This window comes from Sulfitobacter dubius, from assembly GCF_027214245.1.
GTDB lineage: Bacteria > Pseudomonadota > Alphaproteobacteria > Rhodobacterales > Rhodobacteraceae > Sulfitobacter > Sulfitobacter dubius_A.
This window is the reverse complement of record NZ_JAPWHM010000002.1, coordinates 341,972-396,235: the sequence shown is the minus strand read 5'-3', so window position 1 is coordinate 396,235 and position 54,264 is coordinate 341,972. Positions and strand designations below refer to the sequence as shown.

At 62.7% G+C, this 54,264-nt stretch carries 62 protein-coding genes (2 of these 62 only partly in view); 24 read left to right on the top strand and 38 right to left on the bottom strand.

Translation table 11 applies throughout. The annotated features are described in order from the left end of the window. The 3 genes in view from O4H31_RS05805 to O4H31_RS05795 are tightly spaced (each overlapping or abutting the next) and all read right to left on the bottom strand, a layout consistent with a single transcriptional unit that may run on beyond the window. Positions 1-169, bottom strand: partial view of a lysophospholipid acyltransferase family protein gene (locus O4H31_RS05805; RefSeq protein WP_269343702.1) — the 5' end (the start) only. Its footprint begins 569 nt before the window's first position; 169 of the gene's 738 nt are visible here — the first part of the coding sequence; the start codon lies at positions 167-169; the stop codon falls past the left edge of the window. After that, positions 166-1,074, bottom strand: coding sequence for a cell division protein FtsX (locus O4H31_RS05800; protein WP_269343700.1), 909 nt, complete (start codon positions 1,072-1,074; stop codon positions 166-168). The genes O4H31_RS05805 and O4H31_RS05800 overlap by 4 nt, the downstream gene beginning before the upstream one ends. Continuing rightward, positions 1,071-1,748: a cell division ATP-binding protein FtsE gene (locus O4H31_RS05795; RefSeq protein ID WP_067942215.1), complete on the bottom strand. Its 678-nt coding sequence runs from the start codon at positions 1,746-1,748 to the stop codon at positions 1,071-1,073. The genes O4H31_RS05800 and O4H31_RS05795 overlap by 4 nt, the downstream gene beginning before the upstream one ends. A gap of 162 nt (positions 1,749-1,910) precedes the next feature. Between O4H31_RS05795 and O4H31_RS05790 the strand changes: the two genes are divergently transcribed. Next, positions 1,911-2,975 (top strand): zinc-ribbon domain-containing protein, encoded by a 1,065-nt coding sequence (locus tag O4H31_RS05790; RefSeq protein ID WP_269343697.1) that lies wholly within the window; start codon positions 1,911-1,913, stop codon positions 2,973-2,975. Between the two features lie 7 nt (positions 2,976-2,982). Here O4H31_RS05790 and O4H31_RS05785 read toward each other — a convergent pair whose 3' ends face one another. The 6 genes from O4H31_RS05785 to argH are packed head-to-tail and all read right to left on the bottom strand — an operon-like array spanning position 2,983 to position 8,903. Continuing rightward, positions 2,983-5,532 carry a DUF4175 domain-containing protein gene (locus tag O4H31_RS05785; RefSeq protein WP_269343694.1) on the bottom strand — a complete coding sequence of 850 codons (2,550 nt, stop codon included), beginning with the start codon at positions 5,530-5,532 and terminating at the stop codon, positions 2,983-2,985. A 35-nt stretch (positions 5,533-5,567) separates the two neighbouring features. Next, positions 5,568-6,833, bottom strand: a complete 1,266-nt coding sequence (gene lysA / locus O4H31_RS05780; RefSeq protein WP_269343692.1) for a diaminopimelate decarboxylase — start codon at positions 6,831-6,833, stop codon at positions 5,568-5,570. 27 nt (positions 6,834-6,860) lie between these two features. Further along, on the bottom strand, positions 6,861-7,178 hold the full coding sequence (locus tag O4H31_RS05775; protein WP_269343690.1) for a DUF2834 domain-containing protein: 318 nt from the start codon (positions 7,176-7,178) through the stop codon (positions 6,861-6,863). Continuing rightward, the gene (locus O4H31_RS05770) at positions 7,178-7,339 is read right to left on the bottom strand and encodes a hypothetical protein (RefSeq protein ID WP_269343689.1); all 162 of its coding nucleotides are present in this window, start codon (positions 7,337-7,339) and stop codon (positions 7,178-7,180) included. The genes O4H31_RS05775 and O4H31_RS05770 overlap by 1 nt, the downstream gene beginning before the upstream one ends. Continuing rightward, positions 7,336-7,515, bottom strand: coding sequence for a hypothetical protein (locus O4H31_RS05765; protein ID WP_269343687.1), 180 nt, complete (start codon positions 7,513-7,515; stop codon positions 7,336-7,338). Before O4H31_RS05765 ends, O4H31_RS05770 begins: the two co-directional genes overlap by 4 nt. Further along, the gene (argH, locus tag O4H31_RS05760) at positions 7,512-8,903 is read right to left on the bottom strand and encodes an argininosuccinate lyase (RefSeq protein ID WP_269343685.1); all 1,392 of its coding nucleotides are present in this window, start codon (positions 8,901-8,903) and stop codon (positions 7,512-7,514) included. Before argH ends, O4H31_RS05765 begins: the two co-directional genes overlap by 4 nt. A 23-nt stretch (positions 8,904-8,926) precedes the next feature. Here argH and O4H31_RS05755 point away from each other — a divergent pair, with 23 nt between their 5' ends. Next, positions 8,927-9,496 (top strand): TlpA family protein disulfide reductase, encoded by a 570-nt coding sequence (locus O4H31_RS05755; RefSeq protein ID WP_259948008.1) that lies wholly within the window; start codon positions 8,927-8,929, stop codon positions 9,494-9,496. A 35-nt stretch (positions 9,497-9,531) separates the two neighbouring features. On the opposite strand, the gene O4H31_RS05750 is transcribed toward O4H31_RS05755, so the two are convergent. Further along, positions 9,532-10,605, bottom strand: coding sequence for a Hint domain-containing protein (locus tag O4H31_RS05750; protein ID WP_269343682.1), 1,074 nt, complete (start codon positions 10,603-10,605; stop codon positions 9,532-9,534). 197 nt (positions 10,606-10,802) lie between these two features. Here O4H31_RS05750 and O4H31_RS05745 point away from each other — a divergent pair, with 197 nt between their 5' ends. Further along, complete coding sequence (locus O4H31_RS05745) at positions 10,803-11,330, top strand: winged helix DNA-binding protein (RefSeq protein WP_067262160.1); 528 nt, start codon at positions 10,803-10,805, stop codon at positions 11,328-11,330. A gap of 40 nt (positions 11,331-11,370) precedes the next feature. On the opposite strand, the gene gap is transcribed toward O4H31_RS05745, so the two are convergent. The 6 genes from gap to O4H31_RS05715 all read right to left on the bottom strand — a co-directional run bounded on the left by gap (position 11,371) and on the right by O4H31_RS05715 (position 18,392). Continuing rightward, positions 11,371-12,372 carry a type I glyceraldehyde-3-phosphate dehydrogenase gene (gene gap, locus O4H31_RS05740; protein ID WP_269343680.1) on the bottom strand — a complete coding sequence of 334 codons (1,002 nt, stop codon included), beginning with the start codon at positions 12,370-12,372 and terminating at the stop codon, positions 11,371-11,373. Positions 12,373-12,517: 145 nt separating this feature from the next. Then, the gene (locus O4H31_RS05735) at positions 12,518-13,798 is read right to left on the bottom strand and encodes an amidohydrolase family protein (RefSeq protein WP_269343679.1); all 1,281 of its coding nucleotides are present in this window, start codon (positions 13,796-13,798) and stop codon (positions 12,518-12,520) included. Between the two features lie 56 nt (positions 13,799-13,854). Next, positions 13,855-14,799, bottom strand: coding sequence for an ABC transporter permease (locus O4H31_RS05730; protein WP_269343678.1), 945 nt, complete (start codon positions 14,797-14,799; stop codon positions 13,855-13,857). Then, the gene (locus O4H31_RS05725) at positions 14,799-15,848 is read right to left on the bottom strand and encodes an ABC transporter permease (protein WP_269343677.1); all 1,050 of its coding nucleotides are present in this window, start codon (positions 15,846-15,848) and stop codon (positions 14,799-14,801) included. Before O4H31_RS05725 ends, O4H31_RS05730 begins: the two co-directional genes overlap by 1 nt. Continuing rightward, positions 15,838-17,385 carry an ABC transporter ATP-binding protein gene (locus O4H31_RS05720; RefSeq protein WP_269343675.1) on the bottom strand — a complete coding sequence of 516 codons (1,548 nt, stop codon included), beginning with the start codon at positions 17,383-17,385 and terminating at the stop codon, positions 15,838-15,840. The genes O4H31_RS05725 and O4H31_RS05720 overlap by 11 nt, the downstream gene beginning before the upstream one ends. Then, positions 17,385-18,392: a BMP family protein gene (locus O4H31_RS05715; protein WP_269343673.1), complete on the bottom strand. Its 1,008-nt coding sequence runs from the start codon at positions 18,390-18,392 to the stop codon at positions 17,385-17,387. The genes O4H31_RS05720 and O4H31_RS05715 overlap by 1 nt, the downstream gene beginning before the upstream one ends. A gap of 174 nt (positions 18,393-18,566) precedes the next feature. Here O4H31_RS05715 and O4H31_RS05710 point away from each other — a divergent pair, with 174 nt between their 5' ends. Then, positions 18,567-19,901, top strand: coding sequence for an aspartate aminotransferase family protein (locus O4H31_RS05710; protein ID WP_269343671.1), 1,335 nt, complete (start codon positions 18,567-18,569; stop codon positions 19,899-19,901). Between the two features lie 13 nt (positions 19,902-19,914). On the opposite strand, the gene O4H31_RS05705 is transcribed toward O4H31_RS05710, so the two are convergent. From O4H31_RS05705 to O4H31_RS05685, 5 genes are read right to left on the bottom strand one after another with little or no spacing between them, the layout of a single operon-like run. Continuing rightward, positions 19,915-20,883 carry a cell envelope integrity protein TolA gene (locus O4H31_RS05705; protein WP_269343669.1) on the bottom strand — a complete coding sequence of 323 codons (969 nt, stop codon included), beginning with the start codon at positions 20,881-20,883 and terminating at the stop codon, positions 19,915-19,917. Beyond that, positions 20,880-21,269 (bottom strand): ExbD/TolR family protein, encoded by a 390-nt coding sequence (locus tag O4H31_RS05700; protein ID WP_269343667.1) that lies wholly within the window; start codon positions 21,267-21,269, stop codon positions 20,880-20,882. The genes O4H31_RS05705 and O4H31_RS05700 overlap by 4 nt, the downstream gene beginning before the upstream one ends. 2 nt (positions 21,270-21,271) lie before the next feature. Continuing rightward, positions 21,272-21,649 (bottom strand): biopolymer transporter ExbD, encoded by a 378-nt coding sequence (locus tag O4H31_RS05695; protein ID WP_082849554.1) that lies wholly within the window; start codon positions 21,647-21,649, stop codon positions 21,272-21,274. Then, positions 21,642-22,328, bottom strand: coding sequence for a MotA/TolQ/ExbB proton channel family protein (locus O4H31_RS05690; RefSeq protein WP_269343663.1), 687 nt, complete (start codon positions 22,326-22,328; stop codon positions 21,642-21,644). Before O4H31_RS05690 ends, O4H31_RS05695 begins: the two co-directional genes overlap by 8 nt. Further along, positions 22,328-22,759 carry a hypothetical protein gene (locus O4H31_RS05685; protein ID WP_269343661.1) on the bottom strand — a complete coding sequence of 144 codons (432 nt, stop codon included), beginning with the start codon at positions 22,757-22,759 and terminating at the stop codon, positions 22,328-22,330. The genes O4H31_RS05690 and O4H31_RS05685 overlap by 1 nt, the downstream gene beginning before the upstream one ends. 275 nt (positions 22,760-23,034) lie before the next feature. Here O4H31_RS05685 and O4H31_RS05680 point away from each other — a divergent pair, with 275 nt between their 5' ends. Then, positions 23,035-23,493, top strand: coding sequence for a beta-lactamase hydrolase domain-containing protein (locus tag O4H31_RS05680; protein WP_269343658.1), 459 nt, complete (start codon positions 23,035-23,037; stop codon positions 23,491-23,493). Positions 23,494-23,520: 27 nt separating this feature from the next. Here the strand turns inward: O4H31_RS05680 and O4H31_RS05675 are convergent, their stop codons facing one another. Beyond that, positions 23,521-23,826 carry an ArsR/SmtB family transcription factor gene (locus tag O4H31_RS05675; protein WP_269343656.1) on the bottom strand — a complete coding sequence of 102 codons (306 nt, stop codon included), beginning with the start codon at positions 23,824-23,826 and terminating at the stop codon, positions 23,521-23,523. Positions 23,827-23,920: 94 nt separating this feature from the next. Here O4H31_RS05675 and O4H31_RS05670 point away from each other — a divergent pair, with 94 nt between their 5' ends. The 6 genes from O4H31_RS05670 to O4H31_RS05645 all read left to right on the top strand — a co-directional run bounded on the left by O4H31_RS05670 (position 23,921) and on the right by O4H31_RS05645 (position 29,279). Further along, complete coding sequence (locus O4H31_RS05670; protein ID WP_067628499.1) at positions 23,921-24,355, top strand: YeeE/YedE family protein; 435 nt, start codon at positions 23,921-23,923, stop codon at positions 24,353-24,355. A gap of 1 nt (position 24,356) precedes the next feature. Beyond that, positions 24,357-24,797, top strand: a complete 441-nt coding sequence (locus tag O4H31_RS05665) for a YeeE/YedE family protein (protein ID WP_269343652.1) — start codon at positions 24,357-24,359, stop codon at positions 24,795-24,797. Beyond that, the gene (locus O4H31_RS05660; RefSeq protein ID WP_269343651.1) at positions 24,797-25,714 is read left to right on the top strand and encodes an MBL fold metallo-hydrolase; all 918 of its coding nucleotides are present in this window, start codon (positions 24,797-24,799) and stop codon (positions 25,712-25,714) included. Before O4H31_RS05665 ends, O4H31_RS05660 begins: the two co-directional genes overlap by 1 nt. A 50-nt stretch (positions 25,715-25,764) precedes the next feature. Then, positions 25,765-27,486, top strand: a complete 1,722-nt coding sequence (locus O4H31_RS05655) for a SulP family inorganic anion transporter (protein ID WP_269343649.1) — start codon at positions 25,765-25,767, stop codon at positions 27,484-27,486. A 61-nt stretch (positions 27,487-27,547) separates the two neighbouring features. After that, positions 27,548-28,012, top strand: coding sequence for a CreA family protein (locus O4H31_RS05650; RefSeq protein ID WP_269343647.1), 465 nt, complete (start codon positions 27,548-27,550; stop codon positions 28,010-28,012). Between the two features lie 118 nt (positions 28,013-28,130). Next, the gene (locus O4H31_RS05645; RefSeq protein ID WP_269343645.1) at positions 28,131-29,279 is read left to right on the top strand and encodes a lytic murein transglycosylase; all 1,149 of its coding nucleotides are present in this window, start codon (positions 28,131-28,133) and stop codon (positions 29,277-29,279) included. Between the two features lie 6 nt (positions 29,280-29,285). Here O4H31_RS05645 and O4H31_RS05640 read toward each other — a convergent pair whose 3' ends face one another. Further along, entirely contained in the window at positions 29,286-30,626 is a 1,341-nt protein-coding gene (locus tag O4H31_RS05640) for a FliI/YscN family ATPase (protein ID WP_269343643.1), read from the bottom strand. A 70-nt stretch (positions 30,627-30,696) separates the two neighbouring features. Between O4H31_RS05640 and flgB the strand changes: the two genes are divergently transcribed. The 8 genes from flgB to flhB are packed head-to-tail and all read left to right on the top strand — an operon-like array spanning position 30,697 to position 36,926. Further along, on the top strand, positions 30,697-31,101 hold the full coding sequence (gene flgB / locus O4H31_RS05635) for a flagellar basal body rod protein FlgB (RefSeq protein WP_093928376.1): 405 nt from the start codon (positions 30,697-30,699) through the stop codon (positions 31,099-31,101). Between the two features lie 9 nt (positions 31,102-31,110). Then, positions 31,111-31,521: a flagellar basal body rod protein FlgC gene (gene flgC, locus O4H31_RS05630; RefSeq protein WP_067630405.1), complete on the top strand. Its 411-nt coding sequence runs from the start codon at positions 31,111-31,113 to the stop codon at positions 31,519-31,521. Between the two features lie 11 nt (positions 31,522-31,532). Continuing rightward, positions 31,533-31,865, top strand: coding sequence for a flagellar hook-basal body complex protein FliE (locus O4H31_RS05625; RefSeq protein WP_093928375.1), 333 nt, complete (start codon positions 31,533-31,535; stop codon positions 31,863-31,865). Between the two features lie 3 nt (positions 31,866-31,868). Further along, positions 31,869-32,138, top strand: coding sequence for a flagellar biosynthesis protein FliQ (gene fliQ / locus O4H31_RS05620; protein WP_269343639.1), 270 nt, complete (start codon positions 31,869-31,871; stop codon positions 32,136-32,138). Continuing rightward, positions 32,135-32,965: a lytic transglycosylase domain-containing protein gene (locus tag O4H31_RS05615; RefSeq protein ID WP_269343637.1), complete on the top strand. Its 831-nt coding sequence runs from the start codon at positions 32,135-32,137 to the stop codon at positions 32,963-32,965. Before fliQ ends, O4H31_RS05615 begins: the two co-directional genes overlap by 4 nt. Continuing rightward, entirely contained in the window at positions 32,962-35,046 is a 2,085-nt protein-coding gene (gene flhA / locus O4H31_RS05610) for a flagellar biosynthesis protein FlhA (protein WP_269343635.1), read from the top strand. The genes O4H31_RS05615 and flhA overlap by 4 nt, the downstream gene beginning before the upstream one ends. 2 nt (positions 35,047-35,048) lie before the next feature. Then, complete coding sequence (locus tag O4H31_RS05605; protein WP_243261226.1) at positions 35,049-35,804, top strand: flagellar biosynthetic protein FliR; 756 nt, start codon at positions 35,049-35,051, stop codon at positions 35,802-35,804. Positions 35,805-35,807: 3 nt separating this feature from the next. Then, a complete protein-coding gene (flhB, locus tag O4H31_RS05600; RefSeq protein WP_269343633.1) occupies positions 35,808-36,926 on the top strand; it encodes a flagellar biosynthesis protein FlhB in 1,119 nt (372 codons plus the stop codon). An 11-nt stretch (positions 36,927-36,937) separates the two neighbouring features. On the opposite strand, the gene O4H31_RS05595 is transcribed toward flhB, so the two are convergent. Genes O4H31_RS05595 through O4H31_RS05580 form a run of 4 tightly spaced genes read right to left on the bottom strand, consistent with a single transcriptional unit; the run spans position 36,938 to position 39,426 of the window. Next, a complete protein-coding gene (locus O4H31_RS05595; RefSeq protein ID WP_269343631.1) occupies positions 36,938-37,567 on the bottom strand; it encodes a MotE family protein in 630 nt (209 codons plus the stop codon). Further along, positions 37,564-37,968, bottom strand: a complete 405-nt coding sequence (locus tag O4H31_RS05590; protein WP_269343629.1) for a flagellar motor switch protein — start codon at positions 37,966-37,968, stop codon at positions 37,564-37,566. The genes O4H31_RS05595 and O4H31_RS05590 overlap by 4 nt, the downstream gene beginning before the upstream one ends. Then, positions 37,949-38,896 (bottom strand): flagellar motor switch protein FliM, encoded by a 948-nt coding sequence (locus tag O4H31_RS05585; RefSeq protein WP_269343627.1) that lies wholly within the window; start codon positions 38,894-38,896, stop codon positions 37,949-37,951. The genes O4H31_RS05590 and O4H31_RS05585 overlap by 20 nt, the downstream gene beginning before the upstream one ends. Further along, positions 38,893-39,426, bottom strand: a complete 534-nt coding sequence (locus tag O4H31_RS05580; protein WP_269343625.1) for a flagellar basal body-associated FliL family protein — start codon at positions 39,424-39,426, stop codon at positions 38,893-38,895. The genes O4H31_RS05585 and O4H31_RS05580 overlap by 4 nt, the downstream gene beginning before the upstream one ends. Positions 39,427-39,608: 182 nt before the next feature. Between O4H31_RS05580 and fliF the strand changes: the two genes are divergently transcribed. Genes fliF through O4H31_RS05555 form a run of 5 tightly spaced genes read left to right on the top strand, consistent with a single transcriptional unit; the run spans position 39,609 to position 44,299 of the window. After that, on the top strand, positions 39,609-41,312 hold the full coding sequence (gene fliF, locus O4H31_RS05575; protein ID WP_269343623.1) for a flagellar basal-body MS-ring/collar protein FliF: 1,704 nt from the start codon (positions 39,609-39,611) through the stop codon (positions 41,310-41,312). Then, on the top strand, positions 41,309-41,971 hold the full coding sequence (locus tag O4H31_RS05570; RefSeq protein ID WP_067938953.1) for a FliH/SctL family protein: 663 nt from the start codon (positions 41,309-41,311) through the stop codon (positions 41,969-41,971). Before fliF ends, O4H31_RS05570 begins: the two co-directional genes overlap by 4 nt. After that, on the top strand, positions 41,958-42,404 hold the full coding sequence (locus O4H31_RS05565; protein WP_269343620.1) for a FliM/FliN family flagellar motor switch protein: 447 nt from the start codon (positions 41,958-41,960) through the stop codon (positions 42,402-42,404). Before O4H31_RS05570 ends, O4H31_RS05565 begins: the two co-directional genes overlap by 14 nt. Further along, entirely contained in the window at positions 42,391-43,227 is an 837-nt protein-coding gene (gene fliP / locus O4H31_RS05560) for a flagellar type III secretion system pore protein FliP (RefSeq protein ID WP_269343619.1), read from the top strand. Before O4H31_RS05565 ends, fliP begins: the two co-directional genes overlap by 14 nt. 22 nt (positions 43,228-43,249) lie before the next feature. After that, positions 43,250-44,299, top strand: coding sequence for a flagellar motor switch protein FliG (locus O4H31_RS05555; protein WP_067629210.1), 1,050 nt, complete (start codon positions 43,250-43,252; stop codon positions 44,297-44,299). Between the two features lie 6 nt (positions 44,300-44,305). Here the strand turns inward: O4H31_RS05555 and O4H31_RS05550 are convergent, their stop codons facing one another. The 11 genes from O4H31_RS05550 to O4H31_RS05500 all read right to left on the bottom strand — a co-directional run. Next, complete coding sequence (locus tag O4H31_RS05550) at positions 44,306-45,139, bottom strand: DUF1217 domain-containing protein (RefSeq protein ID WP_269343617.1); 834 nt, start codon at positions 45,137-45,139, stop codon at positions 44,306-44,308. Next, positions 45,136-45,561 carry a flagellar biosynthesis repressor FlbT gene (locus tag O4H31_RS05545; RefSeq protein ID WP_269343615.1) on the bottom strand — a complete coding sequence of 142 codons (426 nt, stop codon included), beginning with the start codon at positions 45,559-45,561 and terminating at the stop codon, positions 45,136-45,138. Before O4H31_RS05545 ends, O4H31_RS05550 begins: the two co-directional genes overlap by 4 nt. A gap of 1 nt (position 45,562) precedes the next feature. Further along, complete coding sequence (gene flaF / locus O4H31_RS05540; protein WP_093928359.1) at positions 45,563-45,967, bottom strand: flagellar biosynthesis regulator FlaF; 405 nt, start codon at positions 45,965-45,967, stop codon at positions 45,563-45,565. A gap of 105 nt (positions 45,968-46,072) precedes the next feature. Continuing rightward, the gene (locus O4H31_RS05535; protein ID WP_269343613.1) at positions 46,073-47,044 is read right to left on the bottom strand and encodes a flagellin; all 972 of its coding nucleotides are present in this window, start codon (positions 47,042-47,044) and stop codon (positions 46,073-46,075) included. A gap of 107 nt (positions 47,045-47,151) precedes the next feature. Next, positions 47,152-47,529 (bottom strand): hypothetical protein, encoded by a 378-nt coding sequence (locus O4H31_RS05530; protein ID WP_209217508.1) that lies wholly within the window; start codon positions 47,527-47,529, stop codon positions 47,152-47,154. After that, positions 47,526-47,828, bottom strand: coding sequence for a rod-binding protein (locus tag O4H31_RS05525; RefSeq protein ID WP_120350420.1), 303 nt, complete (start codon positions 47,826-47,828; stop codon positions 47,526-47,528). The genes O4H31_RS05530 and O4H31_RS05525 overlap by 4 nt, the downstream gene beginning before the upstream one ends. Positions 47,829-47,837: 9 nt before the next feature. After that, positions 47,838-48,938, bottom strand: a complete 1,101-nt coding sequence (locus tag O4H31_RS05520) for a flagellar basal body P-ring protein FlgI (RefSeq protein WP_260011716.1) — start codon at positions 48,936-48,938, stop codon at positions 47,838-47,840. Positions 48,939-48,953: 15 nt separating this feature from the next. Beyond that, the gene (locus O4H31_RS05515) at positions 48,954-50,015 is read right to left on the bottom strand and encodes a flagellin (RefSeq protein WP_269343607.1); all 1,062 of its coding nucleotides are present in this window, start codon (positions 50,013-50,015) and stop codon (positions 48,954-48,956) included. 7 nt (positions 50,016-50,022) lie between these two features. Further along, positions 50,023-51,438 carry a flagellar hook-associated protein FlgK gene (flgK, locus tag O4H31_RS05510; protein WP_269343605.1) on the bottom strand — a complete coding sequence of 472 codons (1,416 nt, stop codon included), beginning with the start codon at positions 51,436-51,438 and terminating at the stop codon, positions 50,023-50,025. Positions 51,439-51,450: 12 nt separating this feature from the next. After that, positions 51,451-52,719, bottom strand: a complete 1,269-nt coding sequence (locus O4H31_RS05505) for a flagellar hook protein FlgE (protein ID WP_269343603.1) — start codon at positions 52,717-52,719, stop codon at positions 51,451-51,453. Positions 52,720-52,817: 98 nt separating this feature from the next. Beyond that, positions 52,818-54,264: the 3' portion of a hypothetical protein gene (locus O4H31_RS05500; RefSeq protein ID WP_269343601.1), read on the bottom strand. Its footprint extends 320 nt past the window's final position; only the last 1,447 of its 1,767 coding nucleotides appear in the window; its start codon lies beyond the right edge, outside the window; its stop codon occupies positions 52,818-52,820.

The window sequence follows — 54,264 nt, the reverse complement described above, 5'->3', positions numbered from 1 at the left end:
TCAGCCAGCGGGCCGACCACATGGCCCATCCAGCATAGGCCTTACAGGCGGCATAGGCCCCACGTTTTGAGAACATCGCCCATGGGGCGAAGGCCAGCCCGATCACCGGCATGGCCACGGTCACCTGAACGATATAGACGATCGACCGGATCCATTGCAGCAGCTTCATGTCAGTTCCCTCAATGTGCGCCGCGCGGCTGCCCCGGTGGCGGCAAAAGCCACCGCCCCGACCAAGATCGGCACCATAAGCGGCACCGCCCAATGCCAGCCGCGAAAGCCCAAGCCGGTCAAAAAGCCGCCCGCCTCCCCGGCATCGGGCAACAAGATGATGGCCACCATGCCCAGCACCGTGCCCGCCGCCGAACCCAAAAGCGCACGCAGGGTAAAACGGCGGATAAAGGCACGGGCGATATAGTCGTCAGTCGCCCCCACCAAGCGCAGCACCGCGATCACCTGCGCATTGGCGGCCAATGCCGCCTGCGCGGCCAGCGTCACCATGGCCGCCACCGCCGCCCCAATCAGCAGGGTCGAGATCCAGCCAAGCAGCCGCAACCGGCTTGCCGCGGCAACCAGCGGCGCGCGCCAGCGGCTGTGATCGTCCAGCACGGCACCCGGCACTTCGGCAGAGAGACGCAGGCGCAGGCCCACCGGGTCCAGCCCCTCGCCTTCCTCAACCACTTCGATCAAGCGCGGCACCGGCAGGCTCTCCATCGCCAGTTCAGGGCCAAACCATGGGGCAAGCAGTTCTTCCTGTTCGGCATCCGTCAGCGCGCGGGCCGAGGCAACGCCCTTGGTCGTCTGCAACACTTTTAACGCGGCCTCGGTCTGCGCGGCGCGTTGATCCAGCGGTGCCACGATGCGCACCGTCGCCGACTGCGCCAACTCCTGCCCCCAAACCTGCGCCAAGCGGCCCGAAGCGAGCGACAGCGCCAAAGCAAAGACCGCCAAAAACGCCATTGCGCCCGCCGCAAACAAGGTCAGCTGCGCGGTGAACCCCGAGGGCGGCACCACGCGGTCTGCCTGCCTGTCGCCTTTGAAAATCGCGCGCAGGGCGCCGATGTCGAACCGCTTCACAAATCCGCCCCCGCCAATTGAATGCGCCGGTTGGCGATGCGCAGCACCCGGGCCTGCACATGCGCCTTGGTGGCGCGGATCAGGCCAAGATCATGGGTGGCGATCAACACGGTCTTGCCCATGCGGTTCAACTCGATCAACAGGCGAAGCAACCGCTGCGACATCTCCCAATCGATGTTGCCCGTTGGCTCATCCGCCAAGATCACATCCGGCGACATGATCACCGCGCGCGCCAGTGCTGCCCGCTGTCGCTCCCCGCCCGACAGCTCAGGCGGCAGGGCGTCGGCGCGGTTGGTAAGCCCGACCCATGACATCAACTCTTCCAGATCGGTGCCCCCCGCCTCGGCCTGACGGCCAGAGACATTTAGCGGCAGCGCGATATTCTCGGTCAACGGCAGATGGTCGAGGAATTTCACGTCCTGATGCACCACGCCAACCCGGCGACGCATCAGCGCGATGTCGTCGCGGCCCAGCCCGCGCACATCGGTCCCGAAAATCCGCAGATGTCCCGCCGTGGGCAGCAAGGCCCCGTAGCAGAGCTTCATCAAGGTGGTCTTGCCCGCGCCCGAGGGGCCGGTGAGGAAATGAAACGATCCAGGGGCGAGTTTCAGCGTGATGTCGGACAGCAATTCGCCCCCGCCATAGCTGTAGGCCACATTTTCGAGCTCTATCACGCAACCACCTTAAAACACTTCGACCTGTTGTGCCTCAGCACCGGAAAGGATTCAATCACTCAGAACCCCAGCACCCTGCCCAGATATCACTTTTCCTACGTTATTCTAGGACATATGCTGTCCGTTACGATCCGAGAGCACCGAACGAACCCAGGAATGACCATGCGGCTGATCTGCCCTAACTGCGACGCGCAATACGAAGTCCCCGATGAGGTGATGCCGTTGGCAGGGCGTGACGTGCAATGTTCCAACTGTGGGCAGACGTGGTTTCAGCATCATCCCGACAATGCGCCCGAAGAAGGCGACAGTGAATTCGACGACCCGGATTTCGATGACGACGTGATGCATATGAAGCAACGCGCGTCGGATGACACCGGCGAAGAGCAGTCCGCAGCCAATAGCTTGCCTGATCTCCAGCCCTTCGGGGATGAGGATTACGAGGATGAGGGCTTCGAAGACGACGGATTCGAAGAGGGCACATTTGGAGAGGGCAACTTCGAAAAAGACGCTTCTGAAAACGACGCCTTCGAAAACGATGCCATCGCGCCGGAGGAGGAAAACGCGCGCCCGGCCCCCGCCGCCGCGCCCGTCAGACGCTCGCTCGACCCTGCCATCGCGGAGATCCTGCGTCAGGAGGCAGCGGCCGAGCAGGAAGCCCGCCGTCGCCGTCCGTCAGAGCCGTTGGAAAGCCAGCCGGACCTCGGTTTAGACGACGCGCCCCGTCCCGCGCCTAAACAAGCCCCCAGCCCCGACATCGCCGAAGATGACCACGTGACCGAGGACGAAGACGCCCGCCGCGCCCATGAGGCCCGTCTGCGCATGGCCAAAATGCGCGGAGAGCCGGTTCCCGAACGCGAGAATGACGCCTACGGCAGCGCGTCGCGCCGGGATCTACTGCCCGATATCGAAGAGATCAACTCAACCCTGCGCCACGACCGCACGCAGGGCCAGCAGGCGGGGCCAACGCCCACCGCCGCGCTCGACCGCCCTGAAAAACCGGGCAAATCCGGGGGGTTCATGCGGGGCTTTACCATAATGATCGTCTTGGCGGCCATTTTGGCGGCAGTCTATGTCTACGCGCCGCAGATTGCGCAATCCTTGCCGCAGGCCGATCCTTACCTGTCGTCCTATGTCGCATGGATGGACGACGCGCGGATTTGGCTGGACGGGCAGTTGCAGGATCTGCTGGTCTGGCTCGACAATGTGGCGACCCAGTCGCAGGGCTGACCACCGACTAAAACCGATCCAACAGTCTGTTGAGGTAATCCCGTTCAACCTCGGGCCGCTCCGCCTCGCCCGAGCGGCGGCGGATTTCGTCCAGCAAACGCCGCGCGCGGCCCTGATCGTCGGGCCCCTGCGCCATCGGCGCGTCCGAGCTATTGGCCCCATTGCCCCCCTGCTCGCGCCCTAGCGGATCGCGCGCCTCGGCCCGGCGGTCGCCTTCGGCGGTGCCTTGACCTGGCTGGCCCTCGCCCTGTTCTTGTTCCATCGCCTCGCCAAGCGATCGCATCCCTTCGCGCAGGGCTTCCATGGCCTGTGCCTGATTGTCGATCGCCTCGGCCAACTCATCGCGGCGCAGGGCGTCTCCGGCACGGTCCATCGCCTCTCCGGCGCGGTCCAGCGCGCCGCGCGCGGCATCCCCTTCGGGCGTGCCTTGCCCCGGCAGACGCCCTTCTTGACGGCGCAACTCATCGCGCAGCGCTTGCTGACGCCCGGCCAGCCCTTCCTCGGCTCCGTCTTCGCCGGATTGGCCGCCCTGCCCTTGCTGGCCCTCATGGCTCTGACCGCGGCCCTGCCCGCCATTGCGGCCCTCGTTGCCCTCATTCTCACCCGCGCCGGTGCCGGGGTTGAACTGCTCTTGCAGGTCGCGGAAGGCTTGATCGCTCAGCCCCTGTTGCTCGCGCAGGGTTTCCGAGAGCCCCTCCATCGCCTGCTCACCCGGTGAATTGCCGCCCTCGCCGGGCTGGCCTTGGGTGACGCGCATGTTCTCCATCATTTCTTGCAACTGACGCAGCGCCTCTGCAGCCTCGGCCATGCGGCCCTGCTCCATCAACTCCTGAATACGGTCCATCATCCGTTGCAGATCGTCTTGCGTCATCTGCATGGACTCGCCTTGGGGCTGCTGGCCTTCGCCCTCGCCCTCCTGCGCCTGTTGGCGCTGCAGTTGCTCCAGATACTCTTCGGTGGCGCGGCGCAGCTCCTCCATCAGCTCGGCAATCTCTGCCGACGAAGCGCCGTTCTTCATCGCCTCATTCAGCCGATCCTGCGCGCGGCGCATCCGCGCCAGCGCATCGGCCAACACGCCTTCTTCCAATTCAATCGCCAACGCCCAGAGGTCTTCGGCCATCTCGGTCTGGACTTCTTCGTCCAGCCCATAACGCGCCCGGATTTCCAGACGGCGGATCATTTGCTTCAGCCGCAGAACCGTCACATCAGAACGCAGATCTTCCCCCGGCGCATAGGTCACGGCGCGAAGCACCTGCGCGATGCGTGGCGCATTGGCCCGCGACCACAAAAGATCGCGGCGCATCTCGATGACTGCTGCCGCCGCGGGATCAAAAAAGCGCCGCCCCGGCAGGGTCAACTGGCTCACCTCCGTCGCGGCTTGCTGTTCGGCGGCGTCGAGCACGGAAAGCTCTAGAGATACCGGCAGATTGGCCCAAGGGTGTTTCGAGAAATTCTCGATCAAGCTCTCTTCAAACTCGCGTCGATCACCGGTGATCGGCATGGGCAGCGGCACGACGATCTCGGGCCGTGTGTCAGGGTCGATGGTCAACCCATAGCGGCGGTCGACGGAGGCCAGATCAAGGCTGATCCGCGCCTCGCCTGCTTCGACGCCGTAGTCATCCCGCGCGGCAAACGGCAGGCTCATTTCGCCCAAAGCAGTCACCTCGGGCGGGCCTTGTCGCTCGATCTGCGGGGCGGCGTCGGGCAGCATCGTGATCTGCCATGCTCGCGCGCCCGGGCCCTCGATGCTGATCTCGCCGCTTTGGCGCAGGGTGAAATCCTGCGCGGGCCCAGAGGTCGTGCCCCCCTCGCGGCCCGATACGGTTTCTTGCACCGTCAACGCGCCCAACTCTCCGTAAAGGCGCAGGGTGATCAACGTGCCCGCAGGCAGCGACAGCGCCCCGGCCTCAAGGTCGTTCAAATAAAGCGTTGGCTTCCCAGTATGGCGCGGCGGCTCGGCCCACCCCTCCCAAACCGGGCCAGAGGCCAGCGCGCCGCCCGCCCCGCCGGGGGTCAGCTGCGTGACCTCACCCAACCGCCAGACCGAGCCGAAGACCAATGCAACGACGAAAGCCAGCAGCGCCACATAGCGCAGCGCATAGGGATCGGCCTGCGCGACCCGTAGGTCACCCTTGACCGGCTGCGCCTGCGCGGCCCGCGCGGCCATACGTTTCTGATGGGCTTGCCAGACCGCCGCCGAGGCTGTGTCGCCCGCGCCAATCGCCTGATCGTCCAAAAGCGCTCGAATGGGCCGCCCCGGAAGGCTGGCATCCAGCCGCGCCAATGCCTCTGCCTGTGATGGGATGCAAAAGCGCCGCAGCGCGAAAACCAATGTGCCGAGAAACCCAAGGCCCACAGCGGCCAGCACACCCCAAAGCAGATCACCGCCCAGATTGTCCTGCGCGCCCATCATCAGCAGCGCCAGCACCGCCAGTACCAGCGTCAACATTGGCCAAAGCGCCTGTACCAGCGCCTCGGCCCACATCCCCGCCCAAGTCAGCCGCAAGGGCCGCCGCAATGCGCGCAGCCCGTCTGTCTTGTCAGTGGATGTTTCCATGCGTCACGCTCCGGTGGCCCGGCGGCGGGATGCCGTCAGAGCCATTCAGGGATGGTATCGCGGTTTATCATTTCGTCAAAGCTTGGCCGTGGGCGGATAACCGCGAATTGATCGCCATTGACCAGCACCTCGGGGATCAGGGGCCGCGAATTATACTCGCTGCTCATCACCGCGCCGTAAGCCCCGGCCGAGCGGAAGGCCACCAGATCGCCTGAGCCGAGCACCGGCATCATCCGCTGTTTCGCGAAAGTATCACCGGATTCGCAGACCGGGCCAACGATATCGACGGGGCGCGGCTCGGCCCCCGGCGCGGGTTCGTTCAGCGGCACGATGTCATGCCATGCGTCATACATCGCCGGGCGGATCAGATCGTTCATCGCGGCATCAAGGATCAGGAAATCGCGGCCCTCGCCGGATTTGAGGTAGATCACCTCGCTCACCAAGACGCCCGCGTTGCCGGCAATCAAACGGCCCGGCTCAATCTCAATCTCGCATTCCAGATGCCCCAGCGTGCGCTGCACCATCGCGCCGTAATCCGTGGGCAGTGGCGGGGCGGAGTTGGAGCGTTCATAGGGAATGCCCAAGCCGCCGCCAAGATCCAGCCGCCGGATGTTATGCCCATCGGCGCGCAGCACTTCGGTCAGTTCCGCCACCTTGCCATAGGCCTGCTCAAAGGGGGCAAGATCGGTCAATTGGCTGCCGATATGCACGTCGATGCCGATGATCTCCAACCCCGGCAACTTGGCCGCCATGGCATAAACATCGCGGGCGCGGGCGATGGGGATGCCGAACTTGTTCTCGCTCTTGCCGGTGGCGATCTTGGCGTGGGTTTTGGCGTCAACGTCCGGATTCACGCGGATGGTGATCGGGGCCACTTTGCCCAATTCACGCGCCACGACATCCAGCAGGATCATCTCTGGCTCGCTCTCGACGTTGAACTGACGGATACCCCCCGTCAGCGCCAATTCGATCTCTTCCCGGGTCTTACCAACACCGGAAAAGACGATCCTGTCGCCCGGCACGCCTGCCGCCTTGGCCCGGCGGTATTCCCCGCCCGAGACCACATCCATCCCCGCGCCCGCCTGCGCCAGCGTGCGCAAGACGGCTTGGTTGGAATTGGCCTTCATCGCGTAGCAGACCAGATGGTCCATCCCCGACAGCGCGTCGTCAAAAAGGTGGAAATGGCGCAGCAGCGTGGCGGTGGAATAGACATAGACAGGCGTGCCCACGGCGGCGGCAATCTCGGCCAGGCTTACGTCTTCGGCATGCAACACACCGTCTTTATAAAGAAAATGATCCATCTGCGCTTGGCCCCATGTCGTCGCCGCTTATCTGATGGGCGCTGTCCGCAGAAAAAGATAGAGCGGCAGGCCACAGCTCACCCCAATACAGAACGTGGCGGGAATGGCAATCAGGCTGAGGAAATTGCGCCGCACGGCGACCTCGGCAATGATCCAGATGGTCAAAGTGACGGCAGCGATGGTCAGATCCCAAACCAGCCCGCTGCTGGCGGCATTGGCGTGCCATGCGTCCACCATGGCGCTCAGGCTCCAGTCTTCGGCGTTGAACCAAGTGATGAAGTAATACATCGGATGGATCGTGCCCCAGACCGCGAGGGCGAGGTAGAGCATGCGCAACGGTGACATCAGAAGGTCTTTGCCACGCCGACGCTGGCATAGCCCGACAGGCTCATCCCCGGTTCGGCTAGCGGTGTCGGCGCGGCCTGCTGTGGGGCAGGCTGCGGCGGGGTGCAAGCGGCCAAGCCAAGTGTCCCGGCCACCAGCGTAAGCTGCAAGAGCGACCTCACGACCCGACCCCAAGTGCCAGCGAGAACGGCCCGCGCCGCAGACCCACAGCCGTGCCGACCGACACGCCCGACGACGACATGGTGATCGTGCTGCTGGCTGTCGGTTTCACCGGTTCGCCATCCGCGCCGCAGGCGGCAAGGGTCAGCAGAGACAGGATCGCAAGGCCGCATTTCACTTCAGAATTTCCTTCCAGCGCTCGACTTGGGCACGCACCTGCGCAGGGGCGGTGCCGCCATAGGACATGCGCGAGTTTACCGAGTTATCGACGCCAAGCACATCAAAAATATCCTGCGTGATCTCGGCATGGACCGATTGCATCTGCTCCAGCGTAAGGTCCGGCAGATCGCAGCCCTGCTTCTCGGCCATGGCGACCAGCGTGCCGGTCACGTGATGCGCGTCGCGGAAGGGCAGACCCGGCACGCGCACCAGCCAGTCGGCCAGATCGGTGGCGGTGGAGAATCCCGAGCCCGCAGCAGCGGCGAGGTTCTCGCGCTCCGCGGTCATATCGCCGACCATTCCGGTCATCGCGGCCAGCGCCAGCATCAGGTTGTCGGCGGCGTCAAAGACCTGCTCTTTGTCTTCCTGCATGTCCTTGGAATAGGCCAGCGGCAGCCCCTTCATCACCATCATCAGCGCGGTGTTGGCCCCGAAAATGCGGCCCACCTTGGCGCGAATGAGCTCGGCGGCATCGGGGTTCTTCTTCTGCGGCATGATCGAGGAGCCGGTCGAGAAACGATCCGACAGCGCCACGAAACGGAACTGCGCCGAGGACCAGATGACCAGCTCTTCGGCAAAGCGCGACAGGTGCATGGCGCAGATGCTGGCCGCGCCCATGAATTCCAGCGCGAAGTCGCGGTCGCTGACGGCGTCGAGGGAGTTCGCGGCGGGGCGGTCAAAGCCGAGCGCTTCGGCTGTCATGTCCCGGTCAATCGGGAATGACGTGCCAGCCAGTGCGGCGGCGCCCAGCGGGCATTCGTTCATCCGTTTGCGCGCATCGCGAAAGCGCGACAGGTCGCGGCCAAACATCTCAACATAGGCCATCATGTGATGGCCCCATGTGACGGGTTGTGCGGTTTGCAAATGGGTGAAACCGGGCATAACCCAATCCGCGCCCGCCTCGGCCTGAGACAAAAGCGCGCGGATGAGCGCTTGCAGACCCTCATCAGCAGCGTCCAATTGATCGCGCACCCAGAGTTTAAAATCGGTCGCGACTTGGTCGTTCCGGCTGCGGCCCGTGTGCAAGCGGCCTGCGGGCTCACCGATCAGGTCTTTCAACCGCGCCTCGACGTTCATGTGGATGTCTTCGAGCGCTGCCGAGAACTCAAACCGGCCCTCTTCGATCTCTGACAAGATCGTGAGAAGCCCTTCCCGTATCGCGTCAGCGTCGTTATCAGTCAGGATGCCCGTGGCTGCCAACATGGCGGCATGGGCACGCGACCCACTGATGTCTTGCGCGGCCATCCGTTTGTCGAACCCGATCGAGGCGTTGATCGCCTCCATGATCGCGTCCGGTCCGGCGGCGAAACGGCCACCCCACATTTTGTTCGAGGTCGTGTCGGTCATGTTGAATACCCTTGGAGGGACGTATGAAAAATCTCGTGCTCGGCTTCGTTTATACGCTGCTTGTCGCAGGTGCAAACCCCGCCCTTGCCGGAACGGCTGACATCGCGGGGCTGCGCGACGGGGACATGAAGAAACTCGTGATCCATGACGCGCCGCAAGCGGCTTCTGACGTGACCTTTGAGCGTGAGGACGATGGCGAAGCGATGTCGCTGGCGGATTACGAAGGCAAGGTCGTGTTGGTGAACTTCTGGGCCACATGGTGCGCGCCCTGCCGCAAGGAAATGCCGCAGTTGAACGCGCTGCAAAAGGAATTCGGAGGCGATGATTTTCAGGTGCTGACCATCGCCACGGGGCGCAACTCTGAAGAAGGGATCAAACGGTTCTTCGAGGAAGCCGGCGTCGACAGCCTGCCCCGTCACCAAGACCCCAAGCAAAAGCTCGCCAGTCAGATGGGCGTGTTCGGCCTGCCGATCAGCGTATTGCTAGACCGTGAAGGGCGTGAGATTGCCCGGTTGCAGGGCGATGCGGAATGGGACTCTGAGAGCGCGCGGGCGATTATCGCAGCGCTGATTAAAGAAGACGCCGAAAGCTAAAGCCCTCACGTAGGTTGGGCGTCCGGGCCCGGCCCTTACGCCACATGCCGCAAGATCGCCGCCTCAGACGTGCTGAGATTGCGACGTGCGAAGCCACCGTAGCTGCGCGGATCAGCCGCCAACTGCGGATGCGCTGCAAGCAGACGCGCCCGGTCCTGCGCGCCAAGACTGGTGAGCGGGGCCGAGGCGGGATGAAAGCTCTCGGTCTCGACCCCATTGGCCCACATCACCTGATGCTCGGCCAACAGCACATGGATATAGGTCACTTCGCGCAGGGACATATCGCTGGCCACGTTGCGCCCGTTAATCAGGTCTTTGGCCGCGACCAACACCTCATCACAGTTGAATAGATCACGGGCCTGCGGGCCTTGCAGCACGATCCGGTGATCGGGCGAGACCAGCAGCGGAGCGTCGGGCCGCGCGATCCCCAAAGCGCCGGGGCGGAACCGCACGGGGCGCAGATGCGGCATGGCATGCAGCCGCGCGCCGCTCATCCGGCGGCTGCCGATCCACTCCAGCGGCTGCGCGCCGTTGTCTTTGGTCTGGATCAGATCGCCCTCGCGCAGATCTTCGATCAGGGCGCTGCCCATGGGCGTGCGAATGCGGGTGCCGGGGGTAAAGCAGATGACACCGCCGTTGTCGGTTTCTAGGTGCCTATCGCGCTGCGGCTTGAGCGTGCTGTGCATCACCCACAGTTCGCAATCCCGCGGTGGCAATTCATCGACAAACATCAATAGCGGGGTGCGACCTTGGCCTGCGTCGATCAGCGTGACCGTGTAGGTCCGCGCGCCGTTGGTGACCATGAAACTGTTGTCGAGCGGTGGGGCGGTATGGTCTCTACGCTGGGGTTTGGAAGGCATCACGCCGCCCTCCTCCAGCGCCGCGCCGATCAGGCGCTGCACCTTGCGGGCCGCGCGTTTGCGCAGCTGTTCTGCCCCGTCCGCCATATCCAGCCGCAATACATCATTCGGCCCATCCACACGGAGGGTGTCCCCGCGCCACGCCCAGGCAGAGCCCAGTTCGAGCGACTGCACCGGTGCGGCCTCCAGACCGTCGATCTCTGTTTGCGACCAGCTGATGACAAACGTGCCTCGAAAGCCCGTTTTCATTACTGCTCTGCCTGCCTCGTGTTTTTATTGACGCCAGCCTAACAAAGCCGCTGCCCTCGCGGAAGATGGCATGAATGTGGCATTTCAATCTGTTGCAAATTGATCTTCATGCGTCACACGGACAAAGACACGCCGAACGCTTGTAAATCGCCAGCGTCTTGGTAACGTTATTCAGGTCAAACAGCCGGAGGCACCGCATGTCGGAAGAAGTACCCCCCACCCCGTCGCGCCGGATCGTCTCTTCGCGGCATTTGGCCGAGGGCGACGGCTGGGAGGCCTCGGAACTCGAATACGGGATGATCATCGCCTATAACGCCTTCACGCGCTGGATGTCGCGCTGCATGGCGGCGGCGGGCAATGGGGATTTGACGCCTTTGGAAATCCTCGTGCTGCATAACGCCAACCACCGGGGCCGGGAAAAGCGGCTGACGGATATCTGTTTTCTGCTGAACATCGAAGACACGCATACGGTGAACTATGCGCTGCGCAAACTGGTGAAAGCGGAACTGCTGAGTGCCGAAAAACGCGGTAAGGAGGTGTTCTATCGCACCTCCCCCGCCGGGGCCGAGCTGTGTGAGGCCTATCGCGCAATCCGTCAGGCGTGCTTTCTCGACGGGTTGCCGCGCACCGATATCTCGGGCGAGGAGCTGCGCAAGATCGCGGCGCAGCTTCGGGCGATGTCAGGGCAATATGACCAAGCGAGCCGGGCTGCGGCATCGCTGTAGAGCATGGGCGCGAGGACTGCCCCCCCGCGCCAGCTAAAGCTTAGATCAATGCGGCAATGGCACGCGCGGTGTCGTTCATGCGGTTCGAAAAACCCCATTCATTGTCATACCAGCTGACCACACGGATCATGCCGCCATCGGTCACCCGCGTCTGATCAGGCGCGAGGGTCGAGGAATGCGGATCGTGGTTGAAATCGGCCGACACCAGCGGCGCGGGCTCATAGGCCAGCACGCCCTTAAGCGCACCGTTGGCAGCCTCTTGCATCGCCGCGTTCACCGCCTCTGCCAGGGCGGGTTTCTTGGGCATGACGCACAGATCAACGAGCGAGACATTCGCCGTCGGCACCCGCACGGCAGAGCCTTCAAGAACCCCTTTAAGATGCGGGATTACCTCGGAAATCGCGGCAGCGGCACCGGTGGACGTTGGCACCATCGACAGGGCGGCGGCGCGGCCCCGATAGGGGTCGCGGTGCGGGCTGTCATGGGTCGGCTGGTCGCCGGTATAGGCATGGATCGTGGTCATATAGCCAGTCTCGATCCCGAAGGTATCATCGAGGACTTTGGCCACCGGGGCGAGGCAGTTGGTGGTGCAGGAGGCGTTGGACACGATCACGTCTTCGGCGGTCAACTCTTGGTGGTTCACGCCGTAAACCACGGTGCGATCCACGCCCTTGCCCGGGGCCGAGATCAGCACCCGCTTGCTGCCGTTTTCCAAATGCTTCGCCGCCGCATCGCGCGTGGTGAAGAACCCGGTGCACTCATAGGCGACATCGACATCGCCCCACGGCAGTTTCGCCGGATCACGCTCTGCCGTCATGCGAATGGTCTGACCCGCCACATGCAGATTGCCGTCTTTCAACTCGGCATCCACGGTCAGGCGGCCATGGACGGAGTCGTATTTCAGCAGGTGCAGCAGGTTCTCGGCATCGGTCAGATCGTTGATGGCAACGACTTCGATCCCGTCAAAGCCGTTCTCGATCAGCGCGCGCAGCACGCAGCGGCCAATGCGGCCGAAGCCGTTGATGGCGATTTTTGTGGTCATGGTGAATCCTCCGGTGGCCCAGTTTCGGGCAGATTGGCGCGGTTAGCGCTAACATAACAGCAGGTGCAGAGGAGTTCAATCGGCCATAGAAACGAAAACGGCGCCCGCTGGGGGGCGCCGTCCTAGGTGTCGGTAAACGCTAGGTTTATGAATGTGCGCTATGGCGGCGGCGCACGCTGTCGGGCCGCCCGGGCAGGTTCAGCCGCGCGTCGTTGCGCGCCTGTTGTGAGATGACGCGGCCCTTGGCCACCACGCAAAGCCGGTTAGGCCGCAGGCGCAGCGCCTCAATCGGGTTGCCCGCGTCAAGCACCACCAGCGAGGCGGTCGCGCCGACCTTGAGGCCGTAATCCTGCAAGCCCAAAATCCGCGCGTTCACATTCGTCACCATGTCAAAGCAGCGGCGCATTTCCTCCGGCGAGGTCATCTGCGCCACATGCAGCCCCATGAAGGCCACGTCGAGCATGTCGCCCGTGCCCATGGAATACCACGGGTCCATCACGCAGTCCTGCCCCCAGCCGACGTCAATGCCCATGGCCTGCATCTCCTTCACCCGCGTGAGGCCGCGGCGTTTCGGGTAGGTGTCGTGGCGGCCTTGCAGGGTGATATTGATCAGCGGATTGGGGATCGCGGCGACCTCCGCCTCGGCCATCAGCGGCAACAGTTTCGAGACATAGTAGTTGTCCATCGAATGCATCGAGGTCAGATGCGAGCCAGCGACCCTGCCCTGCAGCCCGAGGCGTTGGGTCTCATAGGCCAGCGTCTCGATGTGGCGCGAATGGGGGTCGTCGGTCTCGTCGCAATGGAGATCGACCATGAGACCGCGTTCGGCAGCAAGTTCGCAGAGTGCGGTGACGGAGCGGGCGCCATCGGCCATAGTGCGTTCGAAATGCGGGATGCCGCCCACCACGTCGACCCCCATGTCGAGGGCACGGAGGGTGTTTTCGTGCGCCGTGGGGTCGCGGAAGAGACCGTCTTGGGGGAAGGCGACGAGTTGCAGGTCGATGTAGTCTTTGACCGTTTCGCGCACGTCGAGCAGGGCTTCGACGCCCAGAAGCCGGTCGTCGCAGGTGTCGACATGGCTGCGGATCGCCAGAAGGCCTAGCGAGGCGGCCCAGTCGCAGTATTCCAGCGCTCGGGCTTTGACCTCGTCTTGGGTCATGACCTCTTTGAGTTCGCCCCAGAGGCCGATGCCTTCGAGCAGGGTTCCCGAAGCGTTGATCCGCGGGGTGCCGTAGCTGAGCGTGGCATCCATGTGGAAATGCGGGTCGACGAAGGGTGGGCTGACGAGGTCTCCGCTGGCGTCGATAGTTTCGCGCGCTTCAGCGGTAGAGAGGTCTTCGATGGCGGTGATTTTGTCGGCCTTGATGCCGATGTCGGTGCTGCGGCCATCGGGGAGCGTGCCGCCTTTGATGATGAGGTCGAACATGGGGTTACTCGTGTGTTTAATTTGGCCCGGCGAAGGGCGTGGTGGGAAGCGTCAACTCAGCGCTCCCCCTTGTTGAACGGCACCATCAGCGCCGCTGGCACCTGTGCCCGGCGGGACATCACGACAAGCGCAAGGATCGACAGGATATAAGGCGCCATCAGGAAGATTTGATAGGGAATGTCGGCCCCGAGCGGCGTTTGCTGCACGCGGATTTGCAACGCATCAAAGGCCGCGAACAGCACCGCGCCCAAGAGCGTCTTGCCCGGTTTCCACGAGCCAAAGACCACCAGCGCGATGCAGATCCAGCCGCGTCCGTTGACCATCTCGAAGAAAAAGGAGTTGAACGCGCTCATCGTCAGGAACGCCCCGCCCACGGCCATGAACCCGCTGCCGACCATCACTGCGCAGATGCGGATGGCGGAAACGCTGAGGCCCTGCGCCTCGACCGCCGCCGGGTTCTCGCCCGCCGCGCGCAGGGCAAGGCCCATGGGCGTGCGGTAAAGGACAAGCGTCACAGCGACGACCAGCACAAAGGCGAGATAGGTCAGCGGCGTTTGGTTAAACAGCGCGGGGCCGATCACGGGCATGTCGGAGAGGATCGGGATTTCAAGCGGTTGGAAGGCTTCAATCTTCGGCGGCGAGGTGACCTCGGGCAGCGCCAGCCGATAGCAGTAGTAGGTGAGCGAAGTCGCCAGAAGTGTGATACCGAGGCCGACGACATGCTGGCTGAGGCCAAAAGGCACCGTCAGCACGCCATGCACAAGGCCAAAGGCCATGCCCGAAAGCATCGCCACGGCGACGCCGAACCAAAGGCCGCCGCCTAGGTAGACGGTGAGCCAGCCGGCGAAGGCGCCGACGACCATGATGCCCTCGATGCCTAGGTTCAGCACCCCTGCCCGCTCGCAGATCAGCTCACCCAAGGCGGCGAAGATCAGCGGCGAGGCGATGCGGATCGCGGCGGTCCAGAAGCTTGCCTGAAGGAGAATGTCGAGAATATCCATCAGTCGCGCCTCACCCGGAATTTGGTCAGCATGATCGCCAACACCATCGCCAGAAGCCCCAGCGCCAGCATGATGTCGGCGAGGTATGTCGGCACGCCCGCCGCGCGGCTCATGCTGTCGGCGCCCACGAAGATGCCCGCGACGAAGAGCGCGGCAACCACCACGCCCAAGGGGTTTAGCAGCGCCAGCATGGCGACGATGATCCCGGTGTAGCCAAAGCCGGGCGAGATATCCAACGTGAGGTTACCCTTAAGCCCCGCCACCTCGGAAAAGCCCGCCAGCGCAGCGAGGCCACCCGACAGCAGCGCCGTCTTGATGAGCGTGGCGTTGACCGGGATGCCCGCGAACCGCGCTGCCGCGGGGTTCAGCCCCACCGCGCGCATCTCGTAACCCAGCGTGCTGCGGCGTTGGATCACCCAGACGACGAAGGCCGAGATCAGGGCAAGGCCGAAGCCCCAGTGCATCCGCAGCCCCTCGGCGATGCGGGGCAATCGTGCCTCTGCGATCAGCCGCGCGGACTTAGGCCAGCCGAGGCCCATCGGGTCTTTCAATGACCCTTCGAGCAGCATGGACACCCAGAGCAGTACGACGAAGTTCAAAAGCAGCGTGGTGACGACTTCATCGACGCCGAACCGGGTCTTGAGGAAGGTCGGCACCAGCAGCACCACGGCCCCGGCGAGCATGGCGGCAAGGGCAATCGTCGGCAAGAGCGCGAAGCTGGGCCAGGCCAGCGCGCCGGTGCCCAGCACCACGGTGACCACCGCGCCCATGTAGAGCTGCGCCTCGGCTCCGATGTTCCACAGCTTCGCGCGGAAGGCGACGGCGACAGCCAGACCGGTAAAGATCAGCGGCGTGGCGCGGTTGAGGGTCTCCAGCGTGGCGAATTTCGACCCGAAGGCGCCTTTGACGATTAGGCCCAGCACCGAGAACGGCTGTGCGCCCGCGACCATCGCCAGCAGAGAGGCCACGACCACGGTGGCGAAAAGCGCCAGCGCAGGCAGGCCCAGCGAGCGGGTCCATGTGGGGTTGGCGATGGGCTCAAGCCGCATGGGTTGTCTCCTCAAAACCGTCTCCGGCCATCCAGACGCCAAGCTCGGCGGGGGTCATTGCGCCGCGCGCGAAACCGGGCGAAAGGCGGCCTTCGGAGATGACATGAATCACGTCCGACAGCGCCGTGACCTCGTCGAGGTCTTCCGAGATCAGCAGCACCGCCGCCCCCCGATCCCGGGCGGCAAGGAGTTGTTCGTGCACGTAGGTCAGCGCGCCGATGTCGAGGCCGCGCACCGGCTGATTGGCCAGCACGACCGAAGGTGCGGTCTCCAACACGCGCCCCAAGATCAGCTTTTGCATGTTGCCGCCCGAGAGCAGCCGGATGCGGGTTTCCGGACCGGGGCAGCGTACATCGTATCCCTTGATGATCTTGGCCGCGAAGTCGCGCGCGGCGCGCCAGTTCATCCAGCCATGGCGGGAGAAACCGGGGCGGGAGTAGAGTTCAAGCACCGCGTTTTCGGTGAGGTCGAAGTCGGCGATGGTGCCGGTCTTGTGGCGGTCCTCGGGGATGCGGGCGATGCCCGCGCTGATCGCGGCATGGGGCGACCAGCCGCGCGGGGCGTCGCCTTTCACGTGAAACCTGCCCGACGCGGGGCGGATCAGCCCGCCGATCAGGTCGGCCAGCGCGGTTTGGCCGTTGCCGGAGACCCCGGCAAGGCCGGTGATCTGGCCCGCACGCAACTCAAGATCGACATTCTTTAGCCCGGGTGCTGAGCCGATGTCAGGCGAAGAGACGCCTGCCAGCGTGACCAGCGCGGCACCCGGATCGGCACGGCGCACAACAGGGGCGGCGACCTCGGAGCCGACCATCATCTGCGCCATCCGCGCGCGGTCGGTCTCGGAGGTCTTGGCTTCGGCCACCAGCTTGCCATGGCGCAGCACCACCACGCGGGACGAGATCGCCATGACCTCATGCAGTTTATGCGAAATGAAAATAACCGAGAGGCCGAGCGCCACGGCCTTGCGCATGGTGGCGAAAAGGTCATCGGTCTCTTGCGGGGTGAGAACGGCGGTGGGTTCGTCCAAAATCAGTATACGCGCCTCGCGGTAGAGGGCTTTGAGAATCTCGACCCGCTGCCGCTCGCCGACGCTGAGGCTGCCGACCTGTGCGTCGGGGTCCACCCGCAGCCCGTAGTCCTCCATCAGCGTGACAATCCGCTGACGCGCCTGCGCGCGGCCAAAACCGGGGCGCCAGATCGAGCGGGTGCCAAGCACGATATTTTCCAGCACGGTCATATTGTCGGCAAGCGTGAAATGCTGGTGCACCATGCCAACGCCAGCGGCCAGCGCGGCACGCGGATTGCCCGCAGGCAGACGTTGGCCGAAAACCTCAACATGGCCTTCGTCCGGCGTGTAGTGACCAAATAGGATATTCATCAGCGTGGTCTTGCCCGCGCCGTTTTCGCCCAGCAGGGCAATGACTTCGCCCTGCCGCAGATCAAAGCTGATCGCGTCATTGGCGGTGAGTTTGCCAAATCGTTTGGTAATATTATCGAGGCGCAGGACAACCTGCGCCTCGGGTCTTGGATCGGTCATTAAGAGGACTTCGGTTCTTCGTCGTCGATGTCGACGGTAAAGGAGCCATCCTTGATCGCCTGTTCGCGTTCCTTGACCAGATCAAGCGCCTCTTGCGGGACTTTGCCCTCGAAGGTGCCAAGCGGTGCCAGCGAAGACCCGCCCTCGGACATGAAGGAATAGCGGCCATAATCGTCGGCCATGAACTCGCCTGCTTTGACGGCGGCGATGGCGGCATCAAGGGTCGGCTCGAAGTGCCACAGGGCCGAGGCGACGACGGTTTCGGGGTACTCGGCTTGCGTGTCGATCACATTGCCGATGGCCAGAATGCCCTTTTCCTGCGCCGCGTCCGACACGCCGAAACGCTCGGCATAAAGCACATCGGCCCCCTGCTCGACCATGGCGAATGCGGTTTCCTTGGCCTTGGGCGGATCGAACCAAGAGCCGATGAAGCTGACTTGGAATTTGATATCGGGGTTCATTTCCGCAGCACCCGCCATGAAGGCATGCATCAGGCGGTTCACTTCGGGGATCGGGAAGCCGCCGACCATGCCGATGTTGCCGCTCTCGGTCATCGCACCGGCGATGATGCCCGACAGGTATGCCGCGTCCTGAATGTAGTTATCGAAGACCGCAAAATTGGGCAGCGCATCATCTTGTTTGAAGCTGGAGCCCATGAGGAAGGCGACCTCGGGGTAATCGGCAGCGACTTCGCGCGCTTCGGCCTCGGCACCAAAGACTTCGCCGACGATCAACTGGTTCCCGGCCTCGGCATATTCGCGCAACACGCGGGCGTAGTCGGTGTTGGAGACATTTTCGGTGAAGGTATATTCGATGTCGCCGCGCGCCTGTGCGGCTTCGGCCGCTTTGTGGATGCGGCTGACCCATTGCTGTTCGACCGGCACGGTATAGACGCCAGCGACTTTAAGCGGCTCGGCAGCCAGCGCGCCCTGTGGCAAAAGGCTGGCCCCGGCCAGCATGGCCGCCGTGCCCAATAGGAAGCGGCGTGTGAGATTGCGTTGTGTCATATTATATCCCCCGTTGGTTAGGTATTTTACCGTTTGATAAAATAATTTACCTGTCAAGCTTCTCCTGACCCTAGGTCAGCCCAAGCTTTTCCGAATACGCGCGATGTGCTGATTATTGTGGCAGTCAGCAAGCGAAGCGGTAAATAGGGTCGACCCCAAGGATCGGATTCTACGATGAGCCATGTATTGCACCGTAACCTGCGCGCCACGCAACCTGTGATCGTACGCGGAGAGGGAAATTTCCTTATTGATGACAAGGGGAAGCGCTATCTGGATGCCTGCGGCGGCGCTGCGGTGTCGAGCCTTGGACATGACAACGCCGCCGTGCGCGCCGCTGTCGCCGCGCAGATGGACCAGCTCGCCTTTGCCCATACTGGCCTCTTCACCAACACCCCGGCAGAGGCGCTGGCCGACCATTTGATCGCCCGCGCACCTGAGGGCACCGGCGAAGGGCGGGTGATGTATCTGGGCAGCGGGTCCGAGGCGATGGAAGCGGCGCTGAAGCTCGCGCGGCAGTATCATTTGGAGCGTGGCGACAGCGCCCGCGCCAAGATCATCGCGCGCAAGCCCAGCTATCATGGCAACACACTGGGCGCGCTGGCGGTGGGCGGCCATGCCGGACGCCGCGCACCCTTTGCGCCGATGCTGATGGATGTGGAGCATATCGACGCGGCCTATGCCTACCGCCTGCAACGCGAGGGCGAGAGCGAGGCGGATTTCGCGCAACGCTTGGCGGATCAGTTGGAGACGCGGATCGTTGAACTGGGGCCGGAGACAGTCGCCGCCTTCGTGGCTGAGCCGGTGGTCGGTGCATCGCTCGGCTCCCAACCCGCGCCTGCGGGGTACTTCAAGCGGGTGCGCGAGATTTGTGACCGGCACGGGGTTCTGCTCATCGCCGACGAGGTGATGTGCGGCATGGGGCGGACGGGCAGCCTTTTTGCGTTAGAGCAGGAAGGCATCTGCGCCGATATCACCACAATGGCCAAGGGGCTGGGCGCGGGCTATCAGCCCATTGCGGCGGTGATGGCCCGCGAAAGCGTGATCGACGCGATCATGGCGGGCAGCGGCAATCTGTGGAACGGGCATACTTATATGTCGCACGCCGTCGCCACGGCTGGCGCATTGGCAGTGCTGCAAGAGGTCGAGAGCCGCGATCTGCTGGGGGCCGTGCGCGCGCGGGGGCAGCAGTTGGAAGCCGCGTTGCGCGAGCGGTTCGGCCAGCACGCCCATGTCGGTGACATCCGCGGGCGCGGGTTGTTTTGGTCCATCGAACTGGTGGCCGAGCGTGACAGCAAGACGCCCTTTGACGTCAGCCGCAACCTTGCGGGCAAGATCCAACGCGCGGCGATGGACGCGGGGATGATCTGCTACCCCTCGCAGGGCTGTGCCGATGGCACGGCGGGAGATCATGTGTTGCTGGCCCCGGCCTTCACCTCCCCGCCCGAGGAAATCGATCTGATTGTCGATATGCTCGGCGCGGCGGTGGATCAGGTAATCGCGAAGGGCTGAGCCCTCCGCCCGGTTACCGGCCTTTGATCTGGATCGAGAAATTGCGCTGCGCCCCGGCGGGCGGGCGCGGGAAGGGTGCGGCCTGTCGAATGATGCCAAGCGCCGCTTGGTCCAGCGCCGCCGACCCGGAACTACGCGCCACCCGGACGCCTGCCAATTGCCCGCCATTGCCAATGGAAAAGGCGATCACAGCGGTCCCGCGCGAGCGGACGCGCGGTTTGCCGACGCGGGCGATGCGGCTCATCACTTGGCCGGGATAGTTGCTGGCCGCCGCATTACCCGCAGGTGCTGCGGCCCGCTGACGGGTGCCGGACTGCGCGGCATTGCCCGCACGGGCGGCGGTCTGCGCGCCCTTGGTGTTGTCGCGCTTCGCATTGCCGCGCGTGGTCTGCTTGGGCTTGGTTTTCGGCTGTGGCTTGGGCTTGGCCTTCTTGGCGGCTTCGGCGGCGCGTTCGGGGTCGCGGCGCTGTGGGCGCTGCGACAGACGCGGCGCATCGTCCTCAGCCTCGGCGGTGAGGGTCTCGACCGGCGGCGCCGGGGCCGCGGCTGTGATGGTCGGCGTGGCGATGATGGTCTCGGGCGGGGTTTCGACCGGAGTCAGGGCGGGCAAGACGGGTGTCTGCGCCGCAGTGGTGGGAGGTGGGGCCGCGGGCATGGGCTCTGCCTTCACGGCTTGCACGGGCTCTGCGACGGGCGAAGGCGTGGGGGTGAGCGTGGGCTCCGGCGCGGGGGTCGGCGGCAGCGCCTGTGCGGTCTTCAGCGGCTCGGGCTCGGGGGTCGGCATGATCTCCTCCACCGGTTCGGCCTCTAGCGTGCCGACGGCCATATCCTCAAACCGGGTGCCAAGCTGGGCCGCGGCGGGCGCTCCGCCACCCGCGATCTTAACGCTGTCGTCAATTTGGGTGAGTTGCGACACGCCCACGACGAGGCTGGCCGCGACGCCGATGGAAAGTGTTTTAGCGAGACTGGAACGGGGGATCATTGCAGCGCCCTTTCGGTGACAAGCATGACGCGCTCTGCCCCCGCCCCGCGCAGCTCACGGGTCAGTTCAACAAGACGGCGGGCAGGCAAAGCGCGGTCAGGCAGCAACCGCACGGTATCGCGCTCTTCTTCGGGCAGCGCGTCGATGAAATCGGACACACTGGCGCGGTCTTGACCGGCGTAGGTCATGCGGCCATCGGCATGGACCACCAGCGCATTGGGCGGGGCGCGGCCCTCAAGTTCGCGGGTTTCCACGAGGTTGAGGTCGGAATCCAGCGGCTGCGACAGGGTGCCCGCGACCATAAAGAAGACCAGCATCAGAAAGACGATGTTGATCAATGCGATGGTCGGTTCGCGTTGTGGCTTGGCCTTGGCAATGGGTCGCATGGTCAGCCCTCCAGAACCGAGACGCTGAGCCCCGGCAGGGCGCGCAGCGCGATGAGCAGATCGGCCAGCGCCTGCGCCTCGACCTCGGCCCCGAGCGAGACCAGAAGCGGCGTGCCCTTCTCGGCCTCGGCCAAGGGGCTGGCGGTCAGCGCGTCAAGCGCCAGCGCATCGCCGTTGAGGCGCAGCCCCTCGGTGGTCAGTTGCAGGAAATAGGGTTTCGCCCCCGTCTCGGCCCCTGCCCCGGATGTCGCTGCGGCCAATTCGATCTCGGCAAATTTTGAGAAGGTCGAGGTTAGCATGAAGAACAACAACAGCAGAAAGATCACGTCGATCAGAGAGGTCATGGAGAGGCGGTTGCGCCGCCGGCGTGGCCTAGCCATGGGCTGGCCGGGGCGCGGCGGCGGCAAATTGGGTCGCGGCAGGTGCGGCGGCGGGGGCCGCTCTCTGGCCGGGGTGCAGCACGGTGAGGATCGCCTTGTCGGCGATGACGCGCTCGGTCTCCATCCGCTGTTCCAGCCAGCTGAGCACCAGCGCGGTCGGCATGGCAACGACCAGCCCCACCGCAGTGGTCAGAAGCGCCACCCAGATGCCACCCGCGAGGATCGAGGGATCCACCTGCGACCCTGCGTCTTGCAAGGCGCGGAAGGCTTCGATCATGCCCAGAACCGTGCCGAAGAGGCCCAAGAGCGGGGCAAGCTGAGCCACGGAATCGAGCAGGCGAAAGCCGCGCTCCAGCTTGGCAAAGCGCAACTCGGCCTCGGCCTGCAAGCGCGAAGCGTCCGCGTCGGGCGCAGACATGGCCAATTCGATCACCGGGGCGAGGTAGCTTTTCGACCGGCCCAGCGCAGAGCGGGCAGCGGTGGCATCGCCGCGCTCCCAAGCATTGACCGCTTCGGACAGCGCCCGGTGGCGGCCCACGGCGGCAGCGCGGAACTGCCATGTTTTATAAAGCGCCACGGCGAGGGTCAGCACCGCCACGGCCATGAGGATTACCACTACCGGGCCACCGGTTTCGGCAATGTCCCGCAGAGGGGTCAGCAGTTCGCTCAGTTGATCCATCAGCCCAGCACCTCGATCTCGGTCCGGGTTGCCGGGGCCAGCGCGTGTTCGCAGGTGCCCGCCGCGATCCCCGCCCCTTCGCAGCTTTGCGCACCGTTAAAGAGGATACGGCCAAGGTTTTCGCAGGTGGTCTGCGGCACCACGAATTGGCGCACGCGCGGGCGGCCTACGGGCAGTTGACCAAAGTCAAAAAGGGTCAGCCGGTTCACGGTGCCTTCGCGGTCGAACAGCACGGTTTCATAGACCGCCTTATCCAAGGGCGCGGAGAGGTCGTTCGTGATGAGAAAGGTCAGCTTGCAATTGGCCTCCGTGGTGTCGGCGGCGTTCAACTCGACCTTGAGAACTGGTTTGGTGACAGGCGTCTCGGCGGCGGCGCCTTGGGCGATTGTCAGGCACAGGGCCGCGAGGAACGCGGAACGAAAATGCGGCATGGGGGTGGCTCCCGATGGGTTTATCTTTGATCACGGCGCGCTGCTGGGGCGCCTGCCACGGGGGGCAGAATCGTCAAAGCAGCTGTCACGCCAAGCGGAATTTCTTTGTGCTGCCTAGCAAAATCGGTCAGCGGTGACAATCCTGACTTTAATACTCGGATTAGACAATCCCTCGCTGCCCGCCTTCTGCGCAGGGAACAGTTGCGGCGAATTGGTGTTGGGCTGCTGAAACTATCGCGCGCGGCAATATCGCACGCGCAGAGAAGGAGGTTAGAATGACCGACAACAGCCCAAAGATCGCAACCATCGATCCCACGCATAATGTGGCCCTGTTCACGCCGGACGCCAAAGCGCTGGAACAGGCGGCCTCGGCCGGAATGAAAACGGTGGTGAACTTCCGTGCTTCGGATGAGAAAGGCGGCCTTTCCCCCGATGAAGAGCGGCTGGTGGCCGAGAAGCTGGGGCTGAACTACCTGCACCATCCGGTCACGCCCGATACGCTTGGCCCCGATACGGTGGACGAATTCCGCAAGTCATTGGATGACCTGCCGCAGCCGGTGTTCCTGCACTGCGCCTCGGGCAAGCGGGCCGGGGCGATGACGCTGATGGCCCTTGCGGCAGACAAGGGATGGGACGGTGACACGGCCCTGCAAGAAGGCAAATCACGCGGCATTGACCTGACCGAAGAGAAGATCGGCCAGTTGGTCAAATCCTACGCGGATCGCAAAGCATGAAAGAGGCGTCCGGTTTTGCCGGGCGCATTATTTTTCCGCGCAGTAGAGGCCGTGCAGCGTTTCCAGAACCGCAACGGCCTCCTGCCCTTTCACCCGGTAAAAGATCGTCTGCCCCGCGCGGCGACTGTCTACAAGCCCCGCTTCTTTCAGCTTTTTAAGTTGCTGTGACATGGTGGATTGCGACAACCCGCAGGCCTGCGCCAAATCCCCAACCGAACGCTCTCCGCCCAGCAGACGGCACAGGATTTGCAGCCGCGCCTCTGATGCGAGCATCGTCATCAGGGCAGCCGCTCCGGCAATGTCACCGTCCAAGAAATCGTCCGAGCTTTTCATATTAGCATCATTGAATATTAGGAATGGGTAATATATACTGAATAGCAGTCTGAGACAAGCCAGCCGCCAAGGCGGGCGCGCAAGGAGTTAAGACATGGAAACTGAATTCACACCTTGGCTGTCGCTGGGCGGCGGCGCGCTGATCGGAGCCTCGGCGGTGCTGCTGATGGCAACGAACGGCCGTATCGCGGGCATCAGCGGGCTGACCTCACGGCTATTTGCGCGCAGCAGTGACGGCGAAGCGCGGGGCGTTTCGTTCTTTTTCGTGCTGGGGCTTTTGCTGGCAGCACCGCTTTGGTTGATTGTCTCGGGCGGCTGGCCGCAACAATGGGTGCCGTCGAACCCGCTTTTGATGGCTCTGGCCGGGCTGTTGGTCGGCTTTGGCGCGACCTATGGCAACGGCTGCACCTCGGGCCATGGGGTCTGTGGGATCAGCCGTGGCTCGGCACGGTCAATCGTGGCGACGGTGACCTTCATGGCAACGGCCTTTGTGACGGTCTTCGTCATGCGGCATGTGTTGGGAGCGTGAGATGAAACAGGTATTCGCCCTACTCTCCGGCCTCGTCTTTGGTATCGGCCTTATCGTCTCTGGCATGGCGGACCCCGCCAAGGTGCTGAACTTTCTCGATGTCTTTGGCACATGGGATCCCAGCCTCGCCTTTGTCATGGGCGGCGCCATCGCCGTGACAGCACCGGGCTTTGCATTGCTGTTTCGCAGCCGTCAGACCCCCTATTTCGACAGCACATTCCGCGTCCCCACCCGCAACGATCTTGAGCCGAAACTGCTGACCGGCGCTGCGATCTTTGGCGTGGGCTGGGGCTTGGGCGGCTTCTGCCCCGGCCCTGCGCTGACCGCCTTGCCCTTGGCGGCCAGCGGCACGTTGATCTTTGTGCCCTTCATGCTGGGCGGCATGTGGATCGCCCGCCACACCCCTGATTTGATTACTAAAACTAAGGAAGGACCTGCCTGATGAGCGACCCTCTGAATACACCCGTCGTGCGCCATTCGCCTTCAACCAGTGCGGGCAGCCCCGATGTCTGGGGCGTTTATGAACCCGACACAGGCTCGATCCAATACATCTGCGCCGATCCGGCGACCAAGAAGGCCGCGCTGATCGATGTGGTCTGGAATTTTGACCCGAAGAATTACAAGTTCACGACCGAGAGCATGGATCAGGTCTTGGACCTTGTGAAAGAGCACGGCCTGAGCGTGGAATGGGTGCTTGATACGCATCCCCATGCGGACCACGTCATGGCCTCCGCCCATCTGAAAGAACGAACTGGCGCGCCCAATGCCATTGGTGCGCTGGTGCCTGAGATCGCCAAGATTTGGGCGGACCTCTACAACCTGCCGAACGCCTTTGACCCCGACCGCGACTTTGACCATCTGTTCGAAGAAGGCGAGACGTTTAAGATCGGTGAATTGGACGCCAAGGTGATGCTGTCGCCCGGTCACACACTGGGGTCGATCACTTACGTCTGCGGCGATGCGGCCTTTGTGCATGACACATTGATGCAACCCGATGCGGGCACCTCGCGGTCGGATTTTCCGGGGGGCAAGACGGCGGAGCTTTGGGACTCGATCCAAGATATCCTCGCCCTGCCCGGCGACACGCGGCTTTATATCGGACATGACTACGGCACCGACGACCGCAAAGAGCCGATGTGGGAGGCCACTGTGGATAAGCACAAGGCCAAGAACATCCACGTCAAAGATGGCACCAAGCGCGAGGACTATATCGAGCGCCGCCAGAAGCGTGACGCGACGCTTTCGCTGCCGAACCGCATCCTTGCGGCCTTGCAGATCAACCTGCGCGGCGGGCGTCTGCCCGAGGCCGAGGATGACGGCAACCACTACCTGAAACTGCCGGTGAACCGTTTCGACTGAGCCAACCGGGTGGCCCCTCGGGGCCGCCCCTATCTGACGGATCGCCGCCCATGCCTCTCCCTTCGCTTTCGCACTACCTGCCGATCCTCGACTGGGGACGGCGCTATGACCGCGGCCAGTTCACCGGGGATATGATCGCGGCGGTGATCGTCACGATCATGCTGATTCCGCAATCGCTGGCCTATGCGCTTTTGGCAGGCATGCCGCCCGAGGCTGGCATCTACGCCTCTATCGCGCCAATCGTGCTCTACGCCATCTTCGGCACCAGCCGCGCGCTGGCGGTGGGGCCGGTGGCCGTGGTCTCGCTGATGACGGCGGCGGCGGTGGGCGAGATCGCGCAGAGCGGCACGGCGGGCTATGTCACGGCGGCGCTGACGCTGGCCTTTCTGTCGGGCGCGATGCTGCTGGCGCTTGGGCTGTTTCGGCTGGGGTTTCTGGCGAATTTCCTGTCGCATCCGGTGATCGCTGGCTTCATCACCGCCTCCGGCATCCTGATCGCTGCCAGCCAGCTGCGGCATATTCTGGGGATCGAGGCCGAGGGGCACACGCTGCCGCAGTTCCTGTCGAGCCTCTGGGCGCATCTGGGGGAGGTCAATGTCATCACCCTCGGCTTGGGCTTGGCCGCCACGGCCTTCCTGTTCTGGGTGCGCGGCGGGCTGAAGCCGCTGCTGCGGCGCATGGGTCTGGGGCCGCGTATGGCAGATATCGGGGCCAAGACTGGGCCGGTGCTGGCGATTGTGGCGACGACGCTGGCGGTCTGGGGCTTCGATCTGGGCGCGCGGGGCGTTTCAATCGTGGGCCAAGTGCCGCAGAGCCTGCCGCCGCTCACCCTGCCCTCCTTTTCGCCCGAGCTCTTGTCGCAACTGTTTGTCCCGGCGCTGCTGATCTCCGTCATCGGTTTTGTCGAGAGCATCAGCGTGGCGCAGACCTTGGCCGCGAAGAAGCGCCAGCGGATCGACCCGGATCAGGAGTTGATCGGCCTCGGCAGCGCCAACCTTGGCGCGGCCTTTACCGGCGGCTTTCCGGTCACCGGGGGCTTCTCGCGCTCGGTGGTGAACTTCGACGCGGGCGCCGAGACCCCTGCCGCAGGCGCTTTCACTGCCGCCGGGCTGGCGCTGGCGGCGCTTTTTCTGACGCCGCTCATCCACTACCTGCCCAAAGCCACGCTGGCCGCCACGATCATCGTCGCGGTGCTGAGCCTCGTCGACTTCTCAATCCTGAAACGCGCTTGGGCCTTCAGCCACGCCGATTTCGCCGCCGTCAGCGTGACGATCCTGCTGACGCTGATCTTCGGCGTCGAAGCCGGGGTGAGCGCGGGCGTCGTGACTTCGATCCTCGTGCATCTTTACAAGACCTCCCGCCCGCATATGGCCGTGGTGGGCCGGGTGCCGGGGACCGAGCATTTCCGCAACGTGCTGCGCCACGAGGTCGAGACCCAGCCCCATGTGCTGAGCCTGCGGGTGGACGAGAGCCTCTATTTTCCAAACGCCCGCTTCCTAGAGGATCAACTAGCGCTCTATGCCGCGGACAAGCCCGAGCTGACGGACGTCGTGCTGATGTTCCCAGCGGTGAATGAGATCGACCTTTCAGCGCTGGAGTCGCTGGAGGCGATCAACACGCGGCTGCGGGATGCCGATATACGGCTCCACCTGAGTGAGGTCAAAGGCCCGGTCATGGACCGCCTCAAGCGCAGCCACTTCTTGGATGATCTGACGGGCGAGGTATTCCTCAGCCAGCATGAAGCCGTTTGCGCCTTGGCCGAGCGGCACTGAGGAATTCGAGAGTATTTGTCCGCGCGCGGGAACCGCCCTGCCCGTCGCGCGTTGGCCTGCCATGAACAAGATATTTGCGCGCGCCGCCGCCCTTTCCGCCTGCCTTTTTGCCACTGCCGCCCCTGCCGAACAGGTGGGGAATGTCGACGTGGACTGGCTGGGCAATGACATCATCGTCGAGGCCGTGGCCGACCCCAAGGTCAAGGGCGTGACCTGCCATTTGGCCTATTTCGAGCGCGGCTTGATTGACCGGCTGCAAAAGGGCAACTGGTTCGAAGACCCGTCGAACTCCTCCATCTCTTGCCGTCAGACCGGCCCGATTGAAATGGGTGATATCGAGATGGACGATGAGGGCGAGAATGTCTTTAGCGAACGGCGCTCAATCATCTTTAAGACGCTGCGGGTAAAGCGGATTTTTGACAAAGAGAACAATACCTTGATCTACATCAGTCACAGCCAGCAGGTGCAGGACGGCTCGGCCAAGATGTCGATGTCGACCGTGCCCCTGTTCCAGCCCGGACAATAAGCCCAAGGGACCAAGTTTTCCTCGGCGAAGCCTTGCCATCCTGGCGATCCCGCCTTGTCGGGCGACCTGCCTGCGATATGCTGCGCAAAACGCAACAATGCAGCGACAGGCAGGATTTATGAGACATTCACGCAGAACATTCGCATTCGGCCTCGCCGCTCTGGGGCTGACCTCGGCCTGCTCTACCGGGGGCGGCGCGCTTGGCCCCGCAACGGCGGCTGGGGTGCCGGACGATCTGCGCCCGGTACCCAATGCAGGCTATGATGCTTGGGTCGCGGCGTTTAAGGGCCGTGCCTCGGCGCAGGGGATCTCGGCCAGCACCTTAGCCCAAGGGTTCCGCGGCGCGGGCTATCTGCCCGGCGTCGTGAAACGGGACCGCAACCAAACAGAATTCAGCCGCAGCTTGGAAGATTACCTTGCCATTGCTGCTTCGGATGAACGTGTCTCGAAAGGGCGCGCGGCCTTTGCGCGGCATCGCAACACGCTGAGCGCCATCGAAAGCCGTTATGGCGTTGCGGCTGAGATCGTCGTGGCGGTTTGGGGGCTGGAGAGCTTCTTTGGCGAGCGGCGCGGCAATGTGCCTGTGGTCTCTGCCACCTCGACACTGGCCTATGACGGGCGGCGCGGTGCGTTCTTTGAAAAGCAGTTGATCGCGGCGTTGAAAATCCTGCAAAACGGCGACATAAGCGCGGACCGCCTCACCGGGTCTTGGGCCGGAGCCATGGGGCATACACAGTTTATCCCTACGTCTTATCAAGCCTTTGCCGTGGATTTCACCGGCGATGGGCGGCGCGACATTTGGTCAGAAGACCCCAGCGATGCGCTGGCCTCGACCGCCGCCTATCTGTCGCGCAACGGCTGGACGCGCAGCGTGAAATGGGGCGGCGAAGTGGGCAGCATGCCCGCCAGCGCCGGATCGGTGATCCAGCCGCAGGCAGCTGGGCCGCAGTTTGTGGTGACCAGCAATTTCCGGGCGCTGAAGCGCTACAACAACTCTGACAGCTACGCCATCGGCGTGGGCCATCTGGCCGACCGCATCGCCGGGGGCGGGCCGCTGCGCGGCAGCTTCCCACCCGATGCCAATGGGCTGACCAAGGACGACCGTATGGCGCTGCAACAGCGGCTGACGGCGCGGGGGTTTGACACCGATGGTACCGACGGCGTGATCGGGCCGAACAGCCGCAAAGCGATCAGCGCCTATCAGGCCAGCGTGGGCCTGCCTGCGACGGGCGAGCCTTCGGTCGAGCTGCTACGCCGCCTGCAATAGGCAAGCCTAACCGGGGCTGATACCAGCACGGTCGAGCATCCCTGCCACCTCGGCGAACGAGGCTTGCGGTGGGGTGTGCTCGGCCTTGCGCTGGCTGAGGAAGGCCTCGCAGGGGCCAGCGAAGGCGATAGCACGGTCCAATTCGGGGTTGCTGCCGCTGCGGTAAGCGCCGATGCGGATCAATTCCTCCATATCCGCATGGGCTGCCAGCGCCTTATGAGCGGCAGTGAGCAGCGTATACTCCACATCACTGTGGCAATCCGGCAACGTTCGCGAGACGCTCGCCAGCAGATCAATCGCTGGATAACGCCCCTTTTCGGCAATCTTTCGATCCAACACGATATGCCCGTCCGTGATCCCGCGCACGGCATCGGCGATGGGGTCATTCATATCATCACCATCCACCAAAACGGTGAAGATCGCGGTGATATCGCCCTTGCCCACCGGCCCCGGCCCGGCACGCTCCAACATCTGCGGAAGCTCCGAGAAAACCGTCGGCGGGTAGCCCTTGGCGGTGGGTGGTTCGCGCGAGGCGAGGCCGATTTCTCGTTGCGCCATGGCGAAGCGGGTTACGCTGTCCATCAAGAGCAGCACGTGTTGGCCCTGATCGCGGAAATGCTCGGCCACGGCCATAGCGGTCCAAGCGGCTTGGCGGCGGGTGAGCGGCGGCTCGTCCCCGGTGGCGACGACAAGAACCGCCTTCTCCATCCCCTCGGGGCCAAGGTCGGTCGAGATGAAATCCTGCACCTCGCGGCCCCGTTCACCGACCAGCGCCATGACCACCACATCGCAGTCCGTATAGCGTGCCAGCATGGCCATCAGCGTCGATTTACCAACGCCGGAGCCTGCGAAAATGCCCAAGCGCTGGCCCTGACAAAGCGGCGTGAAAACATCCAGCGCGCGTACATGGGTCGCCAGTTTCGGGCCGATGCGTTTGCGGTCAAACGCACCCGGCGGCGCGGCGCGCAGCGGGCGGGCCTCGTTGCCCTCGGGCAGATGCCCCTTTCCATCAAGTGGTGCAGCAGAGGCGCTGATGACACGGCCCTTCCAGCTTTCGTCCGGGCGGATCACATCGCGGCCAACCGCGACCTCCACCCGGTCGCCCGCCGCCACCCCGCGCCACGAGCCGAAGGGGAGCAATTCGGTGCCATGGGTGCCCAGCCCCACGACCTCGGCATGGACCGGCCCGTCAAAGCCATGCACGATGCAGCGCTCGCCGATGCCCAAGACCCGCTCCAGTCCCACGGCGGTCAGGGTAATGCCGGTGATCGCGCGCACTTCGCCGGTGATCTCGGCCTCGCCCGCCTCGCGGGCAAAGCTGGTCAGCTCGGAAAAGAGTGTCTGCATGGATAAATTTCCTCTAGGAGAGCAAGCTAATATTTACTATACAAGGATTAAACAGGCTATAGGCAAAAAAATGAACTTGTCTAATCTTTCTATTCTTGGACTCGCTTCGGACCGGATGCAGTGGCTTTCGGCCCGGCAAAAGGTCGTGTCTGAAAACGTCGCCAATGCGTCGACACCGAACTTCAAGGCGCGTGATGTGTCGTCCTTTGAATCGATGCTGAGCGGAGAGCTGTCGCGCGATAATGGGCTGGTGACAACCCATGACAAACACTTCACTGGCGTGGCCCAAGGTACGCCCGGCGTGCGTGAGGTGACGGATCGCAGCGCCATTGGCACCACGCTGGACGGCAATACCGTGAACCTCGAAGAACAGGCCGTGAAGGCCGCCGAAATCGGCGACCATTACAGGTTGGCCGCACAGCTTTATCGCAAGAGCTATGACATGCTGACCATGGCCGTCACCGGGAACAGGTAAGGAAAACCCATGGATCCGCTTCAGTCTATCGCCAAAATCGCCGCCAGCGGGATGACCGCGCAGACCGCGCGTTTGCGGGTGATCTCGGAAAACGTGGCCAACGCCGATTCCACGGGCACCACGCCGGGCGCCGACCCGTTCCGCCGCAAGACCATCAGCTTTTCCGAGTTGATTGACCGCAATGGCGGCGGGTCATTGGTTGAGGTTGACCGCATTGGGCGCGACCAGTCGCCCTTCCGCCGTGATTATGACCCGTCGCATCCGGCGGCAGATGACACTGGCTATGTCAATCGGCCCAATGTCGATCCCATCATTGAGATGGCCAACATGCGCGAGGCCTCGCGGAACTACGAGGCCAACATGAACATGTTCGAGTCCGGTCGCCGGATGCGCGGCCAGATGCTCGACCTGTTGAAGTGAGGTAACCTGAGATGAGCGACCCCGCCTCCCTGATCTCGACCGCCGCGGTTCGCGGTGCCTATCGCACCTCGCAATCGCTGACCGGCCAAAAGGGCGAAGCCATCGCCGAAGAGGCGGGCGCCAGCGCCAATAGCTTCACCAATATGGTGCAGCAAGCCTCTGAAAGCGCGCTGGAAACGGTGCGTGAGGGCGAAGCCGTGGCCCAAGCCGGGCTGCGCGGTGAGGCGGATACACAGCAGGTGGTCGAAGCCATGTTGGCGATGGAGAGCACCGTCAAAGTGGCCGTCTCCGTGCGCGACCGCTTTGTCGAAGCCTATCAGGAAATCTTGCGGATGCCGATCTAGGCCATGACCGAAACCCAGACCTATGACATCATCTCTGCTACCGTCCGGGCCGTGCTTTTGGCCTCGGGTCCGGTGTTGGGGGTGGCGCTGGCGATCGGTCTGGTAATCGCGTTCTTCCAAGCCCTGACGCAGATTCAGGAAATGACGCTGACCTTCGTGCCCAAGATCGTGATGATCTTTGTCACCCTGCTGGTCGCGACGCCGTTTATGTATGCCACGCTGAAGAACCTGTCGGACACAATCTTTGACCTCGTGCAGAACGGTGGGCTGTGAGGGGCTGGCGGCATATCGCAGCGGCGCTTTTGGCGGCCGCGCTCGCCACCCCTGCCCTCGCCCAAGGCTGGGGGTCGTTCTATGAGCCATCGCAGAAAAACGCGGTGACCAAGACAGCCCGGACGCTGGCCGCCAAAGGCGGGCCCGAAGGCGTCTGCATCCGTGAAATTCTGGCGGCACAAACACGGCACGGCATCCCCGACAACCTGCTGCTGGCCATCGGCCTGCAAGAGGCAGGCACCCGGCGCAACGGACATTTCACGGTCTGGCCCTATGCGGTCAACGCGGCGGGGGAAGGGCGGCTATTTGACAGCCGCAATGCCGCGCTGGATTGGATCGCCGAGCGGCAGGCGAGCGGCATCCGCTCTATCGACGTGGGCTGTATGCAGATCAACATGCGCTGGCACCCGGATGCGTTTGACAGCCCCGCCCAAGGGTTCGATCCACGGGTGAATGTCGATTACGCGGCGCGGTTCCTCAAGCGGTTGCACCGCCGCACGGGCAGTTGGATGCAGGCCGCGGGGTCGTATCACTCCTTTGAGCCTGAGTTCCGCGACACCTACCTTGACCGTCTGCAAAAGAACATCTCTGCCGCCAATGCGCGGCTGCCGGAGTTTCAGGCGCTGGCCAGTGCCAGCCCCGTTCCCGCGCGTCCGCGCAAGACGCCTCGCAGCACGTCGGGCAGCTATGACCGGATGGCGGCCAAGGCCACTTGGGGCGCGCAGATCGGCGGGGCCGAGAACGCGCGCCGGTCGCTTTATTCAGCCCATGAGATGCAGCCCGTCCTGCCACAGTTCACCACCGTCCACGCGGAGGATGCGGGATGAGCACGAAACCGAACTCCATAATGCCGCAATGGCGCATGTTTGGCGCAAATAAAGACGTCAGCTTTGCCGTTGGCATGTCGCTAGTACTGGCGGTCCTGTTCCTGCCGCTGCCGCCGATCTTGCTGGACTTCGGGTTGGCGCTGTCACTGTCGCTCTCTGTGCTGATCTTTATGGTGGCGCTCTGGATCCCTTCACCCTTGCAGTTCAACTCTTTCCCGACGCTGCTGCTGGTCACCACCATGTTGCGCCTGTCGCTTAACGTGGCCTCAACCCGGCTGATCCTCAGCGAAGGCCATGCCGGTCTGCACGCCGCGGGCGATGTGATCCAGGGCTTCTCCAAGTTCATCGTGGCGGGCAATTTCGTCATCGGTGTGGTGATCTTTGCCATCCTCGTCATCATCAACTTCGTCGTGATTACAAAGGGCTCGACCCGTATCGCCGAGGTTGCCGCGCGGTTCTCGCTGGATGCGATGCCCGGCAAGCAGATGGCGATTGATGCTGACATGGGTGCCGGGCTGATCGATGAGGACGAGGCGCGTCGTCGCCGTAAGGAACTGGAAGACGAAAGCGCGTTTTTCGGGGCGATGGACGGTGCGTCGAAATTCGTGCGCGGCGATGCGGTGGCGGGGCTGATTATCACGCTGATCAACGTCATCGGTGGCATTCTGATCGGTGTCGTGCAGCGCGGCATGGGCGTGGGCGATGCCTTTAACGTCTTCACCTCGCTAACCATCGGGGACGGGCTGGTCAGCCAAATCCCGGCGTTGGTGGTGTCGCTGGCAGCCGGTCTGATCGTGACCAAGGGGGGCACCCGGGGCGCGGCGAACGAGGCGGTCTTTGACCAGCTGTCGAACTTCCCCAAGGCGCTCTATATGGCAGCGATGCTGTTGTTCGCTATCGGCCTTCTGCCGGGCTTTCCGCTGCTGGTCTTCGCCCTTCTGGCCGCGGCCATGGTGGGCTTGGGCGTGGTGATCCAGCGCGGCGCGGCAGAGGCGGCAGAGGCCAAGGCAAAGGCTGATGCAGAGGCGCAGAAAAAGCAGGACATGCCGGAGGTCGACAGCAACCCCATGCACCTCGACGAGTTGCGGCTGGTTCTGGGTGAAGGGCTGGTGGCGCTGGCCAACCGTCCCGACGCGGTGCTGCCGAGCAAGATCAAATCCCTGCGCAAACATTTCGCCGAAGAGTTCGGTTTCCCCATGCCCTCGGTGCGGATCAAGGATGACGTGAGCCTGCCGATCAACAGCTACTCTTTCCAAATCCACGGCGTCGATGTGGCCAAGGGCGACATCCGCGCCAACCAGATGATGGTGATCAACCCCGAAGGCGCGCCGCTGCAACTGCCGGGTGAGGCCACGCGCGAGCCGACGTTCGGGCTCGATGCGCTTTGGGTCGACAGCAAGGTCGCCGATCAGGCCGAGGCCCAGGGCTATACGGTGGTGGACCCGGAAAGCGTGATCACCACGCATCTGACCGAAGTGGTGAAAGAGAACATGTCCGAACTGCTCACCTACGGTTCGGCAAAAGAGGCGATTGAGGGGCTGGACCGGAATTACCAAAAACTGGTCAACGATCTGCCCGTCCCCTCCCCCGCCATTCTGGTGCAGCAGGTCTTGCAGGAACTTCTGTTGGAGCGTGTCTCGATCCGCAACCTGCCGCTGATCGTCGAGGCGATGGCCGAAGCCACGCGCCAGACCAGCAAGCCCGCGCTGGTGCTGGAAAACGTCCGCCGCCGCCTGTCGAGCCAGATTTGCCAAGGTCTGTCCGATGGGCAGGGATTTGTGCCGGTTATCACCCTGTCGCCGTCATGGGAGGCCGAGTTCATCGACGCGGTCAAAATGGTCGGCGAGGATCGCACATTCGTCATGTCCCCCAAACGGGTGCAGGAATTCGTGCTGCAAGCCCGTCAACAGATCCAACGCTTCGCCTCTGAGGACAGTTGGCCCGCGCTGATGGTGAACCCCGAGGCGCGGTCTTATGTGCGCTCCATGTTAGAGCGGGTCAGCCCGATGACGCCGGTGATCTCCAACGCCGAAATCCACCGCAAGGTGTCACTGCGGACCGTCGCCACCATCGGGGGCTAGAGATGGACCTGTCTGCCCTTTTGACCGACGCGCTGATGGGATACTTCGTCGTCTTCGCCCGCATCGGCAGCGCGCTTTTGTTCATGCCGGGTTTTGCGGAAACCTCTGTCCCGACGCGGCATAGGTTGTTCTTTGGTCTGATCCTGAGTGCCGCGCTTTATCCGGTCACAGGCCTTGGCCCGGTGGCCGAGGATCGCCCCGGAGCGTTGCTGCTGATCTTCGGGTCCGAGATCACCGTGGGCCTGTGGATCGGACTGGTGGCGCGCACGTTGCTCTCGGCGCTGCAATTCGCGGGCTATCAGATGGCCCTGATGTCGGGGCTGGCCAACGCTTTGGCACCGAACATTGGGGCCTTTGAAGGGGCGACGAGCATGGCCGCGATGCTGCTGATCGGCGCGACGGCGCTGATCTTTGTCACCGACCTGCACCACCTGATTATTGAATCCTTGCTGATGTCCTATCAGGTTTTCATCCCCGGCACCTTCATGCTGGCCGATCTGACCGACCAGTTTGCCCGCGCCACACAGGTCAGCCTCTACCTCGGCCTGTCAATCGCCGCGCCCTTCTATGTGGCGGGGCTGGTGCTCAACGTCGGCATGGGTCTGGCGAACCGGATGATGGCAAGCCTTCAGGTCTTCTTTATCGCCCAGCCCTTGCTGATCGCCGCCGGGTTGGCCTTGATGGTGCTGGCGGTTCCGACCATGATGCGGGGGTTTTTGGAGCCCTTCGCGGAATGGCTCACCACCTACGGGTTCTAGGCCATGTCGGAAGAGGACAAGAGCAGTAAGACCGAAGAGCCGACGGAGAAAAAGCTCCGCGACGCGCGCAAGAAAGGCGACGTGCCCCAATCGCGTGAGACCGGCACGGCGATGCTGGTTTTTGCCTTACTGCTGATCCTGATCTTCGTGCTGCCCAGTTCGATTGGCGGCATTGTCGAGGCACTGCAAAGCCCGCTGCTGGAGGCGGGTGTCACCGCCATCGGCACCGGCGGCACCGGGGTGGTCGAGGCGGGACAGGTGTTGAAATCGCTGGGCTTTACGCTCGGTCTGGCGATGATGCCAGTGGTGGGGATCATGGTGTTGGCGGCTCTCTTCGGCGTATTGATCCAAGGTGAGACCGTGGTCGCAGCCGAGCGGATCAAGCCGAAGATTTCCAAACTCAACCCGCTGTCGGGGTTCAAACGGCTCTTCTCAGCCGAAGCCTTTGTCGAATTCGCCAAGAACACCGCCAAAGTGCTGGTGATCGGCTTTATCACCGTCTGGGCTGTGCGGGATATTGCGCAGTCTCTGGGTCAGACGCAGGCCTTTGTGCCTGAGACTTTACTTGATGCCACTTTGCAAAAGGTGCGCTGGATTTTCCTTGTTACGACCACCTTCCTCGTCCCCATTGCCATTGCCGACATCATTTGGAAACGCGCGCAGTGGAAGAAGAAGCAGATGATGAGCCTCAAGGAAATCCGCGACGAGCATAAAGACAGCGAGGGCGATCCGCAGATCAAGGGCCGCCGAGCCGAATTGCGCCGCGCCCGCGCGCGCCAGCGCATCGCGCAGGCGATCCCGGGCGCCAGCGTGGTCCTGACCAACCCGACCCATTACGCCGTGGCGCTGAAATATGAACAGGGCGTGGATGATGTGCCGGTCTGCGTGGCCAAGGGCGCCGATGTGATGGCGCATCGCATCCGCGAGCTGGCCAAGGAACACGACATCCCGATGATCGAAAACCGCCCGCTGGCCCGTGCGCTACATGCAGCGGTGGATGTGGATGACCGTATCCCAATGGAATATTGGCAGGCCGTGGCCGAGATCATCGGCTTTGTCATGGATCTGCGCCGCAATGTCCGTCGTAAACCGCCTGCAGGGTCGTCGATCCGCGAGGATTAACCCCTGCCCGCTTAACGCAGGCGCAGCCCTTCGAGATTGCGGTCGGCGGGAAGTTTGGAGCGTTCCAGCAGGATTTTAGTGATCAACCGTGCGCGGACAAGGCTGAACGAGCCCATGATCTGCGCGGCGTCCCGTTCGGGCATGGCACCGATCACCTGCACGGCGGTCTCCACGTCGATTTCATCCATGATGCCCGCCGCCACCTGTGGCTTCATGTTGCGGTAAAGCTCAACCAGTTTGGTCATGTCCTGATTGTTGGCCTCTTCGATCACTTTAAGCTGCGCGCCGATCTCGTCGCGCAGGTTGGCCAGCCGGGTCTGCTCGGCTTTGAGGCTTTGCTCGGCCAGCGCCAGCTTGGCTTCCCGGTCGGCAATCGTATCGCGTTGGTCTTTCAGCAGCGCGCGCTCTTCGGCGATGGCCTCGGCGATCAGGTGGCTCGGCTCGCACATGCCGCTTTCGCCCGGGGCGCTGGCGTCATAGCTGGGCGGCGCGGGTGCGGCGGCAAGCTCGACAGGGACCGGAGGCGTGTCGCTGGGCGTCTCGGCGATGGCCATCATCGGCATGAACTCAACCGTGAGTTTGAGCACGCCAGCGACGCCGAGGCCAAACAGTGCGATCTTTGGCAGGGAGATACGGCTCATTCCTTACGCTCCTTGGTGATGTCGAAAAAGGTGCGGACCAGTTCGGATTTGCCCTGCACCGCCGCCTGCCCACGTACTTGGCTGCGCCCTTTGAGGCGTGCGGCGCGCATCTGTGCCGGGCTTTGGCCTGCCGCGGTAGGTTCAGCCGCGGCGGCTTGGCGCGGCTGCAGGGCGTCACGCTGCACAGGCGGCTCGGCGCGTTGAACCTTGGTGCTGAGGTCGCGCAGGTCTTCGACCGACCGGGCCGATTGATCGACGGCGCTCGAAAAAGCCCCGACCATTGGCTCCATCTCTTTCAGGGTCGCCATCAGGGCGCGGACCCGGCGATCAAGGATAAAAGCATAGACCAGCGTGCCAACCAGCAGCACGATGATGAGGATATCAATCAAGGCCGGCATCATCGTCGCTGTCCTCCTGATTTTCCTTAGGGAGCAAGGATTGGATCACCCGCAGCGCCAAGGCGCCATTGCTGCGCTGGCCAAAGGCGGCTTGAAACATCGGTTGCGCGTTCACCATGCCAACCACGGGGGTATCGACCGTCATGCCCAGATCAATCACCTGACCGGGCTTCCATTCCAGCACTTCATGCAGCGGGATCGTCACCTCTTGGAGCACGCCGGTGATGGTGACCGTAGTGCTTGATATCTGGCTGTTCATATCTTTGCGCGCGTTGCTGTCGGTGGGCGAACGTCCGCCAAGGAAGGGCTGCGCCAATTGCGCGCTGACCTCGTCCAGCGTGCCATAGGGCAGCACCAGCGCCATATGACCGCTGCGGTCTTCGAATTGCAGATGCATCCGGACCAGCACCGTCGCGGTGCGCGGCGCGGCCAGCATGACCGACCGGGGATTGGACTCCAACGATTGGATGTCGAATTGCACCGGGCTGACATCATGCAAGCAATGCGCCAGCCCTTTGAGCGACAGTTCCGCCAGTCTGCGGCCCAGTTTCTGCTCAATCGCAGTCAACCCACGGGGCTTCCACTGTTGGCTCGTGGCGCGGCGACCGCCCAGCATGATCTCTAGGACCGAAAACAACAGGTCCGGCTCGACCACACAGGCGATCTGGCTGCCCCAGCCTTCGGCATTGGCGATGGCGATGAGCGAGGGCGCCTGAATGCTCTCCATCGCGTCCTCATAGGGCATATATTCCAGCGAACTGAGCTCGATCTCTGGTGCTACGGTGCAATAGGATTTGAGGTCGGGCACCAAGGCCAGCAACAGACGGTCGATGATGATCTCAAGCGTGGGTAGGCGCTGAAAGCTTTCGCGCGCCTGACGGATCATCGTCTCTTCGAGGCTCAGCGCATCGGAGGAATCCGCTATCGTCATTGCACCACCATATCGGCAATCAGTATTTCATGCGGCGCGTCAGTGTGGCCCACCGCCCGCGCCCGGCGCAACAGTTCGGTTTTCAGCATCGCCAGCCCATAGCTGCCAGTCAGGTCGCTGACATGCAACTGCCGCAAGAAATCTTGGAAGCTGTCACGCAGGTAGATCTCACGCGCGATCAAACGGTCCGCGCCCTCGGCGGTTTCGTCATAGACCATCAGCATGTTCAGCTTGAGAAATCGGCTGGTTTGCCCGCCCTGCGGCCCGGTATCGGTGACGTTCACGATGATCTCGGGGAAAGGCATGACCGGCATCTTGATCTCGGTCTTCGGCTTTTCGCCATGCGCGTCTTCGCTGCCTTCCTCACCATGGGCATTGTCAGCGGTCTCAACCGTATCCTCGACGGTATCACCCCCGCCGAGCCCCACCATTTTCAACAGCCCCGAAGGGCCGATGGCAAGCGTCACCCCACCGACGCCAGCAAGAAGGCAGAGCAAGACGACAGCAAGGATAGCAAGAGGCTTTTTCATTCTTTAACTCTTAATCGGATCCTGCGCGGAGCGCCATATGCAAGAACAAATACATCCCCAAACAAGCTTTATTGCAACAGAAACCTGTTTATTTATCAGTTCTCACAAGTATAAATCGATATATGCTTGCATAGTGACGACCGAGCGGGGAATGCTCGGACTATCCAATCGAGTGAGGGCCCGTGAATCAGATCGTTGAAAACCTTAAGGATTTAGGTCCAAAGCGGCTGGCACTTCTGGGCGGCATCGGCTTGGCGATCACCGCGGCTATTTTTATCGGCGCGCGGACCATCCTCGCCCCCACCTATGTTCCGGTTTACAGCCAGCTTAGCCCCGGCACCGCGTCGCAGATGATGCAGACGTTGGAGCAAGCAGGTCTGACGGTCGACCTGTCACGCAACGGCGATACGATCTCGGTTGCGGAAAACGACATTGCCCGCGCCCGTATGGCGCTGGCCGATGCGGGGCTGCCCGGCGAAGGCGTGCCGGGTTGGGAGATTTTCGACAATATGTCCGGCATGGGGATGAACTCCTTCATGCAAAAGGTGAACCGGTTGCGCGCGCTGGAAGGCGAGCTGGCCCGGTCGATCCAAACCATCAGCGGCATCAAAGCCGCGCGGGTACATCTGGTGCTGCCCGAACGCGCCGCGTTTTCGCGCAGCCGGGCCGAGGCCAGCGGCTCGGTCATCGTACGCTCGCAAGCCAACGCCAGCATGACCCGCAGCCAAGCACAGGCGATCCAAGCATTGGTAGCCTCTGCTGTGGCGGATTTGGAAGCGCAGAACGTAACCGTCCTGTCGGCCTCGGGTGAGACGATCTTGGCCAAGGACGAGGGCGGCAGCTCTGACTTCTCTCTCCAAGGTCAGCGCAGCATGATCGAAGAGCAACTGGCGCAAAAGGTTGAATCCATTCTCAACGCCCGCGTCGGGCCGGGCAATGCCCGCGTGCGGGTCAGCGTCGATCTGACGACCGAGCGTGAAGTCCGCGTCTCGCGTAGCTTTGATCCCGCCCAGCAGGTGGCGCGGTCGATCGAAACCCGCGTGCGCAACTCCAATGAAACCGACCCGGCGGCGGCGACGGTGGATGTGGCGAACAATATCCCCGATGAGCTGCGCGACGATGCGGGCGGCGGCGCGGGGCAGTCCACCCGCTCCGAGAATGACGAGATCATCAACTACGAAATCGGCTCGGTCCAGAGCGAGCTTGTGCGCGAGCCGGGCGATATCGAGCGTATCTCGGTCGCGGTGCTGGTGAACGGCAGCTATGGCACCCTGCCCGACGGGTCCGAGGGCTATATCGAGCGCAGCCCCGAAGAAATGCAACGTCTGAGCCAATTGGTCAGCACGGCCATCGGCTTTGATCAGGCCCGCGGCGATCAGGTGCAGGTCGATAGCCTTCAGTTCCTTGATTTCGATTCCGAGTTCAGCAGCCCCGCAGGCCGTGGCTTGGGCGCGGTGCTGGCCGATAACGCCATGACCATCCTGCGCTCGCTCTTTGCCTTGGCGCTGGTGGCGATCATCATGGTGCTGGGCGCCCGCCCGCTGCGCATGGTGCTGGATGCCACCCTGCCCCAGCCCGCACTGGCCGGTGCTGGCGCCGACGCGGGCCTGCTAGACGGTCCTGAGCGGGATAACGCGCCAAAAGCATTGACCGGCGGCACCCAGAGCGAGACCCCGCCAAACCGCCTGCCCACCCCGGCGGGCGTCCAGACCGGTGCGGTGCTTGGCCCAATGGACGAGATGCCCCGCGACATGGTGCATCTCGCCTCGGTCGAGGGCGCAGTCCAGCACAGCCAATTGCGCGCCGTGGCCGAACTGGCCGAAGACAACACCGAAGACGCCCTGCGGGTTCTGGGCCAATGGCTGTCGGAAGGGGATGATCTGTGATCACGACCCTCAAGCTGCAAAACTTCGACGAGGACGGCAAAAGCAAGCCGCAGGATCCGGCGCTGCCCACGCCCGAAGAGATCGAAGCGAAGATCAAGAAGGCCCACAAACAAGGCCATATCGAAGGCTATCTGGCCGGGGCTGACGCTGGCCGGGCCGAGATGCATCAGACAATGCAGGCCGAACATGCCGTGATGGCCGAAAAGCTGGCGCAGGAACTAGCGCGGCTGTCGCAGGCGATGCAGGCCCATCAAGAGGCGCTGATGGCGCAAATCGTGGGCTTTACCCTGCAAACCTGCGAGATCGTCCTGCCCGAGGTGATCGAACGCCTGTCGACCGCGCGGGTGAAAAAGACCGTGACCCAATCGCTGAAAATGGCCATCGGTTCGAGCCAGATCAAAGTGCGCCTGTCGCCCGCCACGCTTGACCAGATTGGCCCAGACCTGCGCCAACGCGCTGTGTACTACAAATGCGACGGCGTGCTGGACCTGCGCGCCGATGCCGACCTGCCCGATGGGGATGCCCGCATGGAATGGGATCACGGCAGCCTTGATTACGGGTTCAAAAAGATTTGCGACCGCCTGCTCGCCGAATTGCGCGACACCCATGCGCGGGCGCTGAAAGCACAAAAGGAGAAGGACGGAAATGGACAAGCCTGACCTGCAATCGCCCAAAGACGACAACAACGCCGAAGGCAAAGCACCTGACGCAACGCCAGAACAGCCGCGCGCCGATGCCTTTGGCAATACCGCCAGCACAGGCAGCGATGACGCGGGCGTCTTCCCGCAACTCGACACCGAAGACTCGCGCAACGCCCTTGCCCCCCGTCCCGAGGCCGGTGGCGCTGGCATCAACGCGATGCTGAACGTCGGCCTTGATGTGCAGATCGTGCTGGGCCAAGCCCGCATGCCGATTTCGCGCCTGCTGGAACTCACCCGAGGCTCCATTGTAGAGCTGAACCGCAAAATCGGCGCACCGGTCGACCTCATGGTCTCTGACCGTCTGGTGGCGCGCGGCGATCTTGTGAAGGTCGGCGAAGACCGGCTTGGCGTGTCCCTGACCCAGATCGTCAAGGACTATGTCCCTGACTGACCTTCCCTCTCTGCGCGCCTATGCGTCGGGCCGCATGGGCCTTGCCCTGCTGGTGCTTCTCGCCAGCGGCGGCATGGCCATGGCCCAAGACGGAGGGTTTCTCTCCACGCTGTCGGATGTGATTGGCGACACCGCGCCCGGCAGTGACGAAAACGCCAATCTGTCGGGCCGAATTGTTCAGTTCATCGCGCTGGTCACCGTGCTGAGCATCGCGCCGGGGCTTTTGGTGGTGATGACCAGCTTCACGCGCTTTGTCATTGTCCTGTCGATGCTGCGCTCGGCCCTTGGCCTGAACCAGACCCCGCCCAATATCGTGCTGACCTCGCTGGCGCTGTTCATGACCTTCTTCGTCATGCAGCCAGTGTTCGAGGACGCCTATGAGGCCGGGGTCGAGCCGCTATTGGAAAACGCCATCGGCGAAGAACAGGCGCTGGAGCGGATCGCCACGCCCTTCAAAAACTTTATGTACGTCAACACCCGGCCCGAGGATTACGCCTTGTTCCTGCGCATCGCCCCTGCGGATGAAGAGGCCGAAGAGACCCCCCTGCCCGCCTCGGCAGAGGAGGCCACCTTTCGCCATCTTGTTCCGGCCTTCATGATCTCGGAACTGCGCCGCGCCTTTACCATCGGCTTTCTGATCTACCTGCCCTTTGTGGCCATCGACCTTATCATCGCCTCGGTCTTGATGAGTGCGGGCATGATGATGCTGCCCCCGGTGTTGATCTCCCTGCCGTTCAAGGTGATCTTCTTTGTGCTGATCGACGGTTGGTACATGCTGGCAGGATCGCTGATCGAAAGCTATGTGCCGCTTGCCGGTGGCTGACCTGCACCGAAAGGATTTAACCATGTCGACCAATGCCCTTTCCAAAACCCGCAGAAAGCCCATCACGGTGGAGGATCTGAACGGCCCCACCAAGGCGGCCATCACCTTTCTCTGCCTCGGAGAGCAGACCGGTTCGGAACTCATGCAAAAGCTCGGCACCGCCGAGATTGAGCGCATCACCAGCGCCATGAGCCGTCTTGGCCCGATCCCGGCAGAGGTAGTGGAACATGTGCTCAAAGAGTTCACCCAAAAGGTGGTCAGCGGCACCGGATCGGTCGTAGGCTCGCTGTCGACCGCAGAATCCATGCTGCGCAAGTTCATGCCCGAAGAACAGGTGACCAGCATCATGGCCGGGCTCAAGGACAGCGAACGCGAGAACGCCATGTGGCGCGGCTTTGGCGCGCTGGATGAGACGGTGATCGCCAACTATCTCAAGGGCGAGCACGACCAGACCGCGGCGGCGATCCTCAACAACGTCGACACCAGCGTGGCGGCCAAAGTGCTGCCCCTGCTAGGCCCTGAGCGGATGCAAGACATCGCCGAGCGCATGATCGCGATGGAAGCCGTGCCGCTGCACATGATGCAGCAGATCGAAGAGACGTTGAAACAAGACATTCTGTCGAACGCGATGCACACCAATTCGGTCGAGACGCATCAACGCATGGCGGACCTGTTCAACCAGTTAGATGTGCAGGCCTTCGAAGAGCTTTCCGGCGCGCTGGACGCGCGTATTCCCGACGCCTTCCAAGCCATCAAACAGCGTATGTTCGTCTTTGACGATCTGTTCAAGCTGCCGATGCAGGACTTGGCGCAGGTGATGCGCGGGCTGGATGGGGCCACCCTGCCCATGGCGATGCGCGGCGCCAAGAAAGAGCAGCGCGATCACCTGATGGAATGCCTGCCACAACGCTCGCGTCAGATGCTGATGGACGAAATGGCCGCTACCGGCCCGGTCCGGGGCCGCGATGTGCGCGCCGCACAGGCCGCTATGGTAGAATATGCCAAGACCCTCGCCGACGAGGGCGTCATCGAACTGCCCTCGGCAGCCGATGACGACGAATTCATCGAATAACGGGGATCAGCGGTAGGCGCTCGACGCGCTGTAGCCGCCGGTGATCGTGGGAATGTCGATGGTGATGGCCGTGAAAGTGCTGCCCTGACCGATAGAGACGGCCCCCTGCATTAGCGAAAGCACGGTGCTCGACGATGACGAGACGCCCTCTACCGCATCGTAAATCGCCGAGAACCGTGAGACGAGCTTGTCGACCTCGGCGGGGTCTTTCAGCTTTTCGATGTCAAACTTCTGCTCAAAAAGCGCGATCTGGCGGTCGAGATCGACTTGGATAGCTTCATCCGGCACGCCAAGCGCACGGCGCATGAATTTTCCGAGGTCTTCGTCTTTCAACACGTCGAGCCAAGTGTTGATTTCAGAGGCTTTGGATTTGAACTCCAAGGCAATCCGGGCGCCTTCGTTGTCTTCCCCGGCAGAGTTTAGAACGACCCGTTCTTTGAACCGGTCGATCATCTCATCCTGCCAGCCCGTGCGATTGAAGTTAAAGCTCCGCCCGCCATCGGGGGCAAAGCCTAACGTATCGTACATCTCTTTGATCTTCGGGTTGCTCAACCGGTTCACCAGAGCCGAAGACTCATCGGAATTGCTCTCTAGCGTTTTACGGATCATTGCCTTGCCAAAAATCTGATCCTCAAGATCAAAGGCCCGCATGACGAAAGTGTAGACTTCGGTATCGGCGACAAATTCCTTGGCGGATTTGATATCGCCGATACGCTCTTTAAAGGCTTCGATCTGCCGGGCGTTCAAGGCATCGTTGGCGGCAAGGTCGAGCTGTTTGTCGCGCGTTGCGTCAAACAGCTTAACCGCCACCTGCGTGCCAATGCCGCCCAGCGAAATCATGCGTGCGCGGCCTCATGGTTAGGCGCCGGAGGCGCCGGGCGAAGCTGCATCAGCTCGGTCTCGTATTTGAGCACCGCGCGCAATTCGCTCATGGCTTTATAAAAGTCGGCCATAGAGACGAAGTTCGCCGCTTCCATGATGCGACTGCGCATTTCCGCGCCAAAGCAACAGGCCAGATCGGCCAAGCCCTGCTGGATCATCGGGAGAATTTGATCGCGTGTATCGGGACGGATCAGCGCCGTTTGCACCAAGAAATAGACCTTGGAAACAGGCGTGGATTCCGCATCCGGCTTCAACAGATCGGACTCGCGCACGATGTCGGCGCGGTTCTCGACTGTCAGCGCTTGGCGGCGGTCGCCGTTGCGGATGACGCAGCCGTTCACGACCACACGTTCGCGGGGGCGGAGGGTGAGTTTCAGCATCTTACACCTCCTGCATCTGCGGCGCAGCCTGCCCGGCCAGACCGGCGGCGATATTGCCATTTATCTCAACCAGACCGGCCAAACGACCTTCGCCAGCCATCAGCGCGGTGCTGTGACGGTCCACCCAAAGCGCGATGGAAATGAGCGAGGCTTTCAACCCGTCGGGCATCTTGTTTTCCGGCTCGGACAGGTCAAAGCGCAGGGCCGACCAAAACCGTTGGTTTTCGTAAATTGCGTCGCGCAGACCGGAGGCGAGGATGTTCAACCGCTCGCTTTTGTCTTCGGTCGCATCAAAGCCTTGGCCCTTGTCGGCAAGGTCATGTGTGACGCGGCTCAGAATGCGGCGCTCGATCTGCCGCGGGGTTTCGCTCTCGCGAATGGTTCGTTTGTATGCTGCCAGCCCCATAGGAATTCTTCCTTGTTTTTATAGTTTGCTGCCTGCCAACCGCAAATTCTGAGGCGGTTGGACCGGGGCCAAAGCGCTAGGCTCTGGCCCCGAAAACCCTATTCCTTAACGGAACAGGCTCAGGATGTTCTGCGGTGCCTGGTTGGCGATCGACAGGGACTGCGATGCCAGCTGCTGCTGAACCTGAAGCGCCTGAAGACGGGCGGCTTCTTCTTCCATGTTGGCGTCAACCATCGCGCCAACACCGGAGTCGAGGTTGTCGGAGAGCTTGGTCAGGAACTCTTGCTGACGCTCGATCGACTTCTCGGACTGACCGAGGGAAGTCGCTGCGTCAACAGTAGCTTGGGTTGCGGTATCGGCCAGCGTCAGAACGTTGGCAAGGTATTGGTCACCGTCGATCGTGCCATCGGTATCGACGTCACCAGTTGCTGCCGCCCGCGTGGAAAAGTCCGTCGCAATCGCACTGAAAGTCTCAAGTTGTTTGTTGAGGTCAACTGGCGAAACAGTGATTTTTGTAGTTTGCAGGGTGCCGCCTGCATCCCGGCTGATACCTGTAATGATCTGGCGGTCGGCTGCAGCGGCACTCGTCGAAGCGGTGGCGGTACCGCCATAGACATCCAAAGCAAGCGGTGTTGAAGCCGCAGGAGTGGCCGCGTTATCAGATTTGGCGGCGTTTACGAGGTCGTCCCCGTTAAAGGTCGACTGCGACATAATCGCTGCCATGTCGGCCACCAGACGAGTCAAGTCGGCCTCGATTTCGCCAAGACCACCCTTGTTTTCCTGGGCAAAGGCAACCTTGTCACGGAATTCCGTCGCCAGATCGGAAAACTGCTCTGCGCCAAGACGCGCGGTCGCAACCGAGTTCTTGGTCAGTGTCAGGCTCTCATTCACGGCTTTGGTCATGCCGCTGTCGCCCTTCATGGTTTCGGAAATCGCAAAGTAAGCTGCGTTATCCTTACCGGAGGAGACTTTCAGACCTGTCGAAATACGATCTTGAGTTTGATTGAGGCTCGAATTGACGTTCCGCAAAGTTGCGAGAGCGTTCATTGCGGAGGCGTTTGTGTTGATCGAAGACATATTCTTATTCCAGACTATTCTAGTTCGTTAGGTCGTCTTTCTGACAACTGCGGGGCGAACCCGCTTGATTACGTTTTTACGCGAAAAACTGGCAACATTGAGGCAATTCAGAAACTTTTGTCCACGGTTGTCATCAGTGTTGCGCGGTTGTCACGTTTCGCACCGCTTCGGCCGTAAATGCCTGCAATGCTGTGCTTTTCCCGGATTTGGGAAACCTGTGAGATCATCTCTGACGTGGCTTGGCGGGCCAGTTGCAGGTGGTGATGATCGCGCGCGATCAGATCTTTTAGATCGCGCAATTTATCTTTGCTGACCGCTTCGGGGTCGTGACTGAGTTGCTCTTCCAGCACGGCGGTGAGTCGGGCTTTTTCGCTGGCGAATTCGACCAGTTGATTGAACGCCCCGCCCTCCACCGCGGCGATTTCGCGGCGCAGCAGATTGCCCAAGGCGTCAACGGCGGCGAGTGCTTTGCGCGGATCGCTCATCGGTCTGCCCCCGTTTGATAGCGCTGCATGGCGGTCTCTATACTGCGGGCAATTCCGGTGCTGTTCTGCTCGGCGATGCTTTCGCCGATCGCGTTGGACAGAAAGCTGCGCCATGTCTCTTCAGCATGACCGCCGCCGAAGCTGCCGATGTCCACGGTCGAGAGCATTTCATCGACCATCTGGCCGAGGAACATCGCCTCGAACTCCTGCGCTTTCTCGGCGGTGACGGCGTCGGCCTGGGTCACTGCGGGCTTGGCTGCCGGGGTCGGCGCGGGGATTGGGAGAGATGCGAATTCCATAACCTGCCCCTAGATGATCTCGAGGTCGGCATGCAGAGCGCCCGCCGCCTTGATGGCTTGAAGGATAGAAATCGTCTCGGTCGCGCCGACGCCGATGGCGTTCAGCCCATCGACCAGACGTTGCAGGCTGACCGACCCGTCGATGACGGCGAATTTCGCGTCTTTCTCTTCCACGCCGACCGAGGAATTCGGCACCACCACGGTGGTCCCGCCAATCGACAGCGATTCAGGCTGGCTGACATTGAAATCATCGCGGACGGTGACGGTCAGGCCACCTTGGCTGACCGCGACGCGGTCGATGCGGACATTCGCGCCGATGACGATGGTGCCGGAGCGTGCGTCGATCACCACTTTGGCGACCTGATCCGGCTGAACTTGCAGCGGCTCGATCAGGGCCATCGTCTCCATCAACGATCCCTTGCCATAGGCGGATACGGTGATGGTACGCGAATCGATGGCGGTGGCGACCGGGCCCATGGCTTGGTTGATGGCGGCCTCGACCCGCTGCGCAGTGACGAAATCTGCGTTGCGCAGCGCGAGTTTGATGCTGGTCATCTCGCTGAAATCAAAGTCGACCTCACGCTCGACGATGGCGCCGTTGTCGATCCGCGCGCCGGTTGGCACGCCTTCGACGATGGAGGCATTGAGACCTTGCGCCGCGAAACCCGCGACGGCGATCGGGCCTTGGGCCACGGCGTAAATCTCACCATCGGCGGCGGTCAGTGGCGTGACGATCAGCGTGCCGCCGCGCAGAGAAGATGCATCGCCCAGGGAGGACACGACCACATCAATGGTGCTGCCCATCCGCGCGAAGGGCGGCAGGGATGCGGTAACCATGACCGCGGCAGTATTCGCCGTGCGCATCTGGTCTTCGGTCAGGTTGCCGATGCCGAGCCGCTCTAACATGCCTTCAATCGCGCGTTCGGTGAAGGGCGCGTTGCGCAGGCTGTCGCCCGTGCCGTTGAGGCCCACAACCAGCCCGTAGCCGACCAATTGGTTCGACCGCACGCCCTCGACCGTGACGATATCCTTGATCCGCACCTGTGCAGCCGCCGGCGCGGCAAGCGCGAAGGTGAGGCCGATCAGCAGGAGTTTAAACAGGGCGTTCATGGGCGGCGGTTCCGGTTAAAGGTAGTTCAAAAAGGACAGGCGCGAGAGGCGCGCGGTGACGGCAAAGCTGGAGTCGAGCTGGTTTTGCAATTGGGTCAGACGGGTGGCTGCGTCATATTGATCGACGCCCTCGAGGTTCATCACTTCGGCGTCGAGAAACAGCGCCCGGCTTTCTTGGGCCGAGATCGTATCGGCCAGTTGCGCCCGTTTCAGGCCGGTCTGGGTTTCCAGATCGGTCAGCCCTTCGAGCCCCGCGCCGATGGCGCTGCGGGCCTCGGTTAGCCACGCATCACGGGCGGCTTCATCGGGGATATCGCTGGGGTTAAACGCGCTCAGCATGGCCAAACCGCGCATCAGATCACGGATCGCAGGGTCGTTGGCCTGCGCGCCTTGGGTCAGCGTCTGAGTCTCAGAGGTGCGTGAGGTCAGCGGCGGATTGCCCGTCGGTGCACCGTTGTAAAAGGTGTTTTCGAAATTATGGTTGAAGAACACCGAACTGTCGCCGAAGCCTGCCTTAAGATCGTCGATGGCGCGCTGTACGTCGGCCATATCCGTCAGGGGGCCGCCGATCATATGATCCACCGCGATGGCCGGGGATTCCCCCGTGCGCGGGTTGATCTCGTCCCATGCCTGCAGCGGGTTCGTGTCAGTACGGGTGCCGGACATCAGGAAACCGGAACTGTCGCTGACCGCTGCACGTTCCAACACTTGGTCAAGCGCCGTGCGCGCCGCCTGCGACAGATAGGTCGCCGAAAGCCCACCCGCGTTGTCGGTGGCGAAGGCTTGCTCAAGCACACTTTGACCGACATCGCGCATAGCGCCAAGCGAGGTTTCCACGGCGAGAAAGCGGCGGTCCAAGAGCGCATTGGAAGTCAGGAAACCATCGTTGCGGGTAATCTGCATCCGGATCGCGATGGCATCGGCAGAGCGGTGGCCCAGATCGTCGTAGGGGTTGGCCTTGAGTCCAGTCGTCACCTCTTTGGACACGTCCGAAATCTCGGCGGCGAGGCGGCTGGTCTGCTCGCGCTGGCGCAGGCTTTGCAGGGCGGTGGACACGGTGCGGGAAATCTCGGTCATTCTATCCTCACACGCTTGCCAAAAGGGTGTCGAGCATGTCGCTCAGGCTGCTGAGCACCTGCGAATTGGCGCCGTAGGCCTGTTCGATTTCCAAGAGCTTTTGCAATTCGGTGTCGACGTTGACGCCTTCAATGCTGCTGCGGTTGTCCTCAAAGGTGATGAGGCGCACGCGGGCCGTCTCGGCCTGCGCGTCGGCGCTGACCAGCAGAACGTTCTGCTGGCTGACCAGATCAGCGGCGAAATCCCCCAGACGCGCATTGGTGCTCAGGCCGGTCGCCGCGTCGAAGGTCATCCCCGTTTCGAGGACATCGACGAAGGCGTTTAATTGCGTGGTGTCGCCCGGCTCTCCGGGGGTTGTGGCCCCGACGCCATCGCGTAGACGCCACAGCGCGCCGCCCTTATCGGGCTGAACGCTGTTGTTGATCGAAAGCCGCCCGGCCAGCCCATCCAATTGCGCCGGGTCAAACGCGCCACCCGCGTCGGTGAACAGCCCCGGCTGCCCGGCCCCGACAGAGGCATCGGCGACCTCGAAACTCTGCACCAGCCCGCGGGCGAGTTCATCCAATTGCAGCTTCATCTGCGGCAGGTCATTGGCGATCAACCCGCTCAGCCCCGCAAGCCGGCCACTGTCGGACCCGCGCGCGGTGGGGCTGTTCGGTGTGATATCAACATCCCCGGCCATCAGCCGCCCCGTCTCGGGGTTGGCGCTCAGCCGCACGGCGGTTTCTCCATAGACCAGTTCCGTGCCGCCGGTGGTGTGCAGCGTCAGCGTTCCATCCGCTTCCCATCGGCCCTGGAAATCCATCTGACTGCCCAAAGCATCAAGTCGGCGGTTCATCTCATCCATCAGCCCGCTGGTGCCGGTGGGATCGGTCCCGGCAAGGGCCAAACGCTCGTTCAGTTCGGCAATATCCGACAGCGCTGCGTTCACCTCGCCCACGCTCGAGACGAGGCTATCTCCAGCCTGCCCGCGGCTGGCTTCAAGCTCAACAGCGGCTTTATTGATGCTGTGCACCAAGGTCTCGCTCCGCGACAAAAGGTCGTTCTGCGCGGCGGGGTCGGAGGGGTTGTTAGCCAAAAGGTCGAGACCGGCCTGAAACTCCGCCAGACGGGCGGCGGGGGAGACCTCATCGCCCGGCTCGCCTAAAGTGATCAGGTAGCTGCCGAGAATCTCGCTCGTGGCAGAGGCTTGGCCCAGTTCAGCCGAAGCATTTCGCGACATGCCTGCAAGGCGTTCATCCACCTGCCGCGCGATGCGCAGCTCAACCGTTCCGCTTTGACCGTTGGTGGAGACCTGCGCCGCTTCACGACGGACGTAACCTTCGGTTTGCGCATTGGCGATATTGCCCGCAACAAGGTTGGCGCGACCCTCTGTCGTGCTCAGCCCGCTGCGGGCAATGCTAAAGGCGGATGAGATGCTCATTCATGCACCGAGTTAACGTTTGATACTTAGCGTTTCACTCAGCATCTCGTCGCTGGTGGTGATGATTTTGGCGCTTGAGGAATAGGCCCGCTGCGTTTGGATCAGGTCGGTAAGCTCTTGGGCGATATCCACGTTGGAGCCTTCCAACGCGCCGCTGTTGATGCTGCCCAGACCGTTCAGCATCGGATTGCCGATGCTCACCGCGCCGGAATCGCGGGTGGCAACATAGGCGTTGCCATCGACCGAGCGCATCTGGTCGGGGTTGGCAACATTGGCAAGCGGCACTTGGAACAGCGCACGGCGCTGACCATTGTCAAAAACCCCATAAAGGATACCGCTGTCGCTCATCTCGGCCCGCTCGAGGCTGCCGGTCTCAGTGCCGTCATCCGCAAAAGCCGGAGGCGTGTAATCGCCCGAGAACTGGGTCATCCCCTCAAAGGTGCCGGGCGCGCCGAAATCGATCTCAAGCGGTTGTGGAGTGCCGCCGTTGTTGATCTGCAGCGTCACAACACCGGTCGCGGGGTCAATCGGCAGGGTACCGGGCGTATAGCTCTCGGGGCTGCCCGCGTTGACGCCGCTGTCCGTGAAATTCACCCTCGCATCGCCATAGCTGTTGCCTGCCTCATCGCTGATGCTGACGGTCCATTCATTGGCCGTGGTGCCCGGAGCCCAAGACAGGGTCAGTGCGTCGCTGCCGCCCAACTGATTGACGTAGCGCAGGGTGGATTCGAAGGCCGTGCCGGTGCTGCCGGCCCCGGTTTCTTGCGCAGGCACATTGCCCGACACGCCGACGCGCGCACTGGGCGTGCCTTGAACCTGATAGCTGGCCACATTCACGGTGCTGAGGTCATTGTAGCTGGTGCTGCTGACGCTGCCGGTGGCTCCGGCTGCATCGGTGGGAAAGCCCGACAGAAAATAACCCGCAGAGTTGCGCAGGTTGCCGTCCTGATCCGGGGTAAAGGAGCCCGCACGGGTCATGTAGTAGTTGGATTCGACAGGATCATTGGGGTTGCGCGACACGACGAAAAAGCCATCGCCCTGCACCGCCAAATCAGTTGAGCGACCGGTGCCCATGATGTTGCCATTGGCCGAGATATCAGCCCGCACATCCGTGAGCACCCCCGCCTGCGTCGCCCCGGTATTCTGCGTCACGAATTCCGAGAAGGTCCGCCGATAGCCAACCGTATTGGCGTTGGCGATATTGCTAGAGATGTTTTGGACGCGGGAGGAGTTGGCCTGCAACCCGCTGACCCCGATCTGAAGGGCGCTTGTAATGCTCATGACTTGATCCTGCTCGTTCTTGTTATTCTTGACCTATACATGAGAAAGCCGATTCTTCATGGCCAAAGCAAGAATAAAATTTGAATTTGATATTTATGTCACTGACTTTCCTTGACATCCGTCACTTTGGTCACGGCTTCAAGGATACGGTCCGCGCTTTCCATGCTCAGCCGCATCACGTCTGATCCCAGCGGCCCCTCCCCACGGGGCTGTGCGCCGAGCCCGGTGGCGAGGTCTGCCCAGCCGGGCAATTCGGCAAGCGCGGGAAAGGCCGCGGCGGCCCGGGCGACGGTCTCACTATCGCCCGCCTGATAGGCGGCAAGGGTCAGGCGCGTGGCATCGGCAAAGGCGAACTGCGGGGGATGGGCCTCCCACATTTCAAGAAAGGCCTGCCGGGCCGCGCTCCATTTGCCGGTCTCGTATAGGGCCACCGCACGGCTGCGGCGCAGGTCCATGTCTTGGGCGCGCAGGCGCAGGGCGGCCAACTCATCCGTGCGCCCCGCCTGCGCCAAGGCTTCGACCAAAAGGGCTTCGGCCTCAGCCCCCTGGTCGTCGGCATAGCCGCTTAGTAAATCTACGGCCGCATCCGCCTGCCCGCCCACCAAAAGCGCGCGAGCCTCGCCGCGGCGCAGATCGGCCAAAAGGGCGGCGTCCGGGGCATTCGCCCCGACCCCTTCCAAGGCCTCAGCCATCTCACGCAGAGCGCGAAATTCCCGCGCGGCAAGGGCTGTCATACCCGTATCCAGCAGGCGCTGCGGCACGGCGACGGCATGTTCCACAAAACCCGGATCAAAGCGCCAGCGGGCGCTGATGCGGGCGTGCCCCTCAAGGAACGGCCCCAGATCAAGCTCACCTGCAGCGCCCGCGGCGTAGAATGCGCCGTAGATGTCCCGCGCCTGTGCGCGTAGCGCGTCGGCCTCATCATCAGGGGCGCTCCGCAGCAAATTATGCAAGGCCCAAAGGGCGGTATCGGTATCACCCTGCTCTGTCGCGACCTCGGCCAGCAGCACCGCGCCCTCGCGACCAAGGCCATCCCCGCTCCACATCCAGCGGGCGGTTTTGAGCAGCGACAGCGCATCTTTCCCCGGCAAAGTCTCGGTCTCTCGCCCCATCCGAACCAGCGCGAGCCGCGCCCGTTGCGCATAGGCATCGCGGCCCTGCGCGGCTTGGACATACCCCTCAAAGGCCATCAAAAGATCGCCCGCCCCTTCTGACGCGCGGGCCAGCAGGTAGCGATAAGCCGGGCCATCACGCAACTCGGCATGTTTGGGGAACTGCGCGGCCAATGCCTGCGCCACATCCCAATTTTCGGCCTCCAAAGCCGCCTCAAGCAGGTCCGGCAGCACCGCGGCTTGGATCGCGGGTGACAGGGCGCCGAGGCTCTCCAGCGTGCGCGGCATCAAACGCGCAGCCTCCTCCGCCGCCCCCAGCCGGGCAAAGGCCGCCGCTCGCAGAGCCTGCCCCTCGCTCCACCCGACGGACCAAGACACCGCCTGCCCCAAATCTCCGCCCGCGCCTGCGTCCTCTTGCAGTAAAGCGAGTGCG

Bases quoted from the DNA above. Each gene is read 5' to 3' on its own strand.
- O4H31_RS05790 (WP_269343697.1), top strand. From the start codon at position 1,911: ATGCGGCTGATCTGCCCTAACTGCGACGCGCAATACGAAGTCCCCGAT.
- O4H31_RS05785 (WP_269343694.1), bottom strand. From the start codon at position 5,532: ATGGAAACATCCACTGACAAGACAGACGGGCTGCGCGCATTGCGGCGG.
- lysA (WP_269343692.1), bottom strand. From the start codon at position 6,833: ATGGATCATTTTCTTTATAAAGACGGTGTGTTGCATGCCGAAGACGTA.
- O4H31_RS05775 (WP_269343690.1), bottom strand. From the start codon at position 7,178: ATGTCACCGTTGCGCATGCTCTACCTCGCCCTCGCGGTCTGGGGCACG.
- argH (WP_269343685.1), bottom strand. From the start codon at position 8,903: ATGACCGACACGACCTCGAACAAAATGTGGGGTGGCCGTTTCGCCGCC.
- O4H31_RS05755 (WP_259948008.1), top strand. From the start codon at position 8,927: ATGAAAAATCTCGTGCTCGGCTTCGTTTATACGCTGCTTGTCGCAGGT.
- O4H31_RS05750 (WP_269343682.1), bottom strand. From the start codon at position 10,605: ATGAAAACGGGCTTTCGAGGCACGTTTGTCATCAGCTGGTCGCAAACA.
- O4H31_RS05745 (WP_067262160.1), top strand. From the start codon at position 10,803: ATGTCGGAAGAAGTACCCCCCACCCCGTCGCGCCGGATCGTCTCTTCG.
- gap (WP_269343680.1), bottom strand. From the start codon at position 12,372: ATGACCACAAAAATCGCCATCAACGGCTTCGGCCGCATTGGCCGCTGC.
- O4H31_RS05735 (WP_269343679.1), bottom strand. From the start codon at position 13,798: ATGTTCGACCTCATCATCAAAGGCGGCACGCTCCCCGATGGCCGCAGC.
- O4H31_RS05730 (WP_269343678.1), bottom strand. From the start codon at position 14,799: ATGGATATTCTCGACATTCTCCTTCAGGCAAGCTTCTGGACCGCCGCG.
- O4H31_RS05725 (WP_269343677.1), bottom strand. From the start codon at position 15,848: ATGCGGCTTGAGCCCATCGCCAACCCCACATGGACCCGCTCGCTGGGC.
- O4H31_RS05720 (WP_269343675.1), bottom strand. From the start codon at position 17,385: ATGACCGATCCAAGACCCGAGGCGCAGGTTGTCCTGCGCCTCGATAAT.
- O4H31_RS05715 (WP_269343673.1), bottom strand. From the start codon at position 18,392: ATGACACAACGCAATCTCACACGCCGCTTCCTATTGGGCACGGCGGCC.
- O4H31_RS05710 (WP_269343671.1), top strand. From the start codon at position 18,567: ATGAGCCATGTATTGCACCGTAACCTGCGCGCCACGCAACCTGTGATC.
- O4H31_RS05705 (WP_269343669.1), bottom strand. From the start codon at position 20,883: ATGATCCCCCGTTCCAGTCTCGCTAAAACACTTTCCATCGGCGTCGCG.
- O4H31_RS05700 (WP_269343667.1), bottom strand. From the start codon at position 21,269: ATGCGACCCATTGCCAAGGCCAAGCCACAACGCGAACCGACCATCGCA.
- O4H31_RS05695 (WP_082849554.1), bottom strand. From the start codon at position 21,649: ATGGCTAGGCCACGCCGGCGGCGCAACCGCCTCTCCATGACCTCTCTG.
- O4H31_RS05690 (WP_269343663.1), bottom strand. From the start codon at position 22,328: ATGGATCAACTGAGCGAACTGCTGACCCCTCTGCGGGACATTGCCGAA.
- O4H31_RS05685 (WP_269343661.1), bottom strand. From the start codon at position 22,759: ATGCCGCATTTTCGTTCCGCGTTCCTCGCGGCCCTGTGCCTGACAATC.
- O4H31_RS05680 (WP_269343658.1), top strand. From the start codon at position 23,035: ATGACCGACAACAGCCCAAAGATCGCAACCATCGATCCCACGCATAAT.
- O4H31_RS05675 (WP_269343656.1), bottom strand. From the start codon at position 23,826: ATGAAAAGCTCGGACGATTTCTTGGACGGTGACATTGCCGGAGCGGCT.
- O4H31_RS05670 (WP_067628499.1), top strand. From the start codon at position 23,921: ATGGAAACTGAATTCACACCTTGGCTGTCGCTGGGCGGCGGCGCGCTG.
- O4H31_RS05665 (WP_269343652.1), top strand. From the start codon at position 24,357: ATGAAACAGGTATTCGCCCTACTCTCCGGCCTCGTCTTTGGTATCGGC.
- O4H31_RS05660 (WP_269343651.1), top strand. From the start codon at position 24,797: ATGAGCGACCCTCTGAATACACCCGTCGTGCGCCATTCGCCTTCAACC.
- O4H31_RS05655 (WP_269343649.1), top strand. From the start codon at position 25,765: ATGCCTCTCCCTTCGCTTTCGCACTACCTGCCGATCCTCGACTGGGGA.
- O4H31_RS05650 (WP_269343647.1), top strand. From the start codon at position 27,548: ATGAACAAGATATTTGCGCGCGCCGCCGCCCTTTCCGCCTGCCTTTTT.
- O4H31_RS05645 (WP_269343645.1), top strand. From the start codon at position 28,131: ATGAGACATTCACGCAGAACATTCGCATTCGGCCTCGCCGCTCTGGGG.
- O4H31_RS05640 (WP_269343643.1), bottom strand. From the start codon at position 30,626: ATGCAGACACTCTTTTCCGAGCTGACCAGCTTTGCCCGCGAGGCGGGC.
- flgB (WP_093928376.1), top strand. From the start codon at position 30,697: ATGAACTTGTCTAATCTTTCTATTCTTGGACTCGCTTCGGACCGGATG.
- flgC (WP_067630405.1), top strand. From the start codon at position 31,111: ATGGATCCGCTTCAGTCTATCGCCAAAATCGCCGCCAGCGGGATGACC.
- O4H31_RS05625 (WP_093928375.1), top strand. From the start codon at position 31,533: ATGAGCGACCCCGCCTCCCTGATCTCGACCGCCGCGGTTCGCGGTGCC.
- fliQ (WP_269343639.1), top strand. From the start codon at position 31,869: ATGACCGAAACCCAGACCTATGACATCATCTCTGCTACCGTCCGGGCC.
- flhA (WP_269343635.1), top strand. From the start codon at position 32,962: ATGAGCACGAAACCGAACTCCATAATGCCGCAATGGCGCATGTTTGGC.
- O4H31_RS05605 (WP_243261226.1), top strand. From the start codon at position 35,049: ATGGACCTGTCTGCCCTTTTGACCGACGCGCTGATGGGATACTTCGTC.
- flhB (WP_269343633.1), top strand. From the start codon at position 35,808: ATGTCGGAAGAGGACAAGAGCAGTAAGACCGAAGAGCCGACGGAGAAA.
- O4H31_RS05595 (WP_269343631.1), bottom strand. From the start codon at position 37,567: ATGAGCCGTATCTCCCTGCCAAAGATCGCACTGTTTGGCCTCGGCGTC.
- O4H31_RS05590 (WP_269343629.1), bottom strand. From the start codon at position 37,968: ATGATGCCGGCCTTGATTGATATCCTCATCATCGTGCTGCTGGTTGGC.
- O4H31_RS05585 (WP_269343627.1), bottom strand. From the start codon at position 38,896: ATGACGATAGCGGATTCCTCCGATGCGCTGAGCCTCGAAGAGACGATG.
- O4H31_RS05580 (WP_269343625.1), bottom strand. From the start codon at position 39,426: ATGAAAAAGCCTCTTGCTATCCTTGCTGTCGTCTTGCTCTGCCTTCTT.
- O4H31_RS05565 (WP_269343620.1), top strand. From the start codon at position 41,958: ATGGACAAGCCTGACCTGCAATCGCCCAAAGACGACAACAACGCCGAA.
- fliP (WP_269343619.1), top strand. From the start codon at position 42,391: ATGTCCCTGACTGACCTTCCCTCTCTGCGCGCCTATGCGTCGGGCCGC.
- O4H31_RS05555 (WP_067629210.1), top strand. From the start codon at position 43,250: ATGTCGACCAATGCCCTTTCCAAAACCCGCAGAAAGCCCATCACGGTG.
- O4H31_RS05550 (WP_269343617.1), bottom strand. From the start codon at position 45,139: ATGATTTCGCTGGGCGGCATTGGCACGCAGGTGGCGGTTAAGCTGTTT.
- O4H31_RS05545 (WP_269343615.1), bottom strand. From the start codon at position 45,561: ATGCTGAAACTCACCCTCCGCCCCCGCGAACGTGTGGTCGTGAACGGC.
- flaF (WP_093928359.1), bottom strand. From the start codon at position 45,967: ATGGGGCTGGCAGCATACAAACGAACCATTCGCGAGAGCGAAACCCCG.
- O4H31_RS05535 (WP_269343613.1), bottom strand. From the start codon at position 47,044: ATGTCTTCGATCAACACAAACGCCTCCGCAATGAACGCTCTCGCAACT.
- O4H31_RS05530 (WP_209217508.1), bottom strand. From the start codon at position 47,529: ATGAGCGATCCGCGCAAAGCACTCGCCGCCGTTGACGCCTTGGGCAAT.
- O4H31_RS05525 (WP_120350420.1), bottom strand. From the start codon at position 47,828: ATGGAATTCGCATCTCTCCCAATCCCCGCGCCGACCCCGGCAGCCAAG.
- O4H31_RS05520 (WP_260011716.1), bottom strand. From the start codon at position 48,938: ATGAACGCCCTGTTTAAACTCCTGCTGATCGGCCTCACCTTCGCGCTT.
- O4H31_RS05515 (WP_269343607.1), bottom strand. From the start codon at position 50,015: ATGACCGAGATTTCCCGCACCGTGTCCACCGCCCTGCAAAGCCTGCGC.
- flgK (WP_269343605.1), bottom strand. From the start codon at position 51,438: ATGAGCATCTCATCCGCCTTTAGCATTGCCCGCAGCGGGCTGAGCACG.
- O4H31_RS05505 (WP_269343603.1), bottom strand. From the start codon at position 52,719: ATGAGCATTACAAGCGCCCTTCAGATCGGGGTCAGCGGGTTGCAGGCC.